58 protein-coding genes (2 of these 58 cut by a window edge) are annotated in these 53,554 nt (G+C 64.3%); 20 read left to right on the forward strand and 38 right to left on the reverse strand.

The features are described 5' to 3' along the window. On the reverse strand, nucleotides 1–193 hold the 5' portion of the coding sequence (locus MUO32_RS16455) for an IclR family transcriptional regulator (RefSeq protein ID WP_257949441.1). It extends 563 nt beyond the left edge of the window; the window shows 193 of its 756 coding nt (coding positions 1–193); the start codon lies at nucleotides 191–193; its stop codon lies off the left edge, out of view. 125 nt (nucleotides 194–318) lie between these two features. Between MUO32_RS16455 and MUO32_RS16460 the strand changes: the two genes are divergently transcribed. From MUO32_RS16460 to MUO32_RS16485, 6 genes are all read left to right on the forward strand, one after another. Continuing rightward, nucleotides 319–1,026, forward strand: a complete 708-nt coding sequence (locus tag MUO32_RS16460) for a 3-oxoacid CoA-transferase subunit A (RefSeq protein WP_257949442.1) — start codon at nucleotides 319–321, stop codon at nucleotides 1,024–1,026. Continuing rightward, nucleotides 1,023–1,712 (forward strand): CoA transferase subunit B, encoded by a 690-nt coding sequence (locus tag MUO32_RS16465; RefSeq protein WP_257949443.1) that lies wholly within the window; start codon nucleotides 1,023–1,025, stop codon nucleotides 1,710–1,712. The genes MUO32_RS16460 and MUO32_RS16465 overlap by 4 nt, the downstream gene beginning before the upstream one ends. Nucleotides 1,713–1,778: 66 nt before the next feature. Next, nucleotides 1,779–2,984 carry a 3-oxoadipyl-CoA thiolase gene (gene pcaF, locus MUO32_RS16470; RefSeq protein WP_257949445.1) on the forward strand — a complete coding sequence of 402 codons (1,206 nt, stop codon included), beginning with the start codon at nucleotides 1,779–1,781 and terminating at the stop codon, nucleotides 2,982–2,984. A gap of 86 nt (nucleotides 2,985–3,070) precedes the next feature. Beyond that, the gene (gene ybaK, locus MUO32_RS16475; protein ID WP_257949446.1) at nucleotides 3,071–3,544 is read left to right on the forward strand and encodes a Cys-tRNA(Pro) deacylase; all 474 of its coding nucleotides are present in this window, start codon (nucleotides 3,071–3,073) and stop codon (nucleotides 3,542–3,544) included. A gap of 68 nt (nucleotides 3,545–3,612) precedes the next feature. After that, complete coding sequence (locus MUO32_RS16480) at nucleotides 3,613–4,878, forward strand: aminopeptidase (RefSeq protein ID WP_257949447.1); 1,266 nt, start codon at nucleotides 3,613–3,615, stop codon at nucleotides 4,876–4,878. Then, a complete protein-coding gene (locus MUO32_RS16485; protein WP_257949448.1) occupies nucleotides 4,875–5,663 on the forward strand; it encodes a pyrroline-5-carboxylate reductase in 789 nt (262 codons plus the stop codon). Before MUO32_RS16480 ends, MUO32_RS16485 begins: the two co-directional genes overlap by 4 nt. On the opposite strand, the gene MUO32_RS16490 is transcribed toward MUO32_RS16485, so the two are convergent. After that, the gene (locus MUO32_RS16490) at nucleotides 5,623–6,537 is read right to left on the reverse strand and encodes an EamA family transporter (protein ID WP_257949450.1); all 915 of its coding nucleotides are present in this window, start codon (nucleotides 6,535–6,537) and stop codon (nucleotides 5,623–5,625) included. The two genes, MUO32_RS16485 and MUO32_RS16490, sit on opposite strands and share 41 nt — an antisense overlap. A 71-nt stretch (nucleotides 6,538–6,608) precedes the next feature. On the opposite strand from MUO32_RS16490, the gene MUO32_RS16495 reads away from it, so the two are divergent. Continuing rightward, on the forward strand, nucleotides 6,609–7,091 hold the full coding sequence (locus MUO32_RS16495) for a MarR family winged helix-turn-helix transcriptional regulator (protein WP_257949451.1): 483 nt from the start codon (nucleotides 6,609–6,611) through the stop codon (nucleotides 7,089–7,091). On the opposite strand, the gene MUO32_RS16500 is transcribed toward MUO32_RS16495, so the two are convergent. From MUO32_RS16500 to MUO32_RS16510, 3 genes are all read right to left on the reverse strand, one after another. Beyond that, nucleotides 7,092–7,682 carry an NAD(P)H-dependent oxidoreductase gene (locus MUO32_RS16500; RefSeq protein WP_257949452.1) on the reverse strand — a complete coding sequence of 197 codons (591 nt, stop codon included), beginning with the start codon at nucleotides 7,680–7,682 and terminating at the stop codon, nucleotides 7,092–7,094. Nucleotides 7,683–7,689: 7 nt separating this feature from the next. Continuing rightward, the gene (gene xseA / locus MUO32_RS16505; RefSeq protein ID WP_257949453.1) at nucleotides 7,690–9,279 is read right to left on the reverse strand and encodes an exodeoxyribonuclease VII large subunit; all 1,590 of its coding nucleotides are present in this window, start codon (nucleotides 9,277–9,279) and stop codon (nucleotides 7,690–7,692) included. A 77-nt stretch (nucleotides 9,280–9,356) separates the two neighbouring features. Beyond that, nucleotides 9,357–10,133, reverse strand: coding sequence for a helix-turn-helix domain-containing protein (locus MUO32_RS16510; protein WP_257949454.1), 777 nt, complete (start codon nucleotides 10,131–10,133; stop codon nucleotides 9,357–9,359). A 126-nt stretch (nucleotides 10,134–10,259) separates the two neighbouring features. On the opposite strand from MUO32_RS16510, the gene MUO32_RS16515 reads away from it, so the two are divergent. From MUO32_RS16515 to MUO32_RS16530, 4 genes are all read left to right on the forward strand, one after another. Beyond that, the gene (locus MUO32_RS16515; protein WP_257949455.1) at nucleotides 10,260–10,670 is read left to right on the forward strand and encodes a hypothetical protein; all 411 of its coding nucleotides are present in this window, start codon (nucleotides 10,260–10,262) and stop codon (nucleotides 10,668–10,670) included. A 141-nt stretch (nucleotides 10,671–10,811) separates the two neighbouring features. Then, entirely contained in the window at nucleotides 10,812–11,837 is a 1,026-nt protein-coding gene (locus tag MUO32_RS16520) for a histone deacetylase family protein (RefSeq protein WP_257949456.1), read from the forward strand. A 187-nt stretch (nucleotides 11,838–12,024) separates the two neighbouring features. Further along, nucleotides 12,025–12,933: a DMT family transporter gene (locus MUO32_RS16525; protein WP_257949457.1), complete on the forward strand. Its 909-nt coding sequence runs from the start codon at nucleotides 12,025–12,027 to the stop codon at nucleotides 12,931–12,933. A gap of 74 nt (nucleotides 12,934–13,007) precedes the next feature. Next, nucleotides 13,008–13,670, forward strand: coding sequence for an OmpA family protein (locus tag MUO32_RS16530; protein WP_257949458.1), 663 nt, complete (start codon nucleotides 13,008–13,010; stop codon nucleotides 13,668–13,670). 107 nt (nucleotides 13,671–13,777) lie between these two features. On the opposite strand, the gene MUO32_RS16535 is transcribed toward MUO32_RS16530, so the two are convergent. After that, nucleotides 13,778–14,557: a lipo-like protein gene (locus MUO32_RS16535; RefSeq protein ID WP_257949956.1), complete on the reverse strand. Its 780-nt coding sequence runs from the start codon at nucleotides 14,555–14,557 to the stop codon at nucleotides 13,778–13,780. Between the two features lie 164 nt (nucleotides 14,558–14,721). Between MUO32_RS16535 and mbfA the strand changes: the two genes are divergently transcribed. Further along, nucleotides 14,722–15,705, forward strand: coding sequence for an iron exporter MbfA (gene mbfA, locus MUO32_RS16540; protein WP_257949459.1), 984 nt, complete (start codon nucleotides 14,722–14,724; stop codon nucleotides 15,703–15,705). A gap of 249 nt (nucleotides 15,706–15,954) precedes the next feature. Here the strand turns inward: mbfA and pheT are convergent, their stop codons facing one another. The 6 genes from pheT to infC form a co-directional block, all read right to left on the reverse strand. Continuing rightward, the gene (pheT, locus tag MUO32_RS16545) at nucleotides 15,955–18,381 is read right to left on the reverse strand and encodes a phenylalanine--tRNA ligase subunit beta (RefSeq protein WP_257949460.1); all 2,427 of its coding nucleotides are present in this window, start codon (nucleotides 18,379–18,381) and stop codon (nucleotides 15,955–15,957) included. Between the two features lie 24 nt (nucleotides 18,382–18,405). Continuing rightward, nucleotides 18,406–19,491 carry a phenylalanine--tRNA ligase subunit alpha gene (gene pheS, locus MUO32_RS16550; RefSeq protein WP_257949461.1) on the reverse strand — a complete coding sequence of 362 codons (1,086 nt, stop codon included), beginning with the start codon at nucleotides 19,489–19,491 and terminating at the stop codon, nucleotides 18,406–18,408. A 2-nt stretch (nucleotides 19,492–19,493) separates the two neighbouring features. Next, nucleotides 19,494–20,348 (reverse strand): serine/threonine protein phosphatase, encoded by an 855-nt coding sequence (locus MUO32_RS16555; RefSeq protein WP_257949462.1) that lies wholly within the window; start codon nucleotides 20,346–20,348, stop codon nucleotides 19,494–19,496. Between the two features lie 87 nt (nucleotides 20,349–20,435). Then, nucleotides 20,436–20,840: a 50S ribosomal protein L20 gene (rplT, locus tag MUO32_RS16560; RefSeq protein WP_257949463.1), complete on the reverse strand. Its 405-nt coding sequence runs from the start codon at nucleotides 20,838–20,840 to the stop codon at nucleotides 20,436–20,438. A 38-nt stretch (nucleotides 20,841–20,878) separates the two neighbouring features. Next, nucleotides 20,879–21,082, reverse strand: coding sequence for a 50S ribosomal protein L35 (gene rpmI / locus MUO32_RS16565; protein ID WP_029620731.1), 204 nt, complete (start codon nucleotides 21,080–21,082; stop codon nucleotides 20,879–20,881). A gap of 223 nt (nucleotides 21,083–21,305) precedes the next feature. After that, on the reverse strand, nucleotides 21,306–21,842 hold the full coding sequence (infC, locus tag MUO32_RS16570) for a translation initiation factor IF-3 (protein WP_257949957.1): 537 nt from the start codon (nucleotides 21,840–21,842) through the stop codon (nucleotides 21,306–21,308). Between the two features lie 235 nt (nucleotides 21,843–22,077). Between infC and MUO32_RS16575 the strand changes: the two genes are divergently transcribed. Continuing rightward, nucleotides 22,078–22,893, forward strand: coding sequence for a carboxylesterase (locus MUO32_RS16575; RefSeq protein WP_257949464.1), 816 nt, complete (start codon nucleotides 22,078–22,080; stop codon nucleotides 22,891–22,893). Nucleotides 22,894–23,017: 124 nt separating this feature from the next. After that, nucleotides 23,018–23,626, forward strand: a complete 609-nt coding sequence (locus tag MUO32_RS16580; RefSeq protein WP_374708681.1) for a transglutaminase-like cysteine peptidase — start codon at nucleotides 23,018–23,020, stop codon at nucleotides 23,624–23,626. A gap of 55 nt (nucleotides 23,627–23,681) precedes the next feature. Here the strand turns inward: MUO32_RS16580 and MUO32_RS16585 are convergent, their stop codons facing one another. Then, nucleotides 23,682–24,680 (reverse strand): aldo/keto reductase, encoded by a 999-nt coding sequence (locus tag MUO32_RS16585; RefSeq protein ID WP_257949466.1) that lies wholly within the window; start codon nucleotides 24,678–24,680, stop codon nucleotides 23,682–23,684. Between the two features lie 149 nt (nucleotides 24,681–24,829). Between MUO32_RS16585 and MUO32_RS16590 the strand changes: the two genes are divergently transcribed. Continuing rightward, nucleotides 24,830–25,720, forward strand: coding sequence for a LysR family transcriptional regulator (locus tag MUO32_RS16590; protein WP_257949468.1), 891 nt, complete (start codon nucleotides 24,830–24,832; stop codon nucleotides 25,718–25,720). Here the strand turns inward: MUO32_RS16590 and MUO32_RS16595 are convergent. Continuing rightward, entirely contained in the window at nucleotides 25,717–26,160 is a 444-nt protein-coding gene (locus MUO32_RS16595; RefSeq protein ID WP_257949469.1) for a GNAT family N-acetyltransferase, read from the reverse strand. The genes MUO32_RS16590 and MUO32_RS16595 overlap by 4 nt on opposite strands. Before the next feature lie 2 nt (nucleotides 26,161–26,162). Continuing rightward, nucleotides 26,163–27,113, reverse strand: a complete 951-nt coding sequence (locus MUO32_RS16600; RefSeq protein ID WP_257949470.1) for an aldo/keto reductase — start codon at nucleotides 27,111–27,113, stop codon at nucleotides 26,163–26,165. A gap of 160 nt (nucleotides 27,114–27,273) precedes the next feature. Between MUO32_RS16600 and MUO32_RS16605 the strand changes: the two genes are divergently transcribed. Continuing rightward, nucleotides 27,274–28,260, forward strand: a complete 987-nt coding sequence (locus MUO32_RS16605) for a Gfo/Idh/MocA family protein (RefSeq protein WP_257949471.1) — start codon at nucleotides 27,274–27,276, stop codon at nucleotides 28,258–28,260. A gap of 16 nt (nucleotides 28,261–28,276) precedes the next feature. On the opposite strand, the gene MUO32_RS16610 is transcribed toward MUO32_RS16605, so the two are convergent. Genes MUO32_RS16610 through MUO32_RS16620 form a run of 3 tightly spaced genes read right to left on the reverse strand, consistent with a single transcriptional unit; the run spans nucleotide 28,277 to nucleotide 30,466 of the window. After that, a complete protein-coding gene (locus MUO32_RS16610; RefSeq protein WP_257949472.1) occupies nucleotides 28,277–28,621 on the reverse strand; it encodes an ArsC family reductase in 345 nt (114 codons plus the stop codon). A gap of 47 nt (nucleotides 28,622–28,668) precedes the next feature. Continuing rightward, the gene (locus MUO32_RS16615; RefSeq protein ID WP_257949473.1) at nucleotides 28,669–29,289 is read right to left on the reverse strand and encodes a YitT family protein; all 621 of its coding nucleotides are present in this window, start codon (nucleotides 29,287–29,289) and stop codon (nucleotides 28,669–28,671) included. Nucleotides 29,290–29,296: 7 nt separating this feature from the next. Next, nucleotides 29,297–30,466, reverse strand: coding sequence for an amino acid aminotransferase (locus tag MUO32_RS16620; protein WP_257949474.1), 1,170 nt, complete (start codon nucleotides 30,464–30,466; stop codon nucleotides 29,297–29,299). Nucleotides 30,467–30,616: 150 nt separating this feature from the next. Between MUO32_RS16620 and MUO32_RS16625 the strand changes: the two genes are divergently transcribed. Both MUO32_RS16625 and MUO32_RS16630 read left to right on the forward strand, forming a co-directional pair. Further along, the gene (locus MUO32_RS16625) at nucleotides 30,617–31,096 is read left to right on the forward strand and encodes an Lrp/AsnC family transcriptional regulator (RefSeq protein ID WP_257949475.1); all 480 of its coding nucleotides are present in this window, start codon (nucleotides 30,617–30,619) and stop codon (nucleotides 31,094–31,096) included. A gap of 90 nt (nucleotides 31,097–31,186) precedes the next feature. Continuing rightward, nucleotides 31,187–32,032 carry an endonuclease/exonuclease/phosphatase family protein gene (locus MUO32_RS16630; protein WP_374708671.1) on the forward strand — a complete coding sequence of 282 codons (846 nt, stop codon included), beginning with the start codon at nucleotides 31,187–31,189 and terminating at the stop codon, nucleotides 32,030–32,032. On the opposite strand, the gene MUO32_RS16635 is transcribed toward MUO32_RS16630, so the two are convergent. After that, nucleotides 32,004–33,464 carry a phosphatidylserine/phosphatidylglycerophosphate/cardiolipin synthase family protein gene (locus tag MUO32_RS16635; protein ID WP_257949477.1) on the reverse strand — a complete coding sequence of 487 codons (1,461 nt, stop codon included), beginning with the start codon at nucleotides 33,462–33,464 and terminating at the stop codon, nucleotides 32,004–32,006. The genes MUO32_RS16630 and MUO32_RS16635 overlap by 29 nt on opposite strands. A gap of 129 nt (nucleotides 33,465–33,593) precedes the next feature. Further along, a complete protein-coding gene (locus MUO32_RS16640) occupies nucleotides 33,594–34,652 on the reverse strand; it encodes a succinylglutamate desuccinylase/aspartoacylase family protein (protein ID WP_257949478.1) in 1,059 nt (352 codons plus the stop codon). A 154-nt stretch (nucleotides 34,653–34,806) separates the two neighbouring features. Here MUO32_RS16640 and MUO32_RS16645 point away from each other — a divergent pair, with 154 nt between their 5' ends. Beyond that, nucleotides 34,807–35,367, forward strand: a complete 561-nt coding sequence (locus MUO32_RS16645; RefSeq protein WP_257949479.1) for a methylated-DNA--[protein]-cysteine S-methyltransferase — start codon at nucleotides 34,807–34,809, stop codon at nucleotides 35,365–35,367. Here the strand turns inward: MUO32_RS16645 and MUO32_RS16650 are convergent. The 15 genes from MUO32_RS16650 to MUO32_RS16720 all read right to left on the reverse strand — a co-directional run bounded on the left by MUO32_RS16650 (nucleotide 35,364) and on the right by MUO32_RS16720 (nucleotide 50,217). Then, nucleotides 35,364–36,227, reverse strand: a complete 864-nt coding sequence (locus MUO32_RS16650; RefSeq protein WP_257949958.1) for a sigma-70 family RNA polymerase sigma factor — start codon at nucleotides 36,225–36,227, stop codon at nucleotides 35,364–35,366. The genes MUO32_RS16645 and MUO32_RS16650 overlap by 4 nt on opposite strands. Continuing rightward, nucleotides 36,217–36,678, reverse strand: a complete 462-nt coding sequence (locus tag MUO32_RS16655) for a carboxymuconolactone decarboxylase family protein (RefSeq protein ID WP_257949481.1) — start codon at nucleotides 36,676–36,678, stop codon at nucleotides 36,217–36,219. The genes MUO32_RS16650 and MUO32_RS16655 overlap by 11 nt, the downstream gene beginning before the upstream one ends. A gap of 155 nt (nucleotides 36,679–36,833) precedes the next feature. Then, entirely contained in the window at nucleotides 36,834–38,396 is a 1,563-nt protein-coding gene (gene guaA / locus MUO32_RS16660) for a glutamine-hydrolyzing GMP synthase (protein ID WP_257949482.1), read from the reverse strand. Nucleotides 38,397–38,449: 53 nt separating this feature from the next. Continuing rightward, the gene (locus tag MUO32_RS16665; protein ID WP_257949483.1) at nucleotides 38,450–39,094 is read right to left on the reverse strand and encodes a 5'-methylthioadenosine/S-adenosylhomocysteine nucleosidase; all 645 of its coding nucleotides are present in this window, start codon (nucleotides 39,092–39,094) and stop codon (nucleotides 38,450–38,452) included. Further along, nucleotides 39,091–39,540, reverse strand: a complete 450-nt coding sequence (locus tag MUO32_RS16670; RefSeq protein ID WP_257949485.1) for a PaaI family thioesterase — start codon at nucleotides 39,538–39,540, stop codon at nucleotides 39,091–39,093. Before MUO32_RS16670 ends, MUO32_RS16665 begins: the two co-directional genes overlap by 4 nt. A 79-nt stretch (nucleotides 39,541–39,619) precedes the next feature. Continuing rightward, nucleotides 39,620–40,075 carry a TspO/MBR family protein gene (locus MUO32_RS16675; protein ID WP_257949486.1) on the reverse strand — a complete coding sequence of 152 codons (456 nt, stop codon included), beginning with the start codon at nucleotides 40,073–40,075 and terminating at the stop codon, nucleotides 39,620–39,622. Between the two features lie 41 nt (nucleotides 40,076–40,116). After that, nucleotides 40,117–41,220, reverse strand: coding sequence for a DUF1513 domain-containing protein (locus tag MUO32_RS16680; RefSeq protein WP_257949487.1), 1,104 nt, complete (start codon nucleotides 41,218–41,220; stop codon nucleotides 40,117–40,119). Beyond that, nucleotides 41,220–42,347, reverse strand: a complete 1,128-nt coding sequence (locus MUO32_RS16685; protein ID WP_257949488.1) for an imelysin family protein — start codon at nucleotides 42,345–42,347, stop codon at nucleotides 41,220–41,222. Before MUO32_RS16685 ends, MUO32_RS16680 begins: the two co-directional genes overlap by 1 nt. After that, nucleotides 42,347–43,882, reverse strand: a complete 1,536-nt coding sequence (locus tag MUO32_RS16690) for a di-heme oxidoredictase family protein (RefSeq protein ID WP_257949489.1) — start codon at nucleotides 43,880–43,882, stop codon at nucleotides 42,347–42,349. Before MUO32_RS16690 ends, MUO32_RS16685 begins: the two co-directional genes overlap by 1 nt. A gap of 47 nt (nucleotides 43,883–43,929) precedes the next feature. Continuing rightward, nucleotides 43,930–45,207 (reverse strand): imelysin family protein, encoded by a 1,278-nt coding sequence (locus MUO32_RS16695; protein ID WP_257949490.1) that lies wholly within the window; start codon nucleotides 45,205–45,207, stop codon nucleotides 43,930–43,932. 199 nt (nucleotides 45,208–45,406) lie between these two features. Next, the gene (locus MUO32_RS16700; RefSeq protein ID WP_257949491.1) at nucleotides 45,407–46,693 is read right to left on the reverse strand and encodes an RsmB/NOP family class I SAM-dependent RNA methyltransferase; all 1,287 of its coding nucleotides are present in this window, start codon (nucleotides 46,691–46,693) and stop codon (nucleotides 45,407–45,409) included. Between the two features lie 77 nt (nucleotides 46,694–46,770). Next, nucleotides 46,771–47,133: a septal ring lytic transglycosylase RlpA family protein gene (locus tag MUO32_RS16705; protein WP_257949493.1), complete on the reverse strand. Its 363-nt coding sequence runs from the start codon at nucleotides 47,131–47,133 to the stop codon at nucleotides 46,771–46,773. Nucleotides 47,134–47,496: 363 nt separating this feature from the next. Then, nucleotides 47,497–48,372: an SDR family oxidoreductase gene (locus MUO32_RS16710; RefSeq protein WP_257949494.1), complete on the reverse strand. Its 876-nt coding sequence runs from the start codon at nucleotides 48,370–48,372 to the stop codon at nucleotides 47,497–47,499. Further along, nucleotides 48,369–49,514, reverse strand: coding sequence for a tRNA epoxyqueuosine(34) reductase QueG (gene queG / locus MUO32_RS16715; RefSeq protein WP_257949496.1), 1,146 nt, complete (start codon nucleotides 49,512–49,514; stop codon nucleotides 48,369–48,371). Before queG ends, MUO32_RS16710 begins: the two co-directional genes overlap by 4 nt. A 10-nt stretch (nucleotides 49,515–49,524) precedes the next feature. Further along, nucleotides 49,525–50,217, reverse strand: a complete 693-nt coding sequence (locus MUO32_RS16720; protein ID WP_257949497.1) for a glutathione S-transferase family protein — start codon at nucleotides 50,215–50,217, stop codon at nucleotides 49,525–49,527. Between the two features lie 188 nt (nucleotides 50,218–50,405). Here MUO32_RS16720 and MUO32_RS16725 point away from each other — a divergent pair, with 188 nt between their 5' ends. Further along, on the forward strand, nucleotides 50,406–51,212 hold the full coding sequence (locus MUO32_RS16725) for an undecaprenyl-diphosphate phosphatase (protein ID WP_257949498.1): 807 nt from the start codon (nucleotides 50,406–50,408) through the stop codon (nucleotides 51,210–51,212). Between the two features lie 438 nt (nucleotides 51,213–51,650). Here the strand turns inward: MUO32_RS16725 and MUO32_RS16730 are convergent, their stop codons facing one another. The 3 genes from MUO32_RS16730 to pyrF form a co-directional block, all read right to left on the reverse strand. Further along, nucleotides 51,651–52,631 (reverse strand): complex I NDUFA9 subunit family protein, encoded by a 981-nt coding sequence (locus MUO32_RS16730; protein ID WP_257949499.1) that lies wholly within the window; start codon nucleotides 52,629–52,631, stop codon nucleotides 51,651–51,653. Between the two features lie 118 nt (nucleotides 52,632–52,749). Beyond that, nucleotides 52,750–53,037 carry a DUF1330 domain-containing protein gene (locus tag MUO32_RS16735; RefSeq protein ID WP_257949500.1) on the reverse strand — a complete coding sequence of 96 codons (288 nt, stop codon included), beginning with the start codon at nucleotides 53,035–53,037 and terminating at the stop codon, nucleotides 52,750–52,752. Between the two features lie 16 nt (nucleotides 53,038–53,053). Continuing rightward, a protein-coding gene (gene pyrF, locus MUO32_RS16740) for an orotidine-5'-phosphate decarboxylase (protein WP_257949502.1) crosses the window boundary here: on the reverse strand, nucleotides 53,054–53,554 show its 3' portion. It continues 198 nt past the right edge of the window; the window shows 501 of its 699 coding nt (coding positions 199–699); the start codon falls outside the window, past its right edge; it ends in the stop codon at nucleotides 53,054–53,056.

Raw genomic sequence — 53,554 nt, forward strand, 5'->3', positions numbered from 1 at the left:
GCTCGAAGAACTTTCCGTCATAGGCGGCGTAGCCGAGTTCGGCGAGCGTCAGCAGGCAGCGCCGTGCCGTCGCCCGGTCAAGGCCGGTTTCCCTCGAAATGTCCGTGATGGTGAGGCGTGGCTTCGTTTCGCCGAAGGCCTCGATGACCCTGAGGCCCTTGGCAAACCCGCCGATGAAGTCCGTCTCTCGCATTGTATCTCCGATCCCGCGTGTATCATTCAGCTTGTGCGAATATTGAACAAAAGTCAAATAACGCACAAACCGGATTGTCGATCTTCCCCTTCGGATCTACCTGTGGTGCCACACGGGAGATTTGCATGGACAAGACCATCAAAAGTCTGGCGGAGGCCGTTTCCGGCATCGGCGACGGGGCGACGGTGATGATCGGCGGTTTCGGCGGTTCGGGCGCGCCGATCGAACTCATCCATGCCCTGATCGAAAGGGGAGCGAGGGATCTCACCGTCATCAACAACAATGCCGGCAACGGCCGTGTCGGCATCGCGGCGATGATCGATGCGGGACGGGTCAGGAAGATGATCTGCTCCTTCCCGCGCTCCACCGATCCACGCGCCTTCACCGACAGCTATCTCGCCGGCGAGATCGAGCTGGAGCTGGTGCCGCAGGGCACGCTTGCCGAGCGCATCCGCGCCGGCGGTGCAGGCATTCCCGCCTTCTACACCCCGACGGGGTTTGGCACGGAACTGGCCGAAGGCAAGCCGGTCGCCGAGTTCGATGGCCGCATGTATGTGCAGGAACGCTGGCTCAAGGCGGATTTCGCGCTGATCAAAGCGCATGTCGGCGATATCAATGGCAATCTCATCTACAACAAGGCCGCGCGCAATTTCAGCCCGCTGATGTGCATGGCCGCGGCAAAGACGATCGTGCAGGTCTCCCGCCTGGTGAAACCGGGCGGCATCGATCCCGAACACGTCGTGACACCCGGCATCTTCGTCGACCGGATCGTCGAAGTCGCCGATCCCGGGCAGGAGGAAGACCTCATCCGCGCAGGAGTGGCCTACGCATGACCCTCGATACGCATGAAGGCATCAAGCTTTCCAACGCGCAGATCGCCTGGCGCGCGGCGCAGGACATCGCCGACGGCGCCTATGTCAATCTCGGCATCGGCTTTCCCGAAATGGTCGCGCGCTACCAGCCTGAAGGCCGCGAGGCGATCTTCCACACGGAAAACGGCATCCTCGATTTCGGCGCGGCGCCGCCGGCCGGCGAGGAGGACTGGGATCTCATCAATGCCGGCAAGAAGGCGGTGACGCTGAAGCCGGGTTCTGCCTTCTTCCACCATGCCGACAGCTTCGCCATGGTACGCGGCGGTCATCTGGATGTGGCGATCCTTGGTGCATACCAGGTGGCGGAAAACGGCGATCTCGCCAACTGGCGCGTCGGCTCGAAGGGCGTGCCGGCGGTCGGCGGGGCGATGGACCTGGTGCATGGCGCAAAACAGGTCGTGGTCATCACCGAGCATGTCACCCGCAACGGCGAGCCGAAGCTGGTGGAGCGCTGCACCTTCCCGCTGACAGGCGTCGGCTGCATCACGCGCATCTATACGAGCCATGCCGTGATCGACGTTTCGGGCGGCCGGTTCGTGCTTCGGGAACAGCTGGCGGGCATGACGATCGAGGAATTGCAGGCTATGACGGGCGCGAAACTCCATCTCGACGGCCCCGTCGGCGATCTCGTCGTGCCCGAACTCTGAAACACTGCGCAATTCCGGACGCAGAACCGCTGCGCACTTTTGCTGGAATTGCTTGAGAGGAAAACCATGTCTGACGCCTATATCTGCGACTATATCCGCACGCCCATCGGCCGCTTCGGCGGTTCGCTCTCGGCTGTCCGAGCCGACGATCTCGGCGCGATCCCCCTGAAGGCGCTGATGGCGAAGAATGCCGGCATCGACTGGGAAGCCGTCGACGATGTGATCTTCGGCTGCGCCAACCAGGCGGGCGAGGACAACCGTAATATCGCGCGCATGTGCTCGCTGCTGGCGGGCCTGCCCGTCTCGGTCTCGGGCACGACGATCAACCGGCTCTGCGGCTCGGGCATGGACGCCGTCATCGCCGCTGCACGCGCCATCAAGGCCGGTGAGGCGGAGCTGATCGTCGCGGGCGGCGTGGAGAGCATGAGCCGTGCGCCCTTCGTCATGCCCAAGGCCGAGACCGCATTCTCGCGTCATGCGGAAATCCACGATACGACCATCGGCTGGCGTTTCATCAATCCACTGATGAAGAAGCAGTACGGTGTCGATTCCATGCCGGAGACCGGCGAGAACGTCGCCGAGGACTTTTCCATCTCCCGTGAAGATCAGGATGCCTTTGCCGTGCGCTCCCAGGCGAAGGCCGCCGCGGCGCAGGCGAACGGCCGGCTGGCCAGGGAGATCACACCCGTTGTCATTGCGCAGAGGAAGGGCGATCCGATCGTGGTGGAAAAAGACGAGCACCCGCGCGCCACCACACTCGAGGCACTGGCCAAGCTCGGCACGCCCTTCAGGAAGGAGGGTGGCACGGTAACGGCCGGCAATGCTTCCGGCGTCAACGACGGTGCGGCGGCCCTCATCATCGCCTCGGAGGCAGCCGTGAAGAAATATGGCCTGACGCCGGTTGCGCGCATCCTCGGCGGCGCCATGGCGGGCGTTGCGCCGCGCATCATGGGCATAGGCCCGGTTGCGGCCACGCAGCGCCTCTGCGCCCGCCTCGGCCTGAAGCCGTCTGATTTCGATGTGATCGAACTCAACGAAGCCTTCGCCTCGCAGGGCCTTGCCACGCTGCGCGAACTCGGCATCGCAGAGGATGCGGAGCACGTCAATCCGAACGGCGGCGCCATCGCGCTTGGTCATCCGCTCGGCATGTCCGGCGCGCGCATCACCGGCACGGCGGCGCTGGAGCTACAACTCACCGGCGGGAAGCGCTCGCTTTCCACCATGTGCATCGGCGTCGGCCAGGGCATTGCGGTGGCGCTGGAGCGGGTCTGATCGGCGCGATGTCACCGGGCGGTTGACAAGCCGCCCGGCATTTCGCACCCATGCTGGCCACATTCCTGTTTCGACGACGGCCCGCCATGTCTAAAACCACCCGCGCCACCCAGGCCCTCGCCAAAGCCGGCGTATCCTTCACCGTCCATACCTATGACTACGATCCGACCGCCGACCGCGTCGGTATCCAGGCCGCCGAGGCCTTGGGCGAGGATCCGGCGCGCGTGCTGAAGACGCTCATGGCGGAAGTGGACGGCAAGCCGGTCTGCGTGATCGTGCCCTCGGATTGCGAGGTCAGCATGAAGAAGCTCGCCGGCGCCTTCAAGGGCAAGGCGGCCAATATGATGAAGCCCGCCGATGCCGAGCGGCTGACCGGTTTCGTCGTGGGCGGCATCAGCCCGTTCGGGCAGAAGAAGGCGGTGCCGACGGCAATCGAGGCGGCGGCGCTGGCCCATGAGGCCGTCTATATGAACGGCGGCCAGCGCGGGCTGCAGGTCCGCCTCTCCCCGCGCGACGCGATGGCGGCGCTGAAGGCGATTTCTGCAGCCGTCATCGCCTGATTGCGGCTTCTCAACCGCCGCTTGCCGCACTAAGTTTCCAAAATCGATTTCAGACAGACAGGCCTATCATGAGCACTCCCTCGAATTCCGCCGCCACCGTCGATCCCGTAAAACTCGACAAGCTCGCCGAGGTCGCCGTGCGTGTCGGCCTGCAGCTGCAGAAGGGGCAGGATCTCGTGATGACGGCGCCGATCGCCGCCCTGCCGCTCGCCCGTCTCATCACCAAACATGCCTACAGGGCCGGCGCCGGCCTCGTCAGCACCTTCTATGCCGACGAGGAGGCGACGCTCGCCCGCTATCACAACGCGCCGGACGAAAGTTTCGACCGCGCGTCGGACTGGCTCTACGAGGGCATGGCCAAGGCCTATGCCAATGGTGCGGCGCGCCTTGCCATTGCCGGCGACAACCCGATGCTGCTCGCCAACGAGGACCCCGGCAAGGTCGCCCGCGCCAACAAGGCGAATTCCATGGCCTACAAGCCGGCGCTGGAGAAGATCGCCAATTTCGACATCAACTGGAACATCGTCTCCTACCCGAACCCGTCCTGGGCCAAACAGGTGTTTCCGAACGATCCGGAAGACGTGGCGGTCGAAAAGCTCGCCAATGCCATCTTCGCCGCCTCGCGCGTCGATGTCGCCGATCCGGTCGGTGCCTGGGCAGCGCACAATGCCGGTCTCGCCAAGCGCTCGGCCTGGCTGAACGGCGAGCGTTTCGCCGCCCTCCACTTCAAGGGGCCGGGCACCGACCTGACGGTCGGCCTTGCCGACGGGCACGAATGGCACGGTGGCGCCTCCACGGCGAAGAACGGCGTCACCTGCAACCCGAACATCCCGACGGAAGAGGTATTCACCACGCCGCATGCGCTGCGCGTCGAAGGGCATGTCTCATCGACAAAACCGCTCTCGCACCAGGGCACGCTGATCGACGATATCCAGGTGCGCTTCGAGGGCGGCCGTATCGTCGAGGCGAAGGCTTCGAAGGGCGAGGCCGTGCTGAACAAGGTGCTGGATACGGACGAGGGCGCGCGCCGGCTCGGCGAAGTGGCGCTGGTGCCGCACTCCTCGCCGATCTCGGCAAGTGGTATCCTCTTCTATAACACGCTGTTCGACGAGAACGCCTCCTGCCACATCGCGCTCGGCCAATGCTATTCCAAGTGCTTCCTCGATGGCGCGAACCTCTCGCCGGAGCAGATCCGCGCCCAGGGCGGCAATGAAAGCCTCATCCATATCGACTGGATGATCGGCTCCGACAAGGTGGATATCGACGGCATCCGCAACGACGGAAGCCGCGCCCCCGTCATGCGCGGCGGCGAGTGGGCCGGCGAACGCCTATGACCCATCTCGGCGTGGTCGGTGGGGGTGGTTGGCTGGCCGGGGCTTTGCTTCGGCCGGTCCTGACGGACCGCATCGTCAAGCCTGCCGATCTCGTGCTGTCTTCGCGCTCCGGTAACATTTCGGGTTTCGAAGCCTGGCCGGGCGTGCACATGACGACGGACAATTCGATCCTGGTCGATGCGTCCGACGTCATCCTTCTCTCCATCCGCCCCGCCGACATCGAGGAACTCGAGCTGGACCTGCGCGGCCGTTTCGTGATTTCCGTCATGGCCGGCGTGACGGTGGAGGAGATCACCGAACGGTTTGGCGCACAACGCATCGTGCGGGCGATGCCGAATGCCTGCGCCGAGCAACGCCTCTCCTTCACGCCGTGGTATGCGACGGAGGAGGTGCGCAAGTCCGAACTGGATTTTGCCCGGCGATTTTTCGCGGCGTCCGGCCGCGCGCATGCCATCAGCGACGAACAGGAGCTGGATTATTTCACCGCATTGACAGGCTCGGGTGCGGCCTTTCCCGCGCTGATGGCGGATGCGATGATCCGCCATGCGATCGAATCCGGTATCGATCCCGATACGGCCGATATCGCGGTGCGCCAGCTGTTTCTTGGTGCCGCGACGCAGATGGCGAGCCTCACGGAGACGCCCGCCGATATCGTTGATCTCTTCATGGACTATCGCGGCACTACCGCCGCCGGCCTCTCCGCCATGGTCGAGGCCGACCTTGCCCATGCCGTCTTCAAAGGGCTTACGGCCGCGCGGCGGAAGGCGTCGCAGCGCGCGGGTTGACGGCCTTTGCCGTCGGTGCCGCTTGGGCCCATTGGCTGAGCCATACGCTCGCCAGAACCACCGCCATGCCGGCCACCTGGAAGGGGCCGAGATCCTGCGACAGCAGCGCCCAACCCAAAATGACGGCGACGAGCGGGCTCAGGAAACCGAGCGGCGAGATGGTCGCCGGGTCGAGCCGTGACAGGCCGCGAAACCAGACGATATAGGTGGCCGCCGCGCCGATCACGCCGAGATAGGCGAAGCCGAGCAGGTTGTGCAGGGTTGGAACGGGCAGGGCCGGCTCGAACGCGAGTGCGACGGGAACCAGAAGCAGGCCGCCGGCCGTCAGTTGCCAGGCGGTGAAGGTGAGCGGCGGCACGGGCGGCTGCCAGTGACGCGACAGCACAGTGCCGAAGGCCATGGAGACCGCACCGGCGAGACCGGCGGCAATCCCGATCGGATCGAGATGGGCTGCGGGCGTCAGCACCAGCAGCGCGACGCCGCCGATGCCGGCGAGACCGGCGAAGACGGAGAGCGGCCGCACCGCCGTGCCCATCACCGAGCGGGACAGTCCGAGAACGATCAGCGGCTGGATGGCGCCGACGGTGGCCGCCACGCCACCGGGCAGGCGATAGGCCGAGACGAAGAGCATGGCCCAGAAGAACGAGAAATTCAGTGCGCCCAGCAGGAAGGTGCGCGGCCACCAGATGCCCTTGGGCAGCTGGCGCACGAGAAGAAGCAGGATGAGGCCGGCCGGCAGGGCACGCAGCATGGCCACGGTCAGGGGATAGCCGGCCGGCAGAAATTCGGTCGTCACGATATAGGTGCTGCCCCAGATGGCGGGGGCGCTTGCGGTCAGGAGGATGTCGGAGGTGCGAGACATTGATATCTCCATTTAAAGAATCTTGATATCAAGATATATGGTTTTATCTTGACGTCAAGATAATCCGCGTCTTTAGTCGAACCATGGATCACGTCGATAGAATTCTTGCCCAATGGAATCGCGAACGGCCCGACCTCGATGTCGAGCCGATGGGCCTTCTGGGCCGTATCACGCGGCTTCGCACGCACCTGGCACGGGAGGTCGAAAAGGCGCTCGGCGCGCACGGGCTCAATTCGGCGAGTTTCGATGTTCTGGCGACGCTGCGCCGCTCCGGCCCGCCCTATCGGCTTTCGCCGGGCGACCTCATCGCCACGACCATGGTGTCGTCAGGCACGATGACCAATCGGCTCGACCAGCTGGAAAAGGCCGGCCTCATCGAACGTTCGCACAATCCGGACGACCGGCGCGGCGTGATCATCGCGCTGACGCCGAAGGGACTAGCGCTGGTCGACGAGGCGGTGACGTTTCATGTGGAGAACCAGCATCGTCTGCTCGACGGCTTGAGCGCCGAGGAACGGGCGGCGCTCGATGGCCTGCTGCGGAAATTCCTGGGGGATTTCGAATAACTAGATCCGGTCGACGAGTTTTTCGATCCGGGACAGATGCGCGCGGCGCGCGGCATCGTCGATGCGGTCCATGTCGTGCAGTGTGACCAGCCTGAAATCCAACCCCTTGGCGCAGAAGGCGGCGATGCCGCGCTTGAGCAGGCGCTTTACGGGATTGCCCATATAGAGATTCACCACCCACCAGGGCGAGCCGGTCGTGGTGAGGGCCCAGAACAGGTGGATGTTGCCGAGCCGCGGCTGGATGCGCCCGCCGTCGGGATCGTTCTCGAAGGCGACGCCGGGGGCGAAGACCCGATCGAAAAAGCCCTTCAGGATGGCTGGAAAATTGAACCACCATTGCGGGAAGACGAGCACCAGTCCGTCCGCTTTCTTCAGTCGGGAGACATAAGGCTCGGCTTCCACAGGGTCGTAGCCCGGTTCGAAATAGCGGGCGCGCTCGCCGGGCGTAAGGCGCGGGTCGAAATCCTCGCGATAGAGGTCGAGCAGATCGACCGTATGGCCGTTCTCCGTCAGCCGCTTGCGCGCGGTCTCCGCGACACTTGCGGCAAAACTGTCTTCCAGCGGATGAGCGAGCACGAGCAGGATACGCATGGCGGCCTCAAAACAACGAACCCTGGCGCGGTGCGGGTTTTGCCGCCTCCGCTTCCGGCTTGGCCGGCTTTTTGCGCGGCGGCGTTCCGCCACCCGAGCCTGTCACGGCATCCACGCTGCCATCGGCGAATTCGATGGCGACGGCACGGCCCGGGCCGAGGGCTGCGGCACCCTTCACCGGCACGCCGTCCTCGTCGTGCACAATCGCATAACCGCGCTTCAGCACGTTTCGGTAAGAGAGGGATTGCAGCACGCGGTCCTGCGCCTGGACGAGGGCGCGGCGGCGAGACAGGTCGCCCGAAAGCGCGCTCTCGGCCCGCAGCGCCAGCCCCTTGAGCCTGTCGCGCGAGCGCTCGGTCTGGGCCTTGATGCGGGCGGGCGTGGCGCGCAGGGAGACGTCGAAAGCGGAGAGGCGGGCGCGCAGCTGGTCGAGGCGGCGCTCGACGATGCGTTCTGCGCGCTGCACTCGCTCTGTGACGCGCTGGCGGCGCTCGGCGATGCGGGTCAGCAGCATGTCGGGCCGCAGATGCGCCGCCGTACGCTCGAAGGCGCGGCGCTTGTTGACGGTGTTCATTTGCAAGCCGCGGCCAAGGCCGGCGGCGGCCTCGTCGAAACGGCGGCGCGGTAGAGCAAGAAGCTGGTCGAGCGAGGGCAGCGCGCGGGCGAGGGCGCGAACACCCTGCCGGCGGTTGTCCATCTGTCGGGCGGTGGCGCCGCGAAGGCGTGCGGCAAGGGTTGCGATGGACGCATCGAGGTCCGCCTTCACCGGCACGGCCATTTCTGCGGCCCCTGTCGGTGTCGGCGCACGACGGTCGGCCGCGTGATCGATCAGCGTCCAGTCGGTCTCGTGGCCGACGGCTGAGATCAGCGGGATTTTCGAAGCGGCGGCGGCGCGCACGACGATCTCGTCGTTGAAACTCCAGAGGTCTTCGAGACTGCCGCCGCCGCGCGCGACGATCAGCACATCGGGCGTCCGGATCGGTCCCAATGGATCGAGCGTGTTGAAACCTTCGATGGCGGCCGCCACTTCCTGCCCCGAGCCTTCGCCCTGCACCTTGACGGGCCAGACGACGACATGGACCGGAAAACGGTCCGCGATGCGATGGAGGATGTCGCGGATGACGGCGCCGGTGGGCGAGGTGACGACGCCGATCACCTTCGGCAGGAAGGGCAGCGGCTTCTTGCGTTCAGTGTCGAAAAGACCTTCGGCGGCAAGCTTGCGGCGGCGCTCCTCCAAGAGCGCCATCAGCGCGCCGGCGCCGGCCGGCTCCAGCGTCTCGATGACGATCTGGTATTTCGAGGAGCCGGGGAAGGTGGTGATCTTGCCGGTGGCGATCACCTCCATGCCCTCTTCGGGCTTGAATCGCAGGCGTGAAAAACTGCCCTTCCAGATGACGGCGTCGATGCGCGCCTTGTCGTCCTTCAGCGAGAAATAGGCATGTCCCGAGGAATGCTGGCCGCGATAGCCTGAAATCTCGCCGCGCACCCGCACCTGGTCGAAAGCTTGCTCGATGGTGCGCTTGATGGAGCCGGACAGGTCCGACACCGAATACTCGGTGAGATTGGTCGGCGAATCAGTCTCGGAAAAGAAGCTCATGCGGCAAGTGTAGTGCGTTTGGCGCGGCAGGACAGGGTGGCGGCGGCGACATCCCCAGCACTGTTGCGGTCACCTCCTTACACGCCCTCGAAATGCGCCCGCGTCTCTGCATCGGCCGGGAAAAAGCTTTCGATCAGCACGCCTTGCACCAGCGCGTCCTGCGCCGAGCCGAAGGAGGTCAGCGTGGTGATCCAGTTGAAGCGTTTTACACCGATCTTCATCTGGATGGGCAGGATCGGCAGGCGGTCGGTTTGCGGGAAGGTTTCGAGTGCGGCCTTGATGTCATCCTGGGCCGCAAGCCGCTCGATGCGCTTCGAGAGCGGACTGCGCGGTCCCTGCAGCCAGGCCTCGGCGCGGATGCGGTGCACGAGGTCGGCGGCCGAGTGTGCCCAGTTGACGACGATGGAGCGCAAGGCGGTCGGACCGAGATAGGCATCGAGGAAGTTATCGCCGGGCGACACCGCGACACCCGCCATGCCGGCAAGGCCGAGAAAGGCCGGATTGGCGGTCAGCACATTGTATTCGTGGTCGAACACGACACCCGGATAGGGATCGTGCCGGCCGAGGATGAGCCCGATCGCCTCGGCGACGGCCGGCGGTACGGAGGCGAGGCTTTTGGCCGGCACCGTGCCGAAGCGCGGGCGAAAACCGGCGGCGGAAAACAACAGGCCCTGATCGCGTGCGGGAATGTCGAGCACGGCGGAGAGACGGAGAATCATGCCCTCCGAGGGGCGTGAGCGGCCGGTTTCGAGGAAGGAGAGATGACGGGAGGAGATGCCGGCCTCGCTTGCCAGTTCCAGCTGGCTCATGCGCCGGTGGCCGCGCCATTCCTTCAGGTGTTCGCCGAATTCCATCCCTGCCTCCGCTGGTTGCCCGCGCACTAAACAGGAGAAGGGACATGAATTCCATTACCTTGGAGGTAATTGGTTTGCGGCATCGATCTCGGCAGGATCGGCTCATCGAAACGAAAGGAGCCCATCATGTTCGCCACCCTCAACCGCAACCTTCTGAAGTCCATCGTGCTCTTCGATGGCGTCTTCTCGCTCGCCACTGCCGGCCTGCTCTTTGCCTTCTCCGGCCCGATCAGCGGCCTCGTCGGTCCGCTCGCCACGCCGGGTATTCTCTTGGCCTTCGCCGTCTTCTTCGTCTTCTGGGGTGGCTTTCACCTCGCCGTCGGCCGGCAGGAGCGGCCGTCGCCCGCCGCCGTGCGTTTTACCATCATTGGCGATGCGCTCTGGGTGCTCGGCAGCGTGGCCGTGCTCGTTCTCGGCCATGGAGGCCTGACGGCCATCGGCATGGGCCTCATCGCTGTGGCCGCCGTTGCGGTTGCCGATATCCTGCTGATCAAGCAGATCGGCCTCGGCCGTCAGCAGAAGACCATGCTCGCCTGAAGCATAGATGGTCCCGCAATCCGCCTAGGTCATCAGCCGGGGCGGATTTGCTTTTTGAGCAGAAACCTACCCCGCAGGAGAGATTCCCCTCGTTCGCAAAATGCACTACCGTCCCGGCCTGATAACAACGGGGACCTTTTCATGCGCGTTATTTTTTCCGAGGATCACAAGCTCAGGAACGCTCGCAGCGAGCTTTACGGCGGCGAGCTTGTCCCGCCCTTCGAGGCGCCGTTCCGGGCCGAATGGATCCTCGCGGCGGTGAAGGATGCCGGTTTTACCGATATCGCGGCACCGGAGCGCCACGGGCTCGAAACCGCGCACAAGGTTCATGACGCCGGCTATCTTGCCTTCCTTCAGACGGCCTGGGAGCAATGGAAGGCCGCCGGGTATAATGGCGAGGCGATCGCCACGTCCTTCCCCGTGCGCCGCACCTCGCCGCGCATCCCGACCCAGATCGACGGCCTGCTCGGCTACTATTGCAACGCCTCGGAAACGGCGATCTCGCCCGGAACCTGGGAGGCGGCGCTGTCGTCCATGCAGACGGCGCTGACGGCCGCCGATATCGTCGCCGGCGGCGCCAAATCCGCCTTCGCGCTCTGCCGCCCGCCGGGCCACCATGCGGGCATCGACAGTTTCGGCGGCTATTGCTTCATCAACAACGCCGCCGTCGCCGCCCAGCGCTTCCTTGACAAGGGCGCAAAGAAGGTCGCGATCCTCGATGTCGACTTCCACCACGGCAACGGCACGCAGGACATCTTTTACGAACGCGACGACGTCTATTTCGCTTCGTTGCACGGCGATCCGGCCGAAGCCTTCCCGCATTTCCTCGGCTATGCGGAGGAGACCGGCAAGGGGGCGGGCGCCGGCACCACGCAGAACTACCCGATGCCGCCGGGCACGCCCTATCCCGTCTGGGAGGCGGCGCTGAAGGATTCGCTGAAGCGTATCGAAGCCTTCGGCGCGGAGGTCATCGTGCTCTCGCTCGGCGTCGATACGTTCGAGGAAGATCCTATCTCCTTCTTCAAACTGACCTCGCCGGATTACATCACGATGGGCAAGGCGGTCGCGGTGAGCGGCGTGCCGGTGCTTGTCTGCATGGAGGGCGGCTATGGCGTGCCGCAGATCGGCCTCAACGTTGCCAACACGCTGAAGGGCATTGCCGGCTGACGTCTGAAGCAATTCCGGCAAAAGCATGCTCTGGTTTTGCGCAAGACGTAAAACCAGAGCATTTTGCAGTTTGAAGAAAACTGGAAATGCTCTGGTATCAATTTTCTTGAAGCAAGGCGTCACGATTATCCATTTGTCTGATGGCAGACCCTCCTCTAGGACTGGGTGCCCTAGGGAGGAGTTTTCCATGGCAGATCAACAGGCGACAGCCGGCGGCAGCGGGTTTTCGGGCTCGGGCAATGCGGGGCTCATCACGGGCATCCTGCTCTGCTTCGGCTCCATGTCGAGCATCCAGTTCGGCTCGGCCTTTTCGGCGACGGCCATCGATTCCTTCGGGCCCTCGACCACGACCTTCCTGCGCCTCGTCATGGCAGCGACTATCCTCGCACTGATCGTGCGCCCGCCGATGCGTTCCTACAGCCGCGAGCAATGGAAGAGCGCCCTCATGCTCGGCGCGACCATGGCGGCGATGACGCTGTGTTTTTTCGCTTCCATCGACCGCATCCCGCTCGGCCTTGCCGTCGCCATCGAGTTCCTGGGGCCGCTCGCGGTCGCCACCTGGTCGCTTGGCGCGGGCTGGCGGCTGATCTGGCCCGTCGCGGCCTTTATCGGCGTCGTGCTGCTGTCGCATGACGGCGCGGGTTGGGTCGGCGATCCCACCGGCATGTTGTTCGCCTGCGGCGCGGGCGTCGGCTGGGGCATCTATATCATTCTCATGAAGAAGACCGGCGCGGTGTTCAAGGGCCTCGAAGGGCTCTCCATGTCGCTGATCTTCGCCGCCATCGTCGCCGCACCCTTCGGCTTGCCGCGGGTCGGCGAGGCGATGAACCCGGAAGGGCTCGGCATGATGCTTGGGCTTGCCGTGCTCGTGCCGCTCTTTCCCTATGCCCTGGAAATGATCGCGCTGCGCCGCATGCCGATGTCTGCCTTCGGCATCCTGATGAGCCTTGAGCCGGCGCTCGGCGCACTGGCCGGTTTCCTGGTGCTCAGCCAGCCGATGACGCCCTTGCAGATGCTCGGCACAGCGCTCGTCGTTGCGGCCAGCGCCGGGGTCACATCGAGCGGAAAGGGCGAAGATGAGGCCAAATCGGCCTGAAATGCGGCCTCTTTCATGTTCCTGCCGCAATCGCTAGGTTGAAGCAGAATCATCGATGTTTCCGGGGATGCTCCATGTTGAAGAAAGTTGCGCTCGTCGCGCTCGCCGCGACCTACCTTTCCGCCTGCACGACGACGGATCCCTATACGGGTGAGCGAAAGGTCTCCAACACGGCCGGCGGTGCCGCCATCGGCGCGGGCATGGGGGCCGTTGCGGGCCTGCTCATCGGCAACAACCCCGTACAGCGCCGCAACGCGGCCCTGATCGGCGCGGGTGTCGGCGCGCTTGCCGGCGGCGCCATCGGCAACTACATGGACAATCAGGAATCCGAACTGCGTGCGCAGCTGCAGGGCACCGGCGTTTCCGTGACGCGTGTCGGCGAACGCATCGTTTTGAACATGCCCTCGAACGTTACCTTCGCGACGGACCAGGACCAGGTGATCCCGCCGTTCTACCCGACGCTCGATTCCGTTGCGATCGTGCTGCGCAAGTTCGACCGCACGCTGATCGATGTCGACGGCCACACCGACTCGGTCGGCAATGCCGCCTACAACATGGATCTCTCCAACCGCCGCGCAAACTCGGTGGCCAACCATCTCGCCTCGCGCGGCGTCGATCCGCGCCGCATGTCGGCCATGGGTTACGGCCTGGAACGCCCGATCGCCTCCAACGCGACGGAAGCCGGCCGCGCGCAGAACCGCCGCGTGGAAATCTCCATCTCGCCGCTCAAGAACTGAGCCTGCAAACGCATCACCGGATGTTACGAAGGGCCGTTTTACGGCCCTTCTTCGTTTCTGCCCTATGCGCGGTGTGCCGCGGAGGAAACGACCCCACAAAGGCCTTGTCATGGCCCTTCCCTGTTGGGCGCCCATTCCAGCCGTTTGTAGTCGAAACCATATTCCAGCGTCGGCTTGATGATCTCGAAATAGGGCGAGAGGTCGAAGTCGCGCGGCGTGTAGAGCGAGTGGTGGCGGATGTGCAGGATTTCGTCGCGCGAGTAGGTCGATGTTGCGGCCGCATGGCCGGGTGCGCGCGTGACGTCCGGCAGGATCGGGTAGCGGATGCGCTCGAAGGCCTCGGCGATCAGCGTCGAGCAGATCGCCCGCGTCGGGTCGCCTGAGCCGAAGGCGATCATGCGGCGGCGCCAGCGCACCGGGATGGGCGGTGTCGGCAGGAAATAGCGCAGCATGTCGGTGATGTTCTTCATGTCGTATTTCAGCCCGAGGCGCGAGACCATGAAGGAGACCAGCATGTCGCGATCGTCGGGCGTCAGGCCGACGGGCCGGCAGATGCGCGTGTTGTAGGTGCGGTACTTGGTGAGCGGCACGGCCACGCAGCCGTCGCCGATATTGACCTCGATGAGTTGCGGCCGTTCCGTCGCGGGCAGCGCCGCCTGCTCCAGCGTCAGCGGCACCTGATCGCCGATGAACAGGGCGGCATGCGACCAGGTCGATTGCGTGAGATACTTGATCGCCGCCGAAATCTTCTGATTGCCTTCCACCAGCAGGATATCGCCGGGCCGCAGCGTACGCGCCAGCGTTTCGGGATCGGAAGGCGTATAGGGCTCGTAGCCGGAGGTCTGGCTTTGCAGCCGGTCGGCAAGTTTTCGGCCGAGGCGGTCCATCAGCGTGTCGCGGCTTGCGGAAAGCGGCTTCAGTGCAGCGGTCACGTCTCATCCCTTGCCGTCTCTTCACACGCTACTCTAGCCTCACGCGCGACATCCTGTCGAGGTTGACCTGCTGTCGTCCCTTCCTATATTTAGAATTATTCTAAATTGGATGTTCGACGATGTTCTCCCGCCTTCTCCGCCCCGGCAAACGCAGTCTCGAATCGCTGAGCGAACAGGAAATCCTGGCGCTCGCCATCACCTCCGAAGAGGATGACGGGCGCATCTATCTGGCCTATGCCGACGCGCTGCGCGATGCCTATCCCAACTCCGCGCGCGTCTTCGAGGAGATGGCGGCGGAGGAAAGCCATCACCGCCAGATGCTGATCGACCGTCACATTGCGCGTTTCGGCGACCGCATTCCGCTGGTGCGGCGCGAATATGTGCGGGATTTTCCGGAGCGCAAACCGGATTGGTTGATCGAGAACATGCCTCTCGACAGCATTCGCGCGCAAGCGGAAGCCATGGAGGAGGCGGCTCACCGCTTTTACCTGACGGCTGCCGCGCGCACCGAGGATGCGGCCACGCGAAAGCTGCTGGGTGATCTGGCGCTGGCGGAGAAATCGCACGAATCGCTCGCCCGGCGGCTTGGCGAGGAACACACACCGGTCGATGTGAAGGAGGAGGAGGACCAGACGGCGCGGCGGCAATTCGTGCTGACCTATGTGCAGCCCGGCCTTGCCGGCCTGATGGACGGCTCGGTTTCGACGCTGGCGCCGATCTTTGCGGCGGCCTTCGCCACGCAGGATACCTGGCAGACCTTTCTGGTCGGCCTCTCGGCCTCGGTCGGCGCGGGCATCTCCATGGGTTTCACGGAAGCCGCCCATGACGACGGAAAACTGTCCGGGCGCGGCTCGCCGGTCAAGCGCGGCCTTGCCTCGGGCATCATGACGGCGCTGGGCGGGCTTGGCCACGCGCTGCCCTATCTCATTCCGAATTTCATGCTGGCGACGACGATTGCCGTTTTCGTCGTGTTCGTGGAACTGTGGGCGATCGCCTTCATCCAGAACCGCTACATGGAGACGCCGTTCTTGCGGGCCGCGATGCAGGTCGTGCTGGGGGGTAGTCTGGTGCTGGCGGCTGGCGTCCTGATCGGCAACGCGTGATCACTGCCCGGCGGGGCGGTTCATGTCGCGGACGACCCAGCGGAAGAAAAGATAAATGCCGAAGCCCATGGCGGCGACGGGTAGCAGATTGGCAAGCGATTCCATTTCGACCTCGTTATCCCTCCTAGAGAGGGAGTTAAGGTCTCGGTAACCATTCCGCAATCCATCCGCCGGTGACGGTGCGTTCACAAATTGCGACCACCGCTCGCGAAATGAAAAACGGGGCGTTACCGCCCCGTTTTTGTGTGATCAGGCGCGCAGCGCACCGCCCGTCGTCTTCATGACATTGCCGACGATCTTGGCGGTCAGCGCCTCGAAATCCTCGTCGGTCAGCGTTTTGTCCGTCGGCTGGATGACGACTTCGATGGCTACAGACTTCTTGCCTTCGCCGACCGAGGCACCCTCGAACACGTCGAAGACGTTGACGGCGGAGATCAGTTTGCGGTCGGCGCCGGTCGCGGCCCGCACGATGGCACCGGCTTCCACCGTCTTGTCGACGACGAAGGCGAAGTCGCGCTTCACGGCCTGCAGCGAGGAGAGGTCGAGCGCCGGCTTGGTGCGGGTCGCCTTCTTCTTCGGGTCGGGCATGGCATCGACGAAGATCTCGAAGCCGGCAAGCGCGCCGGAGACGTCGAGCGCGCCGAGAGCCTTCGGATGGAACTCGCCGAAATAGCCGAGAACGATCTTCGGACCCATCTTGATCGTGCCGGAGCGGCCGGGGTGATACCAGGCCGGCGCGCCGGGCTCGATCTGCACATTGCCCATCGGCAGGCCGCAGGCTTCGATCACGGCGAGCGCATCGGCCTTGGCGTCGTAGACGTCAACCGGCTTGCCGCCGCCCTTGGCGGCATTCGACCAGAGACGGCCAGCGCCGGCAAGGCTCGCCGTGCCACGGCGCACACCGCCGGCAACCCGGCGCTGGCCTTCGGCCCTGTCATTCTCATAGGTGCCGGAGACTTCGAAGAGGGCCACGTCGCCGTAGCCCTTGTCGGCATTGCGCTGGGCGGCTGCGAGCAGGCCCGGCAGCAGCGAGGGGCGCATGTCGGACATGTCTGCCGCGATCGGGTTCGACAGCGCCAGCGACGGCGCGCCGCCGCCGAACAGTTCGGCATGGGCCTTCGGGATGAAGGACCAGGTGACGGCTTCCAGCATGCCGCGCGAGGCCAGCGCCCGCTTGGCAAGGCGCGAGCGGATCTGCAGCGTGGTCAGGATGCGGCCGTTGACCGCGCCGTGGCTTTCCAGCGGCGCCGGCTTGATATTGTCGACGCCGTGGATGCGCATGACCTCTTCGACGAGATCCGCCTTGCCATCGACATCGGGACGCCAGGAGGGAACCGCGACGGAGACACGCTCGCCGGAGCCCGAAACCTTGAAGCCGAGGCGGGTCAGGATGTTGGCGGCTTCGGCTTCCGATACGTCGAGACCGGTCAGACGCTTCACTTCGGCGAAGGGGAAATCGACGATCTTGGCGTCAAAACCCTTGTAGCCGACGACGTCGGTTTTAGCCGGCGTGCCGCCGCAGAGTTCGAGCACCAGTTCGGTGGCGCGCTCGAGGCCGGGCACCATGTATTCCGGGTCCACGCCACGTTCGAAACGGTAACGCGCATCGGTGATGATACCGTGCGAACGGCCGGTCTTGGCGATGTTCATCGGGTCCCAGAGGGCCGATTCGATCAACACGTCGACGGTATCGGCGTCGCAGCCGGAATGTTCACCACCCATGATGCCGCCGATGGACTCGACGCCATTGTCGTCGGAGATGACGATGTTGGCCGGGTTCAGCGTGTATTCGCGCGTGTCGAGCGCCAGCACCTTTTCGCCTTCCGTCGCGCGGCGCACGACGAGATTACCCTTCACCTTGGCCGCGTCGAAGACGTGCAGCGGCCGGCCCTGGTCGAAGGTCATGTAGTTGGTGATGTCGACGAGCGCGTTGATCGGGCGAAGGCCGATGGCCAGCAGCCGCTGCTGCATCCAGCGCGGGCTCGGGCCGTTCTTGACGCCACGCACGAGGCGGAGCGCGAAGCCCGGGCAGAGATGTTCGTCGCCGCCGAGATCGAGTGTCACCTTGACCGGCGTCTCATCTTCGACCGCGAAGGACGGCGCCTTCGGTGTCTTGAGCGTGCCGAGGCCGGAGGCGGCGAGGTCGCGGGCGATGCCAAAAATGCTTGTGCAGTCCGGACGGTTCGGCGTCAGGTTGATCTCGATGACCGGGTCATCGAGGCCGGCATAGGCGGCATAGCTCTCACCGACCGGCGCATCGGCCGGCAGGTCGATGATGCCGTCATGATTGTCGGAGATTTCCAGTTCCTTCTCCGAGCACATCATGCCGCGGCTTTCGACGCCGCGAATGGTGCCGATGGCAAGCGTCACGTCGATGCCGGGCACATAGGTGCCGGGCGCCGCAAAGGCGCCGACGAGGCCGGTGCGGGCATTCGGCGCGCCGCAGACGACCTGGATCGGATCACCCTTGCCGGTGTCGACCATCAGCACGCGCAGCTTGTCGGCGTTCGGGTGCTGTTCGGCCGAGATGACCTTGGCGATGACGAAGGGCTTGAAGGCCGCCTTGTCGTCGACGTCTTCCACTTCAAGCCCGATCGCCGTCAGCTTCGCGCAGATGTCTTCCAGCGAGGCGTCGGTATCGAGATGGTCCTTCAGCCAGGAGAGCGTGAATTTCATGACAAATTTCTCCTTGGATGCCGGTTACGCGCTGAGGCCGCCGAACAGGGTCGGCATGTCGAGCGGACGGAAGCCGTAATGGCTGAGCCAGCGGACGTCGGCGTTGAAGAAGTCGCGCAGGTCGGGCATGCCGTATTTCAGCATGGCGATGCGGTCGAGACCCATGCCCCAGGCAAAGCCCTGATACTCGTCGGGATCGAGCCCGCCGGCGCGCAGCACGTTCGGGTGAACCATGCCGCAGCCCAGGATTTCCATCCAGTCGGTGCCCTCGCCGAACTTGACGATCGGGCCGGACGAGCGATCGCACTGGATGTCGACCTCGAAGGACGGCTCGGTGAACGGGAAGAAGGACGGGCGGAAGCGCATGGTGACGCTGTCGACCTCGAAGAAGGCCTTGCAGAACTCTTCCAGCACCCAGCGCATGTTGGCGACATTCGCTTTCTTGTCGACCACGAGGCCTTCGACCTGATGGAACATCGGCGAATGGGTGGCGTCACTGTCCTGGCGATAGGTCTTGCCGGGGATGATGATGCGGATCGGCGGCTTCTGCGCTTCCATGGTGCGGATCTGCACGGGCGAGGTGTGCGTGCGCAGCACCTTGCGGTCGCCGTTTTCGTCGGCGGGGAAGAAGAACGTGTCGTGCATTTCGCGGGCCGGGTGGCCCTCGGGGAAGTTCAGCGCCGTGAAATTATAGTAGTCGGTCTCGACATCGGGGCCTTCGGCGATGGAAAAACCCATATCGGCGAAGATCGCGGTGATCTCGTCGACGATCTGGCTGATCGGATGGATGCGGCCGCGCTCGGCGGGTGACGAGCGGACCTGCAGGCTGACATCGACGGTTTCGGCCTTGAGGCGGGCGTCGATTGCGGCATCGCGCAGCGCCGTCTTGCGCTCGGTGATGGCGTCGGTGACGCGCGTCTTCAGCGCGTTGATCGCAGCCCCGCGCGTCTGGCGCTCTTCCGGCGACATGGTGCCGAGCGTCTTCAGGAGTTCCGAGACGGAGCCCTTCTTGCCGAGTGCGCCCACGCGCACGGCTTCGATCGCCGCTTCGTCGGAGGCTGCGGCAACGTCGGAGAGGAGCTGTTGTTCCAAAGTGTCGAGTTCGGTCATCTTTACCTGCTTTGCTTGCGTCGGCCGGGCGGAGAGGTCGAGAGAACCTCGGACAGATAGCCGGTTGCGGCGAGGAAGCGCCGCAGATCACTACCCATGTGCACGCGCCCGATCAATCGGGTTGGCGACAAAAACTTGCCGAGGAACCGGAGCATCTTTGCCAGTTCCGCGTCTATCCCGGCTGGTGCGGCGGCGCGCCAGGCGGCAAAGGCCCTGTCGGTCGTCTCGCGCCCGAGAAGGGCGCGGTCGGCGACCTGCAGGAAGAGCAGCCAGAGGTCGCGCGCCTGTGCGATCGAAAGCGGCATTACCGCTTCCGGCTCCTCCTCGAAATCCATGAAGCCGATGGCATCCCCGGCGATGAAGAAGTCGCGTGGATGCGGCCTGCCGTGACAGAGCCCCTTGGCATGCAGCGCGCCGAGATGGGCGGCACAGGCGACGAGCAGATCGTCATGGCCGGCGGGATCGCTCTTGGCGAGCACTTTGAGACGGGCCGTCACGGTTGGCGCGACATCGGAGAGCACGAGCGCGCTGCCGGAGGAGTAGAGCACGTTTGGCACCGGCACACCGGCCTGCGCAAAGGTCGCGATGCGGCGGATTTCCCGCGCGATCATGCCCTTGCTGTTGAGGGAGGGTGAGGGTCGCAGGAACGGCTGGTTGAGCAGGCGGGCAAGGCCCCCCTGCAGCCTGGTCCAGACCGGCGGGCGCTCGGTGCCGTAGCGCTTGATCCAGACGGCGCCGAAGGACAGCTCGACGCGTTCGACGCGGTCGGTCTCACGCGTCAGCGCGGCAAGCAGCGTCTCGATGTCCCCGTCGGTCATGCGGGGGATCGTCTCAAGCGCGATAAGCCTGCCGTCCATGGCTGCAATCCTGGTTGAAAGCAAAAACCCGCACCGGTTCCCCGGCGCGGGTTTCACAACGAAGCGAAGATTTGTTGTGAGCGCCGGTTAGTTGACGGCGGTCTCAAACTCGTTCTTCGTGCCGGCGTCCTTGAGGTATTCCAGAGCCTTCTTGGAGGCAGCGACGAGCGCGCCGAAAGCTTCGGTCTCATGGATCGCCATGTCCGAAAGCACCTTGCGGTCAACTTCGATGCCAGCCTTGTTCAGGCCGTCGATGAAGCGGCCGTAGGTCAGGCCGTGCTCGCGGACGGCAGCGTTGATGCGCTGGATCCAGAGAGCGCGGAAGTTGCGCTTGTTGACCTTGCGGTCGCGGTAGGCGAACTGCTTCGAACGGTCAACCGCGGCCTTGGCGGCGCGGATGGTGTTCTTGCGGCGGCCGTAGAAACCCTTGGCTGCCTTCAGCGTCTTCTTGTGCTTGGCGTGGGAAGTTACGCCGCGTTTTACACGTGCCATGTCATGATCTCCTTAACGTTTCAAAAGCGCGATTAGTCTCAGAGACCGTTCGGCAGATAGTTCTTGATGACCTTCTTGCCATCAGGCTCGGCCAGCACCATGGTGCCGCGCGCGTCGCGAATGAACTTGTTGGAACGCTTGATCATGCCGTGGCGCTTGCCGGCGGCAGCTGCAACGACCTTGCCGGTCGCGGTGATCTTGAACCGCTTCTTGGCAGACGATTTCGTCTTCATCTTGGGCATTTTGCTACTCCATTCTTCTTGAATTCGAGGGGCGCTGACGAAAGTGCCTCTCCAGCGTAAAGAACGGCCACGGCATGCCCTGCCGGACCGTTCGGACGGCGGCTTGTAACCGAAGTCCCCCGAAAGCGCAACCGGATTCGCGAGGGAAGCCGGTTTTGCGGGCAGAAATGGAAAAGCCGCCCCGAAAGGCGGCTTGATCCGTGTACCGCAAGGGCCAGAGGACTTACCTCGGCGCGAGCACCATCATCATCTGGCGTCCCTCGAGCTTCGGCTCGGCTTCGACCTTGGCGATCGCCACCGTATCTTCCTTGACCTGCAGGAGAAGCTTCATGCCGAGTTCCTGGTGAGCCATTTCACGGCCGCGGAACTTCAGCGTCACCTTGACCTTGTCGCCTTCGTCGAAGAAGCGGTTCATCGCCTTCATCTTCACCTCATAGTCATGGGTGTCGATGTTCGGGCGCATCTTGATTTCTTTGATTTCGACGATCTTCTGCTTCTTGCGCGCTTCGGCCGCCTTCTTCTGGTTGGCGTATTTCAGCTTGCCGAGGTCAAGGATCTTGCAGACAGGCGGTTCGGAGTTCGGCGAAATCTCCACCAGATCGAGGCCGGCTTCTTCCGCCATGCGGAGCGCCTGATCTGTAGGAACGGTGCCGTGGTTGGTCCCTTCGGCATCGATGAGCTGGACGCGGGGAATCCGGATTTCCTTGTTGGAGCGCGGGCCGTCTTTGACGGGGGCTTCCGCTTTGAAGGGTCTGCGAATGGTCGTGTTCTCCTCGAACTGTTTCGAACGATATGAATCTGTGCGGCGACCGGGCCGTTTTGCCGGATAGACGGCGTTTTCGGCAATGTGTTGATCGCGCTTGTGAAGTCAATAGCACGCCGCATGGAAAAAATCACCACCTGTCCTTGCGCGCACGAATCTGGTCTAGCTCGGGGCCGAAGACCGGCAAAAGCGCGCATGTGCAGGCTGCAGGTGCGACAGGGAGATAGGGACGATGACGGCAAACGGCAATGGAACAGAGGCGCAATTCATTCCTGTCGGCGCCGACGATGCGGCCCGGCAGATCGCCGTGGCGCTTCAGCCGGCCGCCGCCGGCAATACGCTTGCCCATCTCGTCTGGCTCGGCGGCTACCGCTCGGACATGAGCGGCACCAAGGCCGTGGAACTCGCCGCCCTTGCCGCCCGGCTCGGTACGGCCTGCATCCGCTTCGACTATTCCGGGCATGGCGTTTCGGGCGGGGCCTTCGTCGACGGCACGATCTCACGCTGGCTGGAAGAGGCGCTTGCGGTGATCGATCACGCGGCAAAGGCACTTGGCACGCGCCGCGTGGTGCTCGTCGGCTCTTCTATGGGCGGCTGGATCGCGTTGCGCGCCGTGGCCGAGCTTGCCAAGCGGAAGAATATTGCGATCGCCGGGCTGGTGCTGATCGCGCCGGCGCCGGATTTCACCTCGGAGCTGATCGAGCCGAACCTCACCGAGGCCGAACGCACCGCTTTGGCCGAACGCGGCCAGTTCGAGGAGCCGACGCCCTATGGGCCGGATCCGAACGTCTATACGTTGAAGCTGATCGAGGACGGGCGCGAAAACCGTGTGCTGACGGGCGTCATCGAGACGGGCTGCCCGGTGCATATCCTGCAGGGCATGGCCGATCCCGATGTGCCCTATGCCCATGCCGTGCGCCTGATGGAGCATCTCTCGGGCGACGACGTGGTGCTGACGATGATCCGCGACGGCGACCACCGCCTGTCGCGGCCGCAGGATATCGCCAAGATCCTCGAGACGGCGGAGGGTTTTGCGCGCCTTGCCTGAGGCGGGGCGTGTCGCCGCGATCACATCTTAACCATATTCCCGCATCGCCAATTCTGATGATTGACGAAACGCCCTCCTCACCGTTAACTCTTTGTTAACGATTAGGGGACGTTACATGGCACGAATGATTGGTGCGAAGGCTGGGGCGGCGGCGTTTTTTGCTCTGCTCATCTCTTCTTCCTCGGCTTTCACGGCGCCCGCCTCCGCCTTGTCCATGAAGACGGGCGGTGTGACCTCGCAACCGATCGGCCATTACGAATTCTGCCAGACCAACAAATCCGAATGCCGCGCCGGCACGCGCAACCAGGCGCCCGCCAAGGTCACGGAATTCGGCTGGTCGGTCGTCCGCCAGATCAATTCCAGCGTCAATCGCGACATCACGCCGATGACGGACAAGGAACTGCACGGCCGCGACGAATACTGGTCCTATCCCGATGGTGCGGGCGATTGCGAGGACTTCGTTCTCCTGAAGCGCAAGAAGCTGATGGAAAAGGGTTTTTCTGCCGGCGACCTGCTGATCACCGTCGTGCGCAAGCCCGATGGCGAAGGCCATGCCGTGCTGACCGTGCGCACCACCGACGGCGATTTTATCCTCGACAACCTCAACAATGAGGTCAAGCTCTGGACGACGACGCCCTATCGCTACCTGAAGCGCCAGGCGTCGTTCCATGCGGGCCGCTGGGTCTCCATCGAAAACGGCGATGCCGTCATGGTGTCGTCGGTCGGCCAGTAAGCGCGTCCGACAAGGCATTTGAAGAGGCCGCGGAGCGATCCGCGGCCCTTTTCGTTTACCGGTTGGCCATCGAGGCCATGCGCTGAGAATAGCGCCCGCCGGATACTTTGGCGGGTGAGAGCAGATCGCCGAGGCGGGCGGCCTCCTCGGGTGTCAGCTCGACGTCTGCGGCAGCGGCATTCTGCTCGAGATGCGGCACCTTGCTGGCGCCGGGGATCGGCACGATGAAGTCGCCCTGCGCGAGAACCCAGGCGAGTGCCAGCTGGGCCGGGGCGACACCCTTTTCCGTCGCCATTTCCTCGAGAGCCGCAATCAGCGCGAGGTTGGCATCGAAATTCTCCGCCTCGAAGCGCGGCAGCGAGCGGCGGAAATCGTCGGCGGAGAGGCCATCGAGCTTTTTCAGCGCACCCGTCAGTACTCCGCGGCCGAGCGGGCTGAAGGGCACGAAGCCGATGCCGAGGCTACGGCAGGTTTCGAGAACGCCGTTCTCCTCGACATCGCGGGTCCAGAGCGAATACTCGCTTTGCACGGCAGCGATCGGATGCACGGCGTGCGCACGGCGGATCGTTTCGGCACCGGCCTCGGACAGGCCGAGCGCCTTCACCTTGCCCTCGCGCACCAGCTCCGCCATGGCGCCGACCGTTTCCTCGATCGGTACGGCCGGATCGACGCGGTGCTGGTAGTAGAGATCGATGACGTCGGTGCCGAGCCGCTTCAGCGAGGCCTCGGCGACGGCCTTCACATTTTCCGGCCGGCTGTCGGTGCCGGTCATCATCTGGGCCGCCGGCTTGCTCGGATCGATGCTGAAGCCGAACTTGGTGGCGAGGACCACCTTGTCGCGCACCGGCTTCAGCGCCTTGCCGAGAAGGATTTCGTTCTTGTAGGGGCCATAGACCTCGGCGGTGTCGAAGAGCGTGATGCCGAGATCGACGGCACGGTGCAGGGTATCGATTGCCGCCGTCTCGTCGTCGGCGGGGCCGTAGGCATGGCTCATGCCCATGCAGCCGAGGCCGAGGGCGGAAACATCGAGGATGCCGAGTTTTCTGTGTCGCATGACGGATTCCTTCTTCATGGGGACCGGGAGGTCGGTCCGCGAACCGGGCGGCGAACGGGGCGCCGTCATCCGGTAGCCTCAATCTAGAGGGTGGTGCTTCATCTGAAAATGGATGCAGAAGTCAACGGCTTGTTCTATTTGTTGGAACAATGAACCGGACCCAGCTCTCCCAACTCGCGGTGCTCGCCATCGTCGCCGAGGCACGCAGTTTTCGCAAGGCGGCCAGTGCCCTCGGCATCGCCCCCTCGGCCGTCAGTCATGCCGTCACGGCGCTGGAGGCAAGCCTCGGCGTGCGCCTGATTGCCCGCACCACCCGCAGCGTCGCGCCGACGGAGGAGGGGCGCCAGCTGCTCGACACGCTGGCGCCGGCGCTCGCCGATATCGACGCCGCCATGGAGGCGTTGGCCGACCGGCAAACCCGTCCTGCTGGGCCTTTGCGCATCACGATGCCGCTGATCGCCGCCGAGGACATCGTCATGCCCCGCCTCGGCGCCTTCCTGCTGGACTATCCCGAGATCGAATTGGAGCTTCGGACCGACGACCGCTTCGAGGATATCGTTGAAAAGGGTTTTGACGCCGGCCTGAGGCTTGGCGAGCATCTGGAGGCGGATATGATCGCGGTCAGGGCGAGCGGCCCCTGGCGCGGCCTCGTCGTCGGCGCGCCGGCCTATTTCGAAAAACATCCAAAACCGCTTCAGCCGCGCGACCTGATGCAGCATCGCTGCATCCGTCGCCGCTTTTCCAGCGGGCGCATCTATCGCTGGGAGCTGGAGAAGGACGGGCGGCTGGTGACGGTGGATGTCTCGGGTCCGCTGATCGTGTCCGACCAGCGCCTGATGCGCGCCGCCGCGATGGACGGCGCAGGTCTCGCCTATGTCTTCGACCAGCGGGTGGCCGAGGATATCGCCGCCGGCCGCCTGGTGGCGGTGCTGGAGGACTGGTGCCCGGCCTTCGACGGCTTCTCGATCTACTATCCCTCACGCCGGCAGATGCGCCCGGCGCTACGCGCCTTCGTCGATTTCTTCCGCCACCGAGGCTAGGTCGGCAACCGGTAGCGGATGTGGTTGTCGGTTTCGACATAGCTGTCGTAGAGCTTTCGGGCACGCGCATTGTCGAGGGCCGTGTGCCAGTAGATACCGCGCCAGCCGTGGCGTTTGGAGATGGCGACGAGGTCGTCGATCAAGGCGCGGCCGACACCTTTGCCGCGCGCCGTATCGTCGACGAAGAGATCTTCCAGATAGCCCTCCGGCGCGATGTCCCAGGTGGAATCGTGGTAGTGGTGGATGGCAAAACCGAGCACCACGCCATCCTCCTCGGCAAGGCGCATCGAGACACGGGAACCGGCATCGAGAATGCGTGCCCAGGTGAAGGCGGTCGCTTCTTCGGGCACTTCGGTGTTGTAGAAGGCGAGGTAGCCGGCCCAGAGGGCCTTCCAGGCGGCCTCGTCGCTTTCCAGGGGGTCGCGGATGATGAGGGCCATGGTCACGCTCCCGCCCTGTCGAGCGCTGCGACCTGCTCGGCGGAAAGCGATAGCGACACCGCCTTCATCAGGCTGGCGAGCTGCGAAAGGCTGGTGGCGCTGGCGATCGGCGCGGTGACGGCCGGCTTTGCCATCAGCCAGGCGAGCGCGATCTCGGCCGGCGTCGCGCCGGTTTCTCCCGCCACCTGGTCGATTGCCGCGAGAATGCGAAGGCCCCTCTCGTCGAGATAGTGTGCCACGTCTTCGCCGCGCGTCCGTCCCTGTGTATCCGCTGCCGTCCGGTATTTGCCGGTGAGGAAGCCGGACGCGAGGCTGAAATAGGTGATGACGCCGAGCTGCTCCTTGCGGCAAAGCTCGGCAAGCGGCCCCTCGAAACCGGCGCGGTCGTAAAGATTGTACTCTGGCTGCAACGCGGCATAGCGCGGTAGCCCCGCCTTGTCTGCGGCCTCGAAGGATGCCTGCAACTGGTCGGCATCGAGGTTCGAGGCGCCGAAGGTCCGCACCTTGCCCGCCTTCACCAGCCCGGCATGGGCCTCCAGCGTTTCCTCATAGGGCGTCTCCGGGTCCGGCCAGTGCGAGAGATAGAGGTCGATATGATCCGTCTGGAGCCGCCGCAGCGAATTTTCGACTTCCTCGATAATCCACGCTTTGCGCAGGTCGCGCCGGCCCTGGCCCATGTCGGAGCCGACCTTGGTGACGATGACCACCTTGTCGCGCGAAAGGCTCGAACGCTTCAGCCACTTGCCGATGATCGTCTCGGACTCTCCGCCCTGATTTCCCGGTGCCCAGCTCGAATAGACGTCGGCCGTATCGATGGCGTTGAAGCCGGCGCCGGTGAAGGTGTCGAGCAAGTCGAAGGAGGTCTTTTCGTCGGCCGTCCAGCCGAAGACGTTTCCGCCGAAGACGAGCGGCGCGATGGAAAGGCCGGTCCGGCCGAGGGAACGATACTGCATGGGCTTCCTCCAAAGGGTTCGTGCTGAAATGGCAGGCCGCAGCATAGGCCGGGCTTCCCGGCTTTGCACGCCGCATGCGAAGGCATTTTTTGCTCAGGCCCACGCTTGCGAGGAACGTACCTCGCGACTAGTCTTCCGGCGCAATCAGGGAGAGATGATCATGCTGCGTTTTGGAATTCTGTCGACGGCCAAGATCGGCCGCGAACTCGTCGTCCCGGCCATCCAGGACGCGGAAAACTGCGTCGTGACGGCCATTGCCAGCCGCGACCTCGCCAAGGCCCGCGCCATGGCCGACCGCTTTTCCGTGCCGCATGCCTTCGGCTCCTACGAGGAGATGCTGGCTTCCGACACGATCGACGCCGTCTATATCCCGCTCCCGACCTCGCAGCATGTGGAGTGGACGATCAAGGCGGCGGATGCCGGCAAGCACGTGCTCTGCGAAAAGCCGATTGCGCTGAACGCCGGTGAGATCGATGCGCTGATCGCCGCGCGCGACCGCAACAAGGTGCTGATCTCAGAAGCCTTCATGGTCACCTACAGCCCGGTCTGGCTGAAGGTCCGCTCGCTTCTGGCGGAAGGGGCGATCGGCAAGCTGCGTCACGTGCAGGGTGTGTTCACCTATTACAACCGTGATCCGGGCAACATGCGCAACGTGCCGGCCCTCGGCGGCGGCGGCCTGCCTGATATCGGCGTCTATCCGACGATCACCACCCGCTTCGCCACCGGCAAGGAAGCGATCCGCGTGCAGGCCAGCACCGACCGCGACCCGGAATTCGGCACGGACATCTATTCGAGCGTGCGCGCCGATTTCGGTGATTTCGAATTGTCCTTCTACATCTCCACCCAGCTCGCCCATCGCCAGGTCATGGTGTTCCACGGCGACAAGGGCTTCATCGAGGTGAAGTCGCCGTTCAACGCCGACCGTTACGGCGCGGAAGAAATCGAACTGACCAATGCCTCGCACAGCGAAAGCCAGCACTTCCGCTTCCAGGATGCGCGTCAGTACAAGCGCGAGGCGGAAGCCTTCACCCGGGCGGCGCGCGGAGAAAACGGCGAGGTCGTATCGCTGGAAAGCTCGGTCAACAACCAGAAGCTCATCGACGCCATCTATCGCGCCAGCGAGAAGGACGGGTGGGAGCCGGTCTGAAGACCGGCCCTTCCGGTCAGAACAGCGTTTCGTAGATCTCCGGCTTGAAGCCGGCCGTGAGCGCCCCATCGCGATCGAGCATGGGGCGCTTGATCATCGAGGGTTGGGCGAGCATCAGGGCGATCGCCTTCGAAGCGTCGAGGTTTTGCTTGTCGCTATCGGGCAAGGCGCGAAACGTGGTGCCGGCGCGGTTGAGCACGGTCTCCCAACCGAGCGCCTCGACGAAGCGTTTCAGGCTCTTTTCGTCAATGCCTTCCGCCTTGTAGTCGTGGAAGGCGTAGGCGATACCCTTGGCATCGAGCCAGGTGCGCGCCTTCTTCATCGTGTCGCAGTTCTTGATGCCGTAGATCGTGACGGTCACGCGTCTCTCCTTCAGTGCTTTGCCGCCTTCATAAGATCACGAAGCGATCACGTCACCCCGAGATAGCGTCCGGGGCGGTGATTGATGGCGAGCGTCATGTTGACGACGACGGCGCCGAGGACGGACAGGGCGAGGCGGTCGGGCGGGATGACGAAGACGGCGGCGGCGAGGATGGCGAGATCGACCGCCATCTGGAAATAACCGGCGCGCAGGCCGAAGCGGTCCTGCAGGTAGATCGCCAGCACATTGATGCCGCCAAGCCCCGTGCGATGGCGGAAAAGGATGAGCAGGCCCGTGCCCGACAGCGCACCGCCCATGACCGCTGCATAGAGGGGATTTAGATGGGAGAAGCTGACGAGATCGGACGTTAGTCGGCTAAAGATCGAGACCAGCGTCACGGCGGCGAAGGTGCGCAGCGTGAAGGCCCAGCCGAGCTTTTTGACGGCGAGGATGTAGAAGGGCAGGTTGACGGCGAAAAACAGCCACCAGAAGCCGATGCCGGTCGCATATTGCAGCAGGAGCGCAAGGCCCGCCGTGCTGCCTGCAAGCAGCACGGCCTTGGTATAGATGACCACGCCGAGCGCCACGAACATCGTGCCGATGACGATGGCAATCAGATCCTCGTAGGCGGAGTGCCGCTCCGCCTGGCTGTCCGTTTCGGCCGACATGGTGTCCTCAGAGGCTCAGGAACTTGGCGATGACGTCATCGACCTCAGCCGTCTTGAGGCCGGCAATGTTGATGCGGCCAGACGTCGGCATGTAGATGGCGTGCTCGGCGCGCAGCTTCAGCACCTGGGCTTCTTCCAGCGGCAAGAGCGAGAACATGCCTTCCTGCTCGCGGATTGATGTCAGCACCTGCCAGCGACCGGAAAGGCCGGCGGCAAGCCGCTCGCGGATCGCGGTGACACGCAGCCGCATGGTCTCGATTTCGGCCATCCAGTCGGCTTTCAACGCCGCGTCGCCGAGGATCGTGCTGACGATGGCCGCACCATGATCCGGCGGCATGGAGTAGCTGGTGCGGGCGAGTGCCGCGAGATTGGTGCGCACGGAGAGCGCCGTCTCGGCATTGCTGCAGGCGGCATAGATCGCACCGGTGCGCTCGCGGTAGAGGCCGAAGGACTTCGAGCAGGACACGGCGACGATCGCTTCCGGCACGGCGGCAAGCAATGTGCGCAGGCCCGCGGCATCCTCGTCGAGGCCGCGGCCATAACCCTGATAGGCGATATCGACGAGTGGCAGCAGACCCTTTTCGGCGATGAGCGCGGATACGGCGCGCCACTGGTCGGCCGTCAGGTTCGCGCCCGTCGGGTTGTGGCAGCTGGCATGCAGCAGAACGGCGTCGCCGGGGGCGGCGCCTGCAAGCGCCTCCATCATGCGGTCGAACAGCACTGTCTGCGACGGAATGTCGAAGAAGGGGTAGGTCACGACCTCGAGGCCGGCGGCCTTGAAGATGCTGGCATGGTTGGGCCAGCTCGGTAGGCCGAGCCAGATGCCCTTGGTGCCCATGCGCGCCAGGAGGTCGGCGGCAAGGCGCAGCGCGCCGGAACCACCCGGCGTCTGGAGGGCTGCGGTGGCGCGGCCACGGCCGGCCTCGCCCGTCGTCAGGTCCCAGAGGCGATCGAGGAAGACGGCGTCGCCTTCCGGACCGACATAGGCCTTGGTCGGCTGCGTCTCGACGAGGCGCTTTTCGGCTTCCTTCACGGCGCGGAAGATCGGTGTCGCGCCCGTCTCGTCGCGGTAGACGCCGACGCCGAGGTCCACCTTGCCGGCGCGCTCGTCCGCCCGGAAAAGGCCGATCAGGGCAAGCAGGGGATCATCGGGCTGGCGGGTGAGGGCGTCGAACATGGCCGGGTTCCTGTCTAGGGTTGGTGTGCAAGCGGTGTAGGCCAAAGTTCCCGCAAAATCGACCGTGATATTGCGGAGAAAGCGCAAGAAGCTTTTGTATTCTTGCGCCCATTCGCTAGATTGATGCAGGTTTTTGCGCGGGAGTGCGGCATGGACAAAAAGGCGGCCGACGAGGTGGTGCTGGACCACACCGATCGGCGCATCATCCGTTTGCTGGTCGAGGATGCCGGGCTCTCCAACAACCAGCTCGCGGACAAGGTCGGCCTGTCGCCGGCACCACTGTCGCGCCGGCTGGCGCGACTGGAGGCGAGCGGCGTCATCCGCCACACGGTCATCGTCGATCCGCGCGCCGCGGGCATTGGTTTTCAGGCCTTTCTGGAGGTGACGCTGGAGCGCACGGCGCCGAAGGTCGGCGAGCGTTTCATCGATCTCGTGCGGCGCATGCCCGAAGTCGTCGAGTGCCACACCGTCGCCGGTGATTTCGATTTCCTGCTGAAGATCGCGGTGAAGGATGTCGCCGACTACCGGCGGCTCCTGTGGAGCGAGTTCGAGCGCATCGGCGAAATCAAGACGCTGCGATCGACCATCCTGCTCGATAGCCCGAAGATGCAGGTCAGTCCGTTGCCCTGACGTCCTTTTCCGGAACCTTCTTGCGGTCAGGCGGTTGCCGATGGGACGGCGGAGCCCATATGATGAATGGAGCGCCACGAGGAAGGACCCTTGGACAGAAACGGCAAAGTCACATCGGCCGCGCTGCTATCGGCCATTCGCAACCGTCGCGGCCACCGGCCGCCGGAAAGCAATCGCCCGGGCGATACCGTGATCGCCTCCTACAACGTGCACAAATGCATCGGCGTCGACCGGCGCTTCGATCCCGAGCGCACGGCAAGCGTGATCTCCGAGATCGATGCCGACGTCATCGCCATCCAGGAGGCGGACAAGCGCTTTGGCGAGCGTTCCGGCTTGCTCGATCTGACCGTGCTGGAGCGCGACTGTGGCCTCGTGCCGGTGCCGATCACGGCGCTGTCCTCCACCGGCCATGGCTGGCACGGCAACATGATCATGATCCGCAAGGGCGCGGTCGGCGGCGTGCGGCAGCTGAAACTGCCGGGTGTCGAGCCGCGCGGCGCGCTCGTCGTGACGCTCGATCTGCCGATGGGCAGGTTGCGTCTGGTGGCGGCTCATTTCGGGCTTCTGAAACGCTCGCGCGAACAGCAGGCGATGGCGATCCTCGCCTCTGTGGCGGAAGAGGAGCAGATGCCGACCCTGCTCGTCGGCGATCTCAATGAGTGGCGCGTCGGCCGAAAGTCGTCGCTTGCCCGGCTCCAGCCGACGTTCGATCCCGCCTCCGGCGCGGTGCCGAGTTTTCCCTCGCGTTTTCCGGTGCTGGCGCTCGACAGGGCGCTTGGCCACCCACACGATCTCGTCACGTCCGTCGAGGTGCATGACAGCCCGCTTGCGCGTGTCGCCTCCGATCATCTGCCGATCAAGGCGCATATCGACCTGAAGGTCGTCTCCGAGCGGTCTGCCGAGACGACTACAGATAGGGCGAGCCAAGCCATGTGATGCGCTCGACGAGGCGCTGGGCGAAGGGCCTAGCCCTCAAGGCTTCCAATTTCACTTCTTCGGCTTCGGCAAGCGCGGCGGCCATGCGGGCGCCGATGAGATCGGCAAAGTCGGGATCGATCACCTCGACATCCACCTCGAAATTCAGCCTGAGCGAGCGTGGGTCGATGTTGGATGAACCGATATAGGACCAGGCGTCGTCGATGACCGTGAGTTTGGAATGGTTGAAGGCGCCCGACGCCCGCCAGATGCGGCAGCCGTATTTCAGCATCTGGTCGAACTGTGCGGTCATGGCGAGGTCGACGAGCTTCAGGTTGTTGGCGGACGGCACGATGATGTCGATCTCCACCCCGCGCCGTGCCGCGGTGACGATGGCGCTGATCAATTCGCGGTCGGGCAGGAAATAGGGCGACATGATGCGGATGTGTCGCTTGGCGACGGAGACCGCCCCCATCAGCATGCGGTGGTTGGTCTCAAGGCTCTTGTCCGGGCCTGACGGCACGACGCGCGCGAGCATGCCGCTGTCAGGCGCGTCCGGCGGCGGGGCGATCTGCCAGGCTTCGCCGGAAAGCTCGCCGCCGCCGGAAAAGCGCCAGTCCTCGTAGGCGATGCGGAAGAGGTCGCTGACGACGGGGCCGGTCAGGCGGAAATGGGTGTCGAGCGCTGCGGCATCGCCGGAAAACTCCGCGCAGAAGCCCGCGCGGATGTTGAGCCCGCCGGTAAAGGCGACGATGCCGTCGACGATCAGGATCTTTCGGTGGGTGCGCAGGTTCGCATAGGGCAGCCGCAGGCCCATGACGATATTGCCGTTGAAGACATCGACTGGCACATGGGCCCGCCGCAACTCCGAGACGATGGAGGGGATGGAATAACGCGCGCCGACCGCGTCGATCAGCACGCGAACCTCGACCCCGCGTGCGACAGCGGCCGAAAGCGCCTCTACGAAGCGTTCGCCAGCCTTGTCGCGATCGAAGATATAGGTTTCGAGCAGGATCGAGCGTTCCGCCGCATCGATGGCGGCGAGCATGGCGGCATAGGCTTCGTCACCGGTCGAAAGCAGCCTGATGCGGTTGCCGGAGGTGAGTTTGCAGCGACCGACCGTATCGCCGAGCCGCTGCATGGCGGCGAGCGCGCCACCGAAGGCGATCCGCACATGTTTGTTGGAAACGTCGTATTCCGACCTGTGATGCCAGCCGGCGGCGAGCAGGCCCTCGCGGCTGAGGTTCAACGTCTTGCGGCGGATGCGGTTCACGCCGCCGATGGCGTAGATGACGGGGCCGACGACCGGCGACAGCACGATGACGCCGACCCAGCCGATCGCAGCACGCACCTCTTCCTTGGTCATCGTCGCGTGAATGGCGGCGGGAATGCCCAGGATGATCGACAGGGCGACGAGGATATGCGGCCAATAGGCGGAGAGCGTCTCAAACATGATGCGTGCGGATCATCCTCCGGCGGCGTCCCCTGCCGTCACCGTGATCACGGCTTGGCATCCCCTTCTATATATTGCTCGCAACGATGCGATTGCGAGGGGCGAGCACCCCTCGCGAGCAAGATTCTCTCAATCCTCCAGCGTGCCGGGCTTGCGATCCTTCCGCGTCGCCTCATGGCAGGCGATCTTCATCAGGTTGTCGCCGCGGCGGGCATAGCGGGCGGAGGTTTGCGTGGCGACGAGGCCGTCATGGGCGGCCTTCACCTCGATCGTGCCGTCCGGCGCGCCCGGTTTGGTGATCAGCGTCGCGAGCAGGTCGCCGGCCTTCACGGTGTCACCGATGTCGCGGTGGAAGAGCACGGTGCCCGGTTCCGGCGCGCGCACCATCTCGATATTGTCGAGCGGGATCGCGGAGCCGGTGAAGGTCCTTGCCGCATGGGCGGGATCGGCAACGACGCCACGACCGGCAAGGAATGCCCAAAGACCATCGGCATCGCGCTTTGCCATATCGGGATAGACGTCGCGCCGACCGCGCAATTCGACTGTGACGGCGAGACGGCCGGGTACGCTCTTCAGCTTGTCGCCGCCCTGGTGCTTGAAGGCATGGCCGACGGCCTCCTCGAAGGCGGTGCTTTCGCCATCGGAGAGGAACACGGCCTGCATGTCGAGGGCGGCCGCCAGATCGGCCGCCTCCGGCCAGAACGCATCGTCGATATAGGCATATTGCAGGGATTCGTCGTCACAATGCAGGTCGAGCATGAGGTCGTGGCCGAGCGCGGTATGCAGCAGGGTGCGTTTCAGGCGGTCGGCGGCGCTGCGGCGGGAGAGGTTTTCCAGCAGCGTCTCGCGCTCGGCGAGGGCGATCAACGGGTAGTCGCGGTTGAAATTGGTGCGTGATCCCAGGTCGAAGCGGCCCTCCATCTCGCCGAAATGGAACTGGGCGAGACCGATCGGATTGGCCTGCGGGATAACGGTGATATCGCCGCGGATCGCACCCTCGGCATCCGCCTTGCGAAGGCGCTCCAGCAGGAAATGCAGCAGGGCGGTGCCGGGCAGTTCGTTGGCATGCAGCGCCGCCTGGATGTAGACGGAGGGGGCGGCCGCATCGCTGCCCTTGAAGCGGAAGACCGGCACGCGCCATTCGATGCCCACCGTATCGCCGCCGATGATGATGTCCGAAGTCTCCACGTCATGCCCTCGCTGAATCGTTTTGCGAAGGTTTATGCGAATTGGGCGGGGCGGAAGCAAGTCCCCGGCAACAAACCCTTCACCGCGCAAGAATCGGGTTGAAACGGCGCGGGCAAAGCCCGATCTTGAGACGAAGCGCGAGCAGGAGCCGAAAATGACCGGCAAGACCCAGTATCTGATCTTCGACACGCAGGGCGGCCCCTGCGGCATCGCCTGGACTTCTGCGGGCGTCGTGCGCTTCCAGCTGCCGGGCGAGGACGCGGCCACGACACGCCGCCTGCTGCTGCGTCATCTGCCCGATGCCGAGGCGGCGGACCCGCCATCTACCGTCCAGAAGGCCGTTGCCGCCGCGCAACGCTATTTCACCGGTGAAGAGGCCGATTTCACCGCCGTGCCCCTCGACCTCGCCGGCCAGAGCGATTTCTTCCTGAAGGTCTACGATGCCGCGCGCCGCGTGCACTGGGGCGAGACGACGACCTATGGCACCATCGCCCGCGATCTCGGCGCCGGGCCGGAAATGGCACGAGAAGTCGGTCAGGCCATGGCGAAAAACCCTGTCGCTCTCATCATCCCCTGCCACCGCGTGCTTGCCGCCGGCGGCAAGGTCGGCGGCTTTTCCGCGCCGGGCGGTTCCATCTCCAAGGTGAAGATGCTGGCGCTGGAAGGCGTCTCCTTCACGCCGCCGGAGCCGCCGCAGCAGTCGTTCGGGTTCTAGGACGGCAGCTTTGCGCCGGTCAGCTTGTCCGGGTTGCGGGTGATGTAGATGGCGGCGATGCGGCCCTCCACGATTTCCACGGCGGTGGTCTGCAGGTGGCCATCGACGCGGCTCAGGAAACCCGGCAGGCCGTCGATCATGACATGGCCGAGAAACTCCATCCGTGATCCGAGTTTTCTGGAAAGCCCGAGATAGAGGCGGATAAGGCGGTCCACGCCCTGGATCGCATTGGGGAAAGCCAGCACCTTGCCGCCGCCGTCCGAACACAGCGTCACGTCCGCTGCCAATATTGAGCCGAGCGCCGCCGCATCGCCGAGCCGACAGGCCTCGAAGAAGGCACGGGTCAGCGCCTCGCCGTCCTCGCGGGCAATTTCGTAGCGTGGCTGGTCGACCTGCACATGGGCACGGGCGCGTGCCGCCAGTTGTCGGGTGGCGGCCGGGCTGCGCTTGAGCGTCGCCGCCACGTCGTCGAGCGGCTGGTTGAATACGTCGTGCAGCAGGAAGGCCGCGCGCTCCAGCGGCGACAGCCGCTCCAGCGCCATCATGAGCGTGAGCGTGATGTTGTCGGCGCGCATCTCCTCGTCGGCCGGTTCGATCAGCGGTTCGGGCAGCCAGGTGCCGGGATAGGTCTCGCGGCGCGCACGGGCGGATTTCATGGCGTCGAGGCACAGGCGCGAGACGATGCGGGTAAGCCAGGCGGAAGGCTCGCATACCGCTTCTCGGTCGCTGCGATGCCAGCGCAGCCAGGCCTCCTGTACGATGTCCTCCGCCTCCGACCGCGTACCGAGCATGCGATAGGCGAGCCGCAGCAGCCGGGGCCGCTGCGCTTCGAAGATTTCGGTGGCCGGATCAGGCCGCATGGCGCCGGTCGACCGGGTGTTCGGCACGAAAGCCGACCTGTACGCGGTTCCAGATATTGATTGCGCCGATGGCAACGGTGAGCCAGGCCTGTTCGTCGGCCGTGAAGGCAGCTTGGACCGCTGCCCAGTCCGCATCGGGAGCATGGGTTTCGGCGACCAGCGTCAGCGTCTCGGTCCAGGCCAGCGCCGCGCGTTCGCGCTCGGTATAGAACGATGAATCGCGCCAGCCGGCGAGGAGATGCAGCCGCATCGGGTCCTCGCCGTCCTTCAGCGCCTCGCCGACATGCATATGGATGCAATAGGCGCAGCCGTTGATCTGCGAGGCGCGCACTTTTACGAGATGCAGCAGGATGGCATCCAGTGGGCTCGCCTTGAGCGCGGCTTCGAGTGCGAACATCGCCTTGAAGGCGGGCTCGGCGCGTTTGAAATAGTCGGTCATGCGGGGTGACATTCCAGTCTCCTTTTCAATCCTACACTGCCATGACGAGGCTGGAAGGATGGATGTGACATGACCGCGAAGATTTTCCTGAAAAACATTCCGGCAAAACAAAAGCCCCGGCGCAGGCACCGGGGCTTTGGAATGTCCTTGCAGAAAGGGCGATGCCCTTACTCCCACTCGATCGTTCCCGGCGGCTTGGACGTCACGTCATAAACGACGCGGTTGATGCCGCGGACTTCGTTGATGATGCGGGTGGCGGCGCGGCCGAGGAAGTTCATGTCGTAGTGGTAGAAATCGGCGGTCATGCCGTCGACGGAGGTGACGGCGCGCAGCGCGCAGACGAATTCGTAGGTGCGCCCGTCGCCCATGACGCCGACGGTCTGGACGGGGAGCAGCACGGCAAAGGCCTGCCAGATCTTGTCGTAGAGGCCGGCCTTGCGGATCTCGTCGAGATAGATCGCGTCGGCGTCACGGAGGATTTCCAGCTTGTCGCGGGTGATGCCGCCCGGGCAGCGGATGGCGAGGCCCGGACCCGGGAAGGGATGGCGGCCGATGAAGCTGTCCGGCAGGCCGAGTTCGCGGCCGAGCACGCGCACTTCGTCCTTGAAGAGTTCGCGCAGCGGCTCGACCAGCTTCATGTTCATGCGCTCGGGCAGACCGCCGACATTGTGGTGCGACTTGATCGTCACCGACGGGCCGCCGGTGAAGGAGACGCTTTCGATGACGTCGGGATAGAGTGTTCCCTGGGCGAGGAATTCAGCGCCGCCGAGCTTCTTGGCTTCCTCTTCGAACACCTCGATGAACAGGCGGCCGATGATCTTGCGCTTGGTTTCCGGGTCGGAAACGCCTTCCAGCTCGCCGACGAAACGATCGACGGCATCGACATGGATGAGGTGCAGATTGTAGTGCTCGCGGAACATGGCAACGACGTCGGCCGCCTCGTTCTTGCGCATCAGGCCGTGGTCGACGAGGATGCAGGTGAGCTGCGCGCCGACAGCCTCATGGATGAGGAGGGCTGCGACCGACGAGTCGACGCCGCCGGACAGCGCGCAGATGACGCGCTTGTCGCCAACCTGCTCGCGAATGGCTTCCACGGCGCGGGCGCGGTAGGCCGACATCGACCAGTCGCCCTTGATACCGGCGATCCTGTGCACGAAGTTGGAGATGAGCTTTGCGCCATCGGGCGTGTGCACCACTTCCGGATGGAACATGGTGGTGTAGTAGCGCTTGGCTTCGTTAACGCAGATGGCGAAGGGGGCGTTTTCGGAGACGCCGATGATCTCGAAGCCCTCGGGTGCGACGGTGACGCGGTCGCCATGGCTCATCCAGACAGGATACTTGTTGCCAACCTCCCAGAAGCCTTCGAAGAGCGGACTTGCCTTCAGGATTTCCACATCGGCGCGGCCGAATTCGCGGGCGTGGCCGCCTTCGACGGTGCCGCCGAGCTGGGTGGCGAGCGTCTGCTGGCCATAGCAGATGCCGAGGATCGGCAGGCCGGAATCGAACACCACCTGCGGGGCACGGGGGCTACCCTGGTCGAGCACCGAAGCGGGGCCGCCGGAGAAGATGATCGCCTTCGGCTGCATGCGGTGGAAGGCTTCTTCCGCCGACTGGAAGGGGATGATCTCGCAATAGACGCCTGCTTCGCGCACGCGCCGCCCGATGAGCTGGGTCACCTGGCTGCCGAAATCGATGATGAGAACGCTGTCGGGATTGGCTGTCTGGGTCATGGCGAGCCTTTAATGAAAAACCTCGCGCCGCGCAACGGGGGAAGGCCGGATTTTCAGCCTTCGTCTATGACCGTTCCGTCGGCGATGGCCGCCTCCAGCCTGTCGACGGCGGCGGCGAGCTTCTCGTCGATGACATCGAGGTATTCCGTCCAGTTGCCGATATGGGTGAGCTCCGCCTTGCCGTCGGAAATGCCGCGCAGGCCGATGAGCGGCACGCCGAATGCCTGACAGGCGCGTAACGCGCCGAAGGTTTCCATCTCCACCATGTCGGCGTCGATGCCGGCATAGGCCGCGCCGGAGACGATGTTGGCGCCGGTCGACAGCCGTGCGGTCGGAATACCGGGAATGCGGATCGGCAGCGGCACTTCGACCGGCAGGTCGAGGAAAGGCGTTGCGCCCTTGGTGAAGCCGAGCGGCGAAGCATCCATGTCGCGGTAGGAAACGGAGGCCGCCTGATGGATTTCCGTCTGCTCCAGCGTGGCGGAGCCGGCCGACCCGAGCGAGACGACATAGTCGGGCAGGTTGCCGTCCGCCGCCAGGTGGCAAAGGGTGAGCGTCAGCTGTACCGCGGCCTCGACCGGGCCGACGCCGGTCATGAGCGGTGTGAAACGGGCCTTCAGATGCGGACCGTATTCGGGACTGGCGGCCATGACATAGAGCACGCGTTTTGTGCCCACCGTCTTGAGGACGAAGCTCATTCGGCCACATCCTCCCGACCGCGCACCACCATCATGGTACCGGTCATGGAGGCGATCAGCTTGGCTGGGCCGTCCGAAATCGCATAACCGCGCCCATCGGCCACGATGATGTTGGAGCCGGGCTTGGTGACCTCGCCGCGGAAGAGAAACCGCTCGCCCCGTCCCGGCGACATCAGGTTCACCTTGAACTCGATGGTGAGGATCGAGGCATCCGCGTCGATGACGGAGTAGGCGGCATAGCCGCAGGCCGTGTCGAGCGCGGCAGAAATGACGCCGGCATGGAGAAAACCATGCTGCTGCGTCAGCTTCTCGTCAAAGGGAAGCTCGATTTCCACGGTGCCGTGTTCGACACGGGTCAGCTCGGCGCCGATCAGCGCCATGGCCGGCTGTCGCCCGAAACTTCTTGTGATGCGGCCGGCGAAATCCGGCGATGGAAAGCCTGTCATGATACCCACATGGTGCGGGCACGGGGCCCGAAGGAACGGACCGACGTTTGCACGGCCTATGCTGCACTGCAAGCGCCTTTCAGTTCAGCGCCACGATTGCGCCGTTGAGCGCGGTCGCGAAGGCGACCCAGGCGAGATAGGGCAGGAAAAGCAGGGCTGCCACGTGATCCCGCCGCCACGACGCGACGATGAAGCCCGCGACGGCGACGAGGAGGCCGAGGATGACGATCAGCGCGGCGGCCGGATCCTGAAGCCCGAAGAAGATCGGCGACCAGGCGAAATTGAGCACGAGCTGGGCATACCAGAGCCGCATGGCCATGGAGCGGCGAAGCGACAGCCATGTGCGTGCGCCGACGATGGCGATGAGGGCGTAGAGCAGGCTCCAGGCCGGGGCGAAGAGCCAGTTGGGCGGATTGAACGACGGTTTGGCAAGTGACTGATACCAGTCGCCGGGCACGTTGTGTGCGCCGATCAGGAGGCCGCCGCCGAGGACGAGGATGAGGAAGAAGAGATAGACGAGGGGTTTGTTGCTCATGCCTCTGACCTAGCGCGCTTTTTGCCGTCGTCCAGAGGCGGTCAGCCGCGTGGTTTCAGGCTTGTTATGTGCTGGTCCCAGGCGACATCCTCGCGTCGACCGGCAAAGCCGCCGTCATATGAGGAAACGGCAAAACCATGCGATGCCGCGGCGACGCCGGCGGCGTCCACGACGCTTTCCGTGCGCACGACCTGCCCGCTCTTTGCATCGAGCACCACGAAGCGACCACCGTTCGGCGAGGTGAGGCCGACGAGGCCTTCGCGGCGGTTGACGGCGATGGCGCCGACATAGTTGGCAAGGCCGATCGTGGTGTCCTCGGGCAGTGACAGGAAGGTCAGGTCTTCTCCCTTGCCGAAATGTCCGACGAGCGGCGGCAGGTCGTTGCGCGCGCCCTCATACTGGCAGGCAAACCAGATGCGGCCCTTCTCGTCGAGGTCGATATGGCGGGTCGAAAGCTGGCGCAGTTTTTCGGGCAGGGCGTGGCGCTCGACCAGCGCGCCGGTCGCCGCATCGATCAGCGCAAGCGAGGGCTCCATATGATCGAGATTGAGCTTGGTTCGGCCGAAATCCGGATGGGTCTCGATGCCGCCATTGGCGGCGATCAGCAATGTGCCATCGTCGCTGACGGAGAGATCGTGCGTGCCGATACCGTAGGTCTGGTATTCGCCGATGCGGCGATAGTTTTCCCGCGCATCGTAAAGGCCGATGACCCCACGCTTGGCGTCGAAATCGTTCTCGCTGGCATAGAGGAGCCGGCCATCGGGCGAAAAGCAGCCATGCCCGAAGAAATGCCGATCCTCGGCGGCGGCGATGGTGACGGGTTGTTTTCGGCCGCTGCGGTCGATCACAAGGGCGAAGGTGCCGGGTCGGCGGGCAAAGGCGACGAGATGGTTCGTGACAGGCGAAAAGGCCATGCCATGGCTGCGGGCCGGCAGCGGCGTGCGCGCGATTATGCTGCCGTCTTCGGCCAACACCGCGATGCCGAAGCTGCCGCCTGGGTCCTTGTAACCGGAGGCGAAGACGGCGTCGGTGCGCGACAGCGCGAAGGCGCCACGCGGGGCGAGCGTCGCAGCCCAGGCCGCGCCCGCCATGCGCAGGAAGGCGCGCCGGTCGAGGAGCGTGCTTTGGCCGCCCAGGCGTCGCATCAGTCGCCGTCCGAGAAGGAGAAGCCGGAGCCGAGCCCGATGGCGCCGCCATAACCGCCGTCGAAGGCGAGGATCAGTTCGCGTGTGTTGACGAGCAGGAAGTTGATCTTCTGCTGTTCCTGCGGCGTGGAGACTGCCTTCTGCATGTCTTTGTCGATCGTCGGGGTAATCCGGCGCAGCGATTTCAGGATGAAGTCGATATTGCCGTAGACCGAGGCGATGCTGGGATCGATCAGCTCTTCCATACCGGATTTGTCGAACAGCGTCTGCAGGCCTTCGAGATTGGCGTCGATCGACGTCCAGGTGTTCCCCGACCGCCAGAACACCGCCGATTTGGGCCGTGCGATGCCGCCGTTGCGGTAGAAGGTCTCGATACGCTGGTCGCGCACCGCCTCCGTGCCATGCACGAGAATGCCGAGCAGCGCCGTCATCGCCTCCTTGCCGGTGCGGAAGACGGGATTGTCGGGGCCGGGGTGCTTCCAGTCCTTCTGGACGCCATCGGGTGCATCCCAGGCGGCGGCGAGCTCTCCGGCTGTCGTCCGGATATGGGCGGCGACGGCGGCGGCATAGCGGCAGCGGAACGCGTTCGGCTTGCTCGCTACCGCTTCCGAGCCTGTGCCGTAAAGGGCGAATTCGATGGCGCCGAAACCCTGGATCGCCACGCTCTTGCTGCCCATGGTCGCGGCATTCGCATCCGCTTCGTCCGCTTTCTGCAGCAGCGCCTGCACCTGTTTCAGGCCGGTGCCCTTGCGGTCGGGATAAAAGAGAATGCGCTCGAAACGATTGTCGTCGATCACAGGACCGATGCGCAGGATTTCGATGCGACCCCAGTCGGTGACGGCCTGGCGGAAGGCTGCGTCGACGGCCTTTCGACCTTCGTCCGAAGGAGCCTTACAATAGGCTTCCGTCATTTCGGCGAGTGCGCCGGCGGAGGCCTCGAAGGTGCGGTAGCCGGGGCGGATCACCTCGTCGACGGCGCGCGTCATGATGCCGGTGACGATCTCCCCCGTCAGCTCCGGTGTCGCCGGCGCACTGCCTTCCTGTGCGAAGGCCGGCAGTCCCGCCGCAAAAAACAGGGACGCGGCAAGCAGGGAGCCGAACCGGAGGAAGGGCGGGCGCTGGATCATCAGAGGCTCTCCAGAAAGGTCAGAAGGGCGTCGCGGTCGTGTTTTTCCAGCGCGGCGAAGCGGTCGCGTGCCTGTTGCCCCTCGCCGCCGTGCCAGAGAATGGCCTCGGTGAGGGAGCGCGCGCGCCCGTCATGCAGGAAGAACGTATGGCCGTTGACGGTTTTTGTAAGGCCGATACCCCAGAGTGGCGGTGTGCGCCACTCCTGTCCGCTCGCCACCCCCACCTGCTGCCCGTCGGCAAGGCCTTCGCCCATGTCGTGCAGCAGGAAATCGGAATAGGGCCAGATGAGCTGGAAGGCTTGGGCCTTGTTGGCGGCATCGCGCCGGGTCACGAATTTCGGGTGGTGACAGGAGACGCAGCCCGTCTCGTAGAACAGGCGCTTCCCCTCGAGCGTCCCGGAGAAGCTCGCCTTGCGCCGCGCCGGTACGGCGAGATTTTCGGCATAGAAGGTTACGAGGTCCATGACGGGCGGGGGCGCTTCCGCATCGCCAAGCCGCTTCTGCACGCCATCGGGGCGTTCGATGCAGGCCGTTTGCGCCGGCATGCAGTCGCCCTGGTGCAGCGGCACTTCCGGCGTGGATATGCCGATATCGAAGGCGAAGGCGTCGGCGCTCTGCTGGCGCACGCTGGCGGATTGCGCCTTCCAGCCGAAGCGGCCAAGCGCCTCCTTGCCGGTCGTCGGATCGATGGCGATCGCTGCCTTGCCGCTGATGCCGTCTCCGTCGGCGTCGTTGGGGTCGGCCAATGCAAGGATATCCGCTTCATGGATGGCCTCGACCAGGCCGAGGCCGAGCATGGGCTGGGTGACGCGCGGCGAGAGCGTCGTCGTCGCGTCGAGATCGCCATAGGCGAGATCGGCGACGGCGTAGGTCGGGCGGCGGAGATGAACGACCTCGCCACCGGCCAGCGTCACCGGTTCCTCTGTATAGGCGATGACCATGCGGCCTTCGGCCTTGAGGCCGGGAATGGCCTGGTCCTGCAACTGCCTGCCATAGATCGGATCCGGCAGGCTCATCGCGTGAAAGCTCTTCAGCGCCGCCTCTTCCTCGGGCGTTGCCGCCGGGCGGGCGAGGCGCAGGAACATCGAGGTCGCGTCCGCCGTGTCCTCGGGCGGATGGCCGCGGCCGTCCCTGATGTGACAGGACTGGCAGGAGCGGGCGTTGTAGAGCGGCCCGAGACCATCGGAGGCCTGCGTGGAAGACGGCGAGGATACCCAGAGTTTTTGGAACAGCGCATTGCCGAGCTTGAAGGTTTCGCGCTCTTCGAAGCTGATGTTTTCGGAAAAATGGGAGAAGCTGTTGAGATCGATTTTTGCAAGCGAGGTCGCCGCACCCCCGGACATCGCTTCGTATTGCTCGGCCTTGGAGAAGTCGGTGGTCAGGGTTGTGACGGCCTGAACGCGCTTGAGGTCTTTTTCGGAGAGATCGTCGCGCTCGCGGTTTTGCGAATGCGCGCTCCCCAGAACCAAAACGCCTGCCGCGACGGTGAACGCGGCTGAAACCGCGAGCAGGCGACGGGCAGGGCGTTCTGTCATGCAGGAAATCGGGCCGCACGCTTAAGGGCAGCGGCCCGCCTTCTTTCTTATTGGAAGACAGCGTTAGGATTATCCAGGCTGTCAGAGCCTTCAAGCTCGATCTTGCCGAGGTCCAGCGACCCGATGACGCGTTCGATCGTCTTGGTCTGGTCGATCAGGCTGTCGATGGCGGTCTGGACGACCTTGTTGCCTTCCTCGTTGCCTTCGCCGATCATCTGGTCATAGGCTTCGCCACCTTCCGCGCGGTCCACCAGCGCCTTGAAGGCGGCATGGCTGGCGTCGAGCTTGGCCTTCATCTCCGTGTCGAGCGCGGCGTCCTTTTCCGCGACGAGTTCGGAGAGCGACGGGCCGGTCAGCTTCGAGCCGTCGGGACGGGTATATTCGCCCGTATAGACGGTCTGGATGCCGGCGACGTCGTAGTAGTGCGAGTTGTGCGTGTTGTCGGAGAAGCAATCATGCTCTTCTTCCGGATCATGCAGCAACAGGCCGAGCTTCATGCGTTCGCCGGCAAGTTCGCCGTAGGAGAGCGAGCCCATGCCGGTCAGCATCGCGGTGATGCCGGCCTTCGGATCGGCCGTGACGTTCTTCGTGGCGTCGCCATCGGCGGCCCAGGCCTTCACCATCTCTTCGAGATCGGTGACGAGCAGCGAGGATGCGGCCTTCAGATAGGCGGCGCGGCGGTCGCAATTGCCGTTGGTGCACTTGTCCTTGTCATAGTCGGAAGCCTGGCGGTTGCCGGCACCCTTGCCGGTACCGTTCAGGTCCTGACCCCAGAGCAGGAATTCGATGGCGTGATAGCCGGTGGCGACGTTCGCCTCGACTTCGCCGGCCTCATGCAGCTCCTGCAGCACTGCCGGCGTGATCGTGGTGGCGTCGATCGTCTTGCCGGCGATCTCCAGCTTCGGATTGGCGATGACATTGCCGACGAACAGCGCGTTCTCGTCGCTTTCCGTGCCGTAGCCCGGATCGACATAGTCGATCAGACCTTCGTCCAGCGGCCAGGCGTTCACCTTGCCTTCCCAATCGTCGACGATCGGGTTGCCGAAGCGATAGGCTTCCGTCTGCTGGTAGGGCACACGCGACTTCAGCCACGCCTCGCGCGCCGCCTTCAGCGTTTCGTCGCTCGGCTTGGCGATGAGGGCGTCGACCGCCGCGTCGAGGGCCTTGGCCGCATCGAGCGAGTCGGAGAACTTGGCATGGGCGATTTCGGCGTAGTGCTTGACGATCGCAGCCGGATCGGCCGCCGCATGGGCAGAGCCGATGGCAAGGCTGGACGCCGCGGCAGCAAGCGCAAAGGCGGCCGCGCGAAGGAAGGAAGTGGTCATGACGTCTCCTGGTGTCCTGTTTTGGCGTGTCCCCCGACACCGGACGTCGCGACCAATGGCGACCGCCCGGATGGACCAGCGCGAAGCCGGGCCGGGTTTATTCAGGCCTAGATGTCATGGACCAAATAAAAACTGGTGTCAAAGTGTATAGTTTAGAACGGTTTCAAGGTATTTCTTGTGTTTGACAGAAGACAAGGCATCACGCCTTGCGGCCCATCGCGCAGAAGAAGAAGCCGTCGGTATCGGTCGAGGCCGGCGTCAGCGTCATGGTCTTGCCGTCGCGTGAGCGTGGCTGCGGCTTGCCGCCGAAAAGGGTCTGCCAGGTATCCGATGCCGAGAGGATCTCGAATTCCGGATTGGCCTCGCAAAAGCCATGGACCTGCTCCTCGTTTTCCTGCGGCAGGATCGAACAGGTGACATAGAGCAGGAAGCCGCCGGGCCGCACGAAGACGCTGGCATTGGCAAGCGCTTCCTGCTGCTGGGTGATGCGTTCTTCCAGGTTCTTTTCGGTGAGACGCCACTTGGTGTCCGGGCGACGGCGCCAGGTGCCGGTGCCGGTGCAGGGCGCATCGACCAGCACCCGGTCGAAACGGGCCGTCATCGGGGCAAGGCTCGAAAGCGTCTCATGGACCTGCACATTGCGGGTTCCGGCGCGCTTCAGGCGCTCAATGATCGGGGCGAGGCGCTTGCGGTCGGTGTCGTAGGCATGCACCTGGCCCCGATTGTTCATCGCGGCCGCCATGGCGAGCGTCTTGCCGCCACCGCCCGCGCAGAAATCGAGCACCTGCTCACCCTCCTGCGGGAAGACGAGATCGGCAACGATCTGCGATCCCTCGTCCTGTACCTCGAACCAGCCCTTCTGGAAGGCAAGGTCGGCGGTGACGTTGGGCAGGCGGGAAGGGCCTTCGCCGGCGGGAATGCGGATGCCCTGGCGGGCGATCGTGGAGGCGACGGCGCCGTTGCGCTCCAGCGCTTTCAGCACCTTGTCCCGACCTGCCTTGAGCGTGTTGGCGCGCAGATCCAGCGTTGGCCGGCCGGCGAGCGCCTTGGCTTCCGCCAGCCAGTCCTCGGAAAAATTCGCCTCGAAGGCAGGCTGGATCCATTCGGGAATGTCGCCCTGCACATGCGGGGCTGCGTCTTCGAGATTGCGGGCGCGGAAGGCGGTAAGTTTGTCTTCGGTCAGGGCATCCGGCGCAAAGCGGTCGCCGTCGAATTCGGCGTTCAGCGCCGCGGGCTCGAGGCCCCACTGGCGCAGCAGCACGGCGTAGCCGAGAGCGGTCGGACTGTCGTCGTCCATGAGATAGGCGTGCGACAGTTTCATGCGCAGCGCGTCATAGACGATATTGCCGATCGCGGCGCGGTCGCCGGAGCCGGCGAACCGATGGGACAGGCCCCAGTCCTTGAGCGCATCGGCGACCGGGCGCCGCCGCGTCTCGATATCCGAGAGAACCTCGATGGCTCCCGCGAGCCGCCCACCCAATCGCATCCGTTTACTCCGTTTTGCGTCGTGGTAGCGGCGGAATGCGCCGAGAGCAAGCCGGCGCCGTCAGAATAGCGGCTGGATCAGCCGATGACCTCGTAACAGATCTTGGCGTGGCCGGAGCGGATCATGCCGATGTTGGAGGCGGCAGCCTTGGAGAGATCGAGCACGCGGCCGCGGATGAACGGGCCGCGATCGTTGACGCGAACGACGACGCTCTTGCCGTTGTTGGCATTGGTGACCTTCAGCTTGGTGCCGAAGCGCAGGCTGCGATGGGCGGCCGTCATGAGGTTGGGGTTCATGCGCTCGCCGGATGCGGTGCGCGAATGCAGCGCATACCAGGAGGCGCGGCCACAGCCGGCGGCCTGGGCATCGGAGAAGGCAACGAAAGACGAGGAGGCGACGACGAGAGACGTCAGAGCGAGGCTGGAGAGCTTGGACAGCATGTATCGTGTGACCCTTGCGGCGAGTTGCGGAAATCCCCTGTGATTGATCGCCCTATGAGGAAGCAAAAGTGGCAGAAACGTGCCTCAACCGGCCACACTTGCTGTCGAAGTGCTGCCGGATATACAGTCCATCGCCCGCGATGGATTTTTAATCTTCGTTAACAAGGCGGGAAAGAGTCTTACGAATCAGTCACTAAACTCATTCGACTTGTCGCGTGGAATGGTCTTGCAACATTTCCGCAAATTTTCGGAAAAAACTTTCAACATTAGCTGTTGCTGCGCATGAATTCGGCGGCAAAAATGGGGCAGATAAATTTATGGTTGTGCGAAATCGCAAAAGCCATCCCCGCCGGCCGCACCCCGCTAACCCCGCCAGCGCCCGGAAGCCTTGAGTTCGGCGAGCGATTGACGGTAGTTCGGGAAGCGGAATTCGAAGCCGGCAGCATGCAGCTTGGCGTTCGAGACGCGCTTGTTCTCTCCATAGAAAGACCGTGCCATGGGAGAAAGTTCCGCCGTTTCGAAAGCAATGTCGGGTGGGCTGGGCAGCCCCATCAGGCGGGCCGCCTCGGCCACCACGTCCTGCGGCGGGCCCGGTTCGTCGTCGGTGATGTTCCAGATCCCGCCAAGCTGCTTCCGTGAAAGGAAGAGCGCAGAGCCGCCGATGTCCTCGACGCGGATGCGGTTGAACACCTGATCCTTCTTGATGAGGCGGCGGGCGGTGCCGTCTTCCATGTTGCGCAAGGCATTGCGGCCCGGCCCATAAATGCCGGCAAGGCGCAGCACGGCGACGGGAATGTCGGAGGCCGCGCCGAAAGCCAGCCAATGGTTCTCGGCCTCCACGCGCTCGACCGAGCGGGCAGAAACCGGGTTCAGCGCCGTCTCCTCGTCGACCCAGGCGCCCTTGTGGTCGCCATAGACGCCGACGGTCGAGAGATAGCCGGCCCATTCGAGCTTCGGCATCAGGGAGGAAACGGCCGGGCCGCCGGGGCGAAACAGCGGATCGCCATCCTTGCCGGGCGCGATCGACTGTACCAGATGCGTGGCCTGCGCCATGTCGGCAGCAAGTTCCCCGGAAATAGCGTTGCCGTCATAGACGATGGGTGTGATGCCGAGCGCATGGAGGGCATCGGCCTTTTCCGCGGAGCGCGTTGTGCCGGAGACGGTAAAGCCCGCTTCCTTGAAGGTTTCGCCGATGGCCTTGCCGGAGAAACCGGCGCCGAGGATCAGGAGGTGGGTCATCGTCCGTCTGCCTTCGCTCTCTTATATTCCGCGCGCACGTCCTCGTCCGCGTCATCCGCTCTTCCTGCCGCAAAATGCGCGAATTCGGAAGCATCCATCAGCCGGGAAAGCGCCCATGCGGCCATGCCACGCACCACCGGCGCCGCATCGTCGGCGAGGGTGGTGCATTGTCCAATCAGGCTGCGGTCCCCGGAATTGCCGGCGGCGATTAGCACGTTGCGCACGAAGCGGTCGCGGCCGATACGCTTGACCGGCGAACCGGAGAAATGGGTGCGGAAGCCGGGATCGTCGAGGGTCAGCAGATCGGACAGAGCCGGAGCCTTCAGCTCGTCGCGGGCGACGAGCTTCATTTCCGATGCACTGGCGGCGAACTTGTTCCAGGGACAGGCGGCCAGGCAATCGTCGCAGCCATAGATGCGGTTGCCGATCTTTTCGCGGATATCGGGGTCGATCGGCCCCTTGTGCTCGATGGTCAGGTAGGAAATGCAGCGACGCGCATCGAGCTTGTAGGGTGCCGGAAAGGCATCCGTCGGACAGGCGTCGAGGCAGGCGCGGCAGGAGCCGCAATGATCGCGCTCCGGCTCGTCTCTATAAAGGTCGGCGGTGGTGAAGAGGCTGCCGAGGAAGAGCCAGGAGCCGTGCGTGCGGCTGACGAGGTTCGTATGTTTGCCCTGCCAGCCGAGGCCGGCGGCGGCGGCAAGCGGCTTTTCCATGACGGGCGCGGTGTCGACGAAAACCTTGACATCCGCCCCGCCGCGCGCGGCAAAGCGGGTCGCGACTTCCTTCAGCCGGCCCTTGATGATGTCGTGATAGTCACGGTTCTGTGCATAGACGGAGATCGCCGCGCGCTCCGGCATGTCGAGGACGGCACGCGGGTCGTGCTCCGGGCCGTAGTTCATCGCAAAGACGACGATGGAGCGGACCTCGCTCCACAGCACCCGCGGATCGGCCCGGCGTGCCTGCGTCTCGGCCATCCAGTCCATCGTGCCGTGGTAGCCTGCGGAAAGAAAATCGGCGAGCCGGGCCGGTGCCTGCGGAATCGAGTCGGGGCCGGTGATGCGACAAAGATCAAAACCCTTGTCGGCTGCCTCCGCCTTGATGAAATCGGTCAGGCGGCGGCGGATCTTTTCGTCGCCCGGCATGGTCGCATCCTCAGAAGTCGAGGTCCGCATAGTGTGAAACGGGCGTGACGCCGCGCACGCGCTCGGCCAGCAGCGGGCGGAAGGAGGGGCGGGACTTCAGCCGCTGATACCAGTCCTTGGCCTGCGGCGCGTCCGCCCAGTTGATCTCGCCCATGTAATCGAGCACCGAAAGACAGGCCGCCGCGGCAAGGTCGGCATAGGAGAGCCGATCGCCGGCAAGATAGGTGCGCGAACCGGCAAGCCAGGAAAGATACTTCATGTGCTGGCGGATGTTGGCGCGGGAATTGCGCAGGATCTTGCTATCCGGCGGGCCGCCGCCCTGGTCGGACGTCATCTGTAGTTTGAAGATACGCTCGCGCACCAGTGGCCGCGTCACATCCTGCTCCATCTTCTGCAGGAACCATTCGGTCAGGCGGCGGATCTCGGCGCGCTGGAAAGGGTCTTCCGCCAGCAAGCGGCGGTCACGCTTCAGCACACCATGCGTCTCGTCGAGATATTCCGAGATGATGCTGGCGCCACAGAGCGCACGCATGCTGTCATCGACATAGACCGGCAGCGTTCCAGCCGGGTTCAGCGCCAGGAAATCGCGCCGGTTCTCCCAGGGCTGCTCCTCCGCAAGCTCCGTCTGGAAGCCGTATTCCGACAGGATGAGCCGGACGAAGCGGGAGGCTGCGGACATCGGATGGTGGTAAAGTGTGGGCATTCGGGCTGCTTTACTGGTCTTGCGGAAAGGAGCTTTGCCGGGCCTGCCGCTTCATGCGGAACGGATTTGGTCGCGGCTGATTTGACGAACCTATAGAAATTTGGTGGTACAAACACAAGCGAATCGGGCTTTTTGCCGTATGCACGGTTCGTTTCATGCCTTCCTTTCCCTTTTCCCAAGGAACATTCATGGCAGACCAGTCCATCGTCAGCGCCCTCATTCTCGGTCTTATCGAGGGCCTGACAGAATTCATCCCGGTGTCTTCCACCGGTCATATCCTGCTCGCCGGGCACTTTCTCGGCTTCAAATCCCCGGGCAACAGCTTTGCCGTCCTGATCCAGCTCGGCGCGATCCTGGCGATCCTCTCCGTCTATGCCGCAAAGCTGCTGCGCATCGCCTTTGCGCTGCCATCCAGCCCCGAAGCGCGACGTTTCGTGATCAGCGTGCTCATCGCCTTCCTGCCGGCCGCCGTTATCGGCGCTCTGGCGCATGATTTCATCAAGACGGTGCTGTTCGAAACGCCCATGCTGATCTGCATCGTGCTCATCATAGGGGGTGTCATCCTCTATGTCATCGACCGCCTGCCGCTGACGCCGCGTTACACAGATGCGATGAAATACCCGCCGTCGCTCGCCTTCAAGATCGGCCTTTGCCAGTGCCTCGCCATGATCCCCGGCACCTCGCGGTCCGGCGCGACGATCGCCGGCGCACTTCTGATGGGCACGGACAAACGCTCGGCGGCGGAGTTCTCGTTCTTCCTGGCGATGCCCACCATGGTCGGGGCCTTCACGCTCGACCTCTACAAGAATCGCGATGCGCTTTCTTCCGACGACCTCTTGGTCATCGGCGTCGGCTTCATCGCGGCCTTCGTGGCGGGCCTCTTCGTCGTGCGCTCGCTGCTCGACTTCGTGTCGCGCCGCGGCTTCACGCTGTTCGCCATCTGGCGCATCATCGTGGGCACGCTGGGCCTGATCGCCCTTCTGATCTGGGGTTGAAAGACCGGCTTCGGCCGGTCGTTCCAGACGGGCCGAAGCTTACTTGACCGAAGCGGTCGTGCAAGGATCGACGCCGTAAGCCGGCGAGCAGCCGTGCTTGCTGGCGGACACCGTCGAGGGCGCGGCAAAGGATCCGGCCACGATGATCAGAGCCGAAAATCCGAAGAAGATTGCAATTGCCTTGCCCATGGGCGGATAAGCCTCTCGAAGTCCTGAAAAACGCCGCTCTCTGCCTCTCCAGCAAGACGCGACGGGGGCGGTGTTTATTCGCTGGCCCGGAGACAATCAATATCGCGACATGTTGAATCGCACGTAAATGCCGCAACGGATTTTTTAACCGCTGCATAAGTGCAACAGCTGCCTCAAAGCGCTTTCAGAAAACGAAACGGCCGCCGCAGGAAAAACCCTGCGGCGGCCGTTTCCGTATCCGGAAATGGCTCAGGCCGTCTTGTCGATCCGCGTGAACTGGCCCTGCTGGCGGTAGCGCACGAGGTAGCTCGGCAGGATCGCTTCGGCGAGGATCGGCTCGATGCCGATGGCTTCGAGCGTGCGGCCTTCAGCCTTGGCGGCGTCGGAGACCACGTTGTCAGAGCGCAGCAGCGTGACCTGGTCGGAGGTCAGCGGCGGCGCGACGAAGGGCACGAGCGAGGCGATGGAGCCGATCAGCGAGGCGATGCCGAAGGGCAGCGAGACGAGCGGCTTCTTGCGATCGACCACGCGCAGCATCAGCTCGAGACACTGGCGGAAGGTCAGAACTTCCGGGCCGCCGAGTTCGTAGGTCCGGCCGCGTTCGATCGTACCGTCCACCGAACGCGCGACAGCTTCCGCGACGTCGGCGACATAGACCGGCTGGAATTTCGTGTGGCCGCCGCCGATCAGCGGCAGGGCGGGCGCATAGCGCGCCATGGTGGCGAACTTGTTGAAGAAGCCGTCTTCCGGCCCGAACACGATGGAGGGGCGCAGGATGACGGCATCCGGCACGGTGCGCCGCACTGCGGCCTCGCCGTGCGCCTTGGTGCGGGCGTAGCTGGAGCCGGAATTTTCATCCGCACCGATGGCGGAGATGTGGGTGAGCTTCGCACCGACGGCGCGGGCTGCCTCGGCCACCGCACGGGCGCCAAAATCCTGCACGGCGTCGAAGGTATTGCGGCCGCTCTCGAAGAGCACGCCGACACAGTTGATGACGTGATCGGAGCCCTCGACGGCGCGGTCGACCGACTGGCGGTAGCGCAGGTTCGCCTGGACGAAGGAGATCTGGCCGACGCCGCCGATCGGCTGCAGGAAGCCGGCGAGGTCGGGACGGCGCACGGCGACGCGGATGCGGTAGCCGCGGCGCGCCAGCGCGCGCACCACATGACGCCCGACGAAGCCCGAGCCGCCGAAGACGGTGACGAGCGGCGGAAGGTTAGACAAGGTCATGAGGCTGCTCCTGAAGAACATTATAGGTAGGTAGCGCCTACATAGCCCAAACAACCGGCAAGGTGAAGCGCGGCGAAGCGTCTCTTTTACCGGTTTTGCAAGCCTTCAGCGCGCGGGTTCAGAGCCCTTCGACGACCACCATTTCCGCGTCCGCCACTTCCTGGCGAATGGCGGCGGCGATCTGGTATTCCGGCGAGTTGTAACAGTCGACTGCGGCCTGCAGCGAGGGAAACTCGATGATCACGTTGCGGGCGCGCACGCGGCCTTCCAGCTGCGTATATTCGCCACCGCGGGCGACGAAATTCGCGCCGTATTTCTCGAAGGCCGGCCTGGCGGCGGCGACATAGTCCTTGTAACGCTCGGGGTCACGCACATCGACCTGTGCAATCCAGTAGCCCTTGGGCATGTCTCTCTCCCTCTGATTATGCGGTGAGCGCGCCGTCCATCTCGGCGAGGATCGCCTTGGCGGCGGCGAGCGGGTCGTCGGCCTTGACGATGGGGCGGGCGACGACGAGGTGGCTCGAGCCGGCCTTCAGCGCATCGGCCGGGGTCATGACGCGCTTCTGGTCGCCAAGCTCCGCGCCGGCCGGCCGGATGCCGGGGGTGACGATCGCCATATCGGGGCCGACGATTTTCCGCACGGCCTTGGCTTCCTCGGCGGAACAGACGACGCCGCCCATGCCGGCGATGCGCGCCTGTTCGGCGCGGCGCAGCACCAGCGTGTGCGGGTCATATTCGTAGCCGGCGTCGATGACGTCCTTGGCATCCATGGAGGTGAGCACGGTCACGCCGAGCAGACAGAGGTCGGACCCCTTGGCGGCGCTGACGGCGGCGGCCATCGCCTTCGGATAGGCGTGCAGGGTCAGCATCGACATGCCCATCTTGACGATGTTTTCCACGCCCTTCGCCACCGTGTTGTCGAT

This window comes from Shinella sp. CPCC 101442, from assembly GCF_024704725.1.
Taxonomy (GTDB): Bacteria; Pseudomonadota; Alphaproteobacteria; order Rhizobiales; family Rhizobiaceae; genus Shinella.

What these genes read in the sequence shown, in the direction of transcription:
- pcaF (WP_257949445.1), top strand. Translation starts at nt 1,779, where the DNA reads ATGTCTGACGCCTATATCTGCGACTATATCCGCACGCCCATCGGCCGC.
- MUO32_RS16680 (WP_257949487.1), bottom strand. Translation starts at nt 41,220, where the DNA reads ATGCGACGCCTGGGCGGCCAAAGCACGCTCCTCGACCGGCGCGCCTTC.
- MUO32_RS16605 (WP_257949471.1), top strand. Translation starts at nt 27,274, where the DNA reads ATGCTGCGTTTTGGAATTCTGTCGACGGCCAAGATCGGCCGCGAACTC.
- MUO32_RS16690 (WP_257949489.1), bottom strand. Translation starts at nt 43,882, where the DNA reads ATGACAGAACGCCCTGCCCGTCGCCTGCTCGCGGTTTCAGCCGCGTTC.
- MUO32_RS16645 (WP_257949479.1), top strand. Translation starts at nt 34,807, where the DNA reads ATGACCGGCAAGACCCAGTATCTGATCTTCGACACGCAGGGCGGCCCC.
- mbfA (WP_257949459.1), top strand. Translation starts at nt 14,722, where the DNA reads ATGTTCTCCCGCCTTCTCCGCCCCGGCAAACGCAGTCTCGAATCGCTG.
- MUO32_RS16705 (WP_257949493.1), bottom strand. Translation starts at nt 47,133, where the DNA reads ATGCTGTCCAAGCTCTCCAGCCTCGCTCTGACGTCTCTCGTCGTCGCC.
- ybaK (WP_257949446.1), top strand. Translation starts at nt 3,071, where the DNA reads ATGTCTAAAACCACCCGCGCCACCCAGGCCCTCGCCAAAGCCGGCGTA.
- MUO32_RS16625 (WP_257949475.1), top strand. Translation starts at nt 30,617, where the DNA reads ATGGACAAAAAGGCGGCCGACGAGGTGGTGCTGGACCACACCGATCGG.
- MUO32_RS16460 (WP_257949442.1), top strand. Translation starts at nt 319, where the DNA reads ATGGACAAGACCATCAAAAGTCTGGCGGAGGCCGTTTCCGGCATCGGC.
- MUO32_RS16600 (WP_257949470.1), bottom strand. Translation starts at nt 27,113, where the DNA reads ATGCAGTATCGTTCCCTCGGCCGGACCGGCCTTTCCATCGCGCCGCTC.
- rpmI (WP_029620731.1), bottom strand. Translation starts at nt 21,082, where the DNA reads ATGCCCAAGATGAAGACGAAATCGTCTGCCAAGAAGCGGTTCAAGATC.
- MUO32_RS16510 (WP_257949454.1), bottom strand. Translation starts at nt 10,133, where the DNA reads ATGGAATTCGGCGAACACCTGAAGGAATGGCGCGGCCACCGGCGCATG.
- MUO32_RS16500 (WP_257949452.1), bottom strand. Translation starts at nt 7,682, where the DNA reads ATGCGTATCCTGCTCGTGCTCGCTCATCCGCTGGAAGACAGTTTTGCC.
- MUO32_RS16490 (WP_257949450.1), bottom strand. Translation starts at nt 6,537, where the DNA reads ATGGAGATATCAATGTCTCGCACCTCCGACATCCTCCTGACCGCAAGC.
- MUO32_RS16615 (WP_257949473.1), bottom strand. Translation starts at nt 29,289, where the DNA reads ATGTCGGCCGAAACGGACAGCCAGGCGGAGCGGCACTCCGCCTACGAG.
- queG (WP_257949496.1), bottom strand. Translation starts at nt 49,514, where the DNA reads ATGCCGGGCGACGAAAAGATCCGCCGCCGCCTGACCGATTTCATCAAG.
- MUO32_RS16685 (WP_257949488.1), bottom strand. Translation starts at nt 42,347, where the DNA reads ATGATCCAGCGCCCGCCCTTCCTCCGGTTCGGCTCCCTGCTTGCCGCG.
- MUO32_RS16525 (WP_257949457.1), top strand. Translation starts at nt 12,025, where the DNA reads ATGGCAGATCAACAGGCGACAGCCGGCGGCAGCGGGTTTTCGGGCTCG.
- MUO32_RS16595 (WP_257949469.1), bottom strand. Translation starts at nt 26,160, where the DNA reads ATGGCCCTCATCATCCGCGACCCCCTGGAAAGCGACGAGGCCGCCTGG.
- MUO32_RS16575 (WP_257949464.1), top strand. Translation starts at nt 22,078, where the DNA reads ATGACGGCAAACGGCAATGGAACAGAGGCGCAATTCATTCCTGTCGGC.
- MUO32_RS16665 (WP_257949483.1), bottom strand. Translation starts at nt 39,094, where the DNA reads ATGAGCTTCGTCCTCAAGACGGTGGGCACAAAACGCGTGCTCTATGTC.
- MUO32_RS16650 (WP_257949958.1), bottom strand. Translation starts at nt 36,227, where the DNA reads ATGCGGCCTGATCCGGCCACCGAAATCTTCGAAGCGCAGCGGCCCCGG.
- rplT (WP_257949463.1), bottom strand. Translation starts at nt 20,840, where the DNA reads ATGGCACGTGTAAAACGCGGCGTAACTTCCCACGCCAAGCACAAGAAG.
- MUO32_RS16620 (WP_257949474.1), bottom strand. Translation starts at nt 30,466, where the DNA reads ATGTTCGACGCCCTCACCCGCCAGCCCGATGATCCCCTGCTTGCCCTG.
- guaA (WP_257949482.1), bottom strand. Translation starts at nt 38,396, where the DNA reads ATGACCCAGACAGCCAATCCCGACAGCGTTCTCATCATCGATTTCGGC.
- MUO32_RS16480 (WP_257949447.1), top strand. Translation starts at nt 3,613, where the DNA reads ATGAGCACTCCCTCGAATTCCGCCGCCACCGTCGATCCCGTAAAACTC.
- pheS (WP_257949461.1), bottom strand. Translation starts at nt 19,491, where the DNA reads ATGACCGAACTCGACACTTTGGAACAACAGCTCCTCTCCGACGTTGCC.
- MUO32_RS16495 (WP_257949451.1), top strand. Translation starts at nt 6,609, where the DNA reads ATGGATCACGTCGATAGAATTCTTGCCCAATGGAATCGCGAACGGCCC.
- MUO32_RS16735 (WP_257949500.1), bottom strand. Translation starts at nt 53,037, where the DNA reads ATGCCCAAGGGCTACTGGATTGCACAGGTCGATGTGCGTGACCCCGAG.
- MUO32_RS16720 (WP_257949497.1), bottom strand. Translation starts at nt 50,217, where the DNA reads ATGCCCACACTTTACCACCATCCGATGTCCGCAGCCTCCCGCTTCGTC.
- MUO32_RS16585 (WP_257949466.1), bottom strand. Translation starts at nt 24,680, where the DNA reads ATGCGACACAGAAAACTCGGCATCCTCGATGTTTCCGCCCTCGGCCTC.
- MUO32_RS16675 (WP_257949486.1), bottom strand. Translation starts at nt 40,075, where the DNA reads ATGAGCAACAAACCCCTCGTCTATCTCTTCTTCCTCATCCTCGTCCTC.
- MUO32_RS16515 (WP_257949455.1), top strand. Translation starts at nt 10,260, where the DNA reads ATGTTCGCCACCCTCAACCGCAACCTTCTGAAGTCCATCGTGCTCTTC.
- MUO32_RS16670 (WP_257949485.1), bottom strand. Translation starts at nt 39,540, where the DNA reads ATGACAGGCTTTCCATCGCCGGATTTCGCCGGCCGCATCACAAGAAGT.
- MUO32_RS16520 (WP_257949456.1), top strand. Translation starts at nt 10,812, where the DNA reads ATGCGCGTTATTTTTTCCGAGGATCACAAGCTCAGGAACGCTCGCAGC.
- MUO32_RS16695 (WP_257949490.1), bottom strand. Translation starts at nt 45,207, where the DNA reads ATGACCACTTCCTTCCTTCGCGCGGCCGCCTTTGCGCTTGCTGCCGCG.
- xseA (WP_257949453.1), bottom strand. Translation starts at nt 9,279, where the DNA reads ATGAGCTTCTTTTCCGAGACTGATTCGCCGACCAATCTCACCGAGTAT.
- MUO32_RS16530 (WP_257949458.1), top strand. Translation starts at nt 13,008, where the DNA reads ATGTTGAAGAAAGTTGCGCTCGTCGCGCTCGCCGCGACCTACCTTTCC.
- MUO32_RS16485 (WP_257949448.1), top strand. Translation starts at nt 4,875, where the DNA reads ATGACCCATCTCGGCGTGGTCGGTGGGGGTGGTTGGCTGGCCGGGGCT.
- MUO32_RS16725 (WP_257949498.1), top strand. Translation starts at nt 50,406, where the DNA reads ATGGCAGACCAGTCCATCGTCAGCGCCCTCATTCTCGGTCTTATCGAG.
- MUO32_RS16535 (WP_257949956.1), bottom strand. Translation starts at nt 14,557, where the DNA reads ATGGACCGCCTCGGCCGAAAACTTGCCGACCGGCTGCAAAGCCAGACC.
- MUO32_RS16655 (WP_257949481.1), bottom strand. Translation starts at nt 36,678, where the DNA reads ATGTCACCCCGCATGACCGACTATTTCAAACGCGCCGAGCCCGCCTTC.
- MUO32_RS16580 (WP_374708681.1), top strand. Translation starts at nt 23,018, where the DNA reads ATGATTGGTGCGAAGGCTGGGGCGGCGGCGTTTTTTGCTCTGCTCATC.
- MUO32_RS16590 (WP_257949468.1), top strand. Translation starts at nt 24,830, where the DNA reads ATGAACCGGACCCAGCTCTCCCAACTCGCGGTGCTCGCCATCGTCGCC.
- MUO32_RS16710 (WP_257949494.1), bottom strand. Translation starts at nt 48,372, where the DNA reads ATGACCCACCTCCTGATCCTCGGCGCCGGTTTCTCCGGCAAGGCCATC.
- MUO32_RS16700 (WP_257949491.1), bottom strand. Translation starts at nt 46,693, where the DNA reads ATGCGATTGGGTGGGCGGCTCGCGGGAGCCATCGAGGTTCTCTCGGAT.
- MUO32_RS16635 (WP_257949477.1), bottom strand. Translation starts at nt 33,464, where the DNA reads ATGTTTGAGACGCTCTCCGCCTATTGGCCGCATATCCTCGTCGCCCTG.
- MUO32_RS16465 (WP_257949443.1), top strand. Translation starts at nt 1,023, where the DNA reads ATGACCCTCGATACGCATGAAGGCATCAAGCTTTCCAACGCGCAGATC.
- pheT (WP_257949460.1), bottom strand. Translation starts at nt 18,381, where the DNA reads ATGAAATTCACGCTCTCCTGGCTGAAGGACCATCTCGATACCGACGCC.
- MUO32_RS16555 (WP_257949462.1), bottom strand. Translation starts at nt 20,348, where the DNA reads ATGGACGGCAGGCTTATCGCGCTTGAGACGATCCCCCGCATGACCGAC.
- MUO32_RS16730 (WP_257949499.1), bottom strand. Translation starts at nt 52,631, where the DNA reads ATGACCTTGTCTAACCTTCCGCCGCTCGTCACCGTCTTCGGCGGCTCG.